General features: G+C 71.0%; 42 protein-coding genes and 3 pseudogenes. 17 read left to right on the top strand and 28 right to left on the bottom strand.

Annotation, left to right across the window (positions count from 1 at the left end; all coding sequences use genetic code 11):
* Positions 1-592: 592 nt before the first annotated feature.
* From CcI156_RS03495 to CcI156_RS03475, 4 genes and pseudogenes are all read left to right on the top strand, one after another.
* Positions 593-966, top strand: a pseudogene (locus CcI156_RS03495) (transposase); the annotation flags it as partial.
* A 578-nt stretch (positions 967-1,544) separates the two neighbouring features.
* On the top strand, positions 1,545-2,276 hold the full coding sequence (locus CcI156_RS03490; RefSeq protein ID WP_076804262.1) for a dienelactone hydrolase family protein: 732 nt from the start codon (positions 1,545-1,547) through the stop codon (positions 2,274-2,276).
* 303 nt (positions 2,277-2,579) lie between these two features.
* Positions 2,580-2,762 (top strand): annotated as a pseudogene (locus CcI156_RS03480) (transposase domain-containing protein); the annotation flags it as partial.
* Positions 2,763-2,823: 61 nt separating this feature from the next.
* Positions 2,824-3,444 carry a hypothetical protein gene (locus tag CcI156_RS03475; RefSeq protein ID WP_236707280.1) on the top strand — a complete coding sequence of 207 codons (621 nt, stop codon included), beginning with the start codon at positions 2,824-2,826 and terminating at the stop codon, positions 3,442-3,444.
* 284 nt (positions 3,445-3,728) lie between these two features.
* Here the strand turns inward: CcI156_RS03475 and CcI156_RS03470 are convergent, their stop codons facing one another.
* From CcI156_RS03470 to CcI156_RS03460, 3 genes are all read right to left on the bottom strand, one after another.
* Positions 3,729-5,933: a biotin carboxylase N-terminal domain-containing protein gene (locus CcI156_RS03470; protein ID WP_076804283.1), complete on the bottom strand. Its 2,205-nt coding sequence runs from the start codon at positions 5,931-5,933 to the stop codon at positions 3,729-3,731.
* 246 nt (positions 5,934-6,179) lie between these two features.
* The gene (locus tag CcI156_RS03465) at positions 6,180-7,787 is read right to left on the bottom strand and encodes a carboxyl transferase domain-containing protein (protein ID WP_076804282.1); all 1,608 of its coding nucleotides are present in this window, start codon (positions 7,785-7,787) and stop codon (positions 6,180-6,182) included.
* Positions 7,788-8,238: 451 nt separating this feature from the next.
* Complete coding sequence (locus CcI156_RS03460; protein ID WP_083718277.1) at positions 8,239-9,579, bottom strand: DUF5925 domain-containing protein; 1,341 nt, start codon at positions 9,577-9,579, stop codon at positions 8,239-8,241.
* 232 nt (positions 9,580-9,811) lie between these two features.
* Here CcI156_RS03460 and CcI156_RS03455 point away from each other — a divergent pair, with 232 nt between their 5' ends.
* The 4 genes from CcI156_RS03455 to CcI156_RS03435 all read left to right on the top strand — a co-directional run bounded on the left by CcI156_RS03455 (position 9,812) and on the right by CcI156_RS03435 (position 14,404).
* On the top strand, positions 9,812-10,630 hold the full coding sequence (locus CcI156_RS03455; protein WP_023840480.1) for a DUF3710 domain-containing protein: 819 nt from the start codon (positions 9,812-9,814) through the stop codon (positions 10,628-10,630).
* 322 nt (positions 10,631-10,952) lie between these two features.
* The gene (locus tag CcI156_RS03445) at positions 10,953-12,479 is read left to right on the top strand and encodes a hypothetical protein (RefSeq protein ID WP_076804260.1); all 1,527 of its coding nucleotides are present in this window, start codon (positions 10,953-10,955) and stop codon (positions 12,477-12,479) included.
* A 255-nt stretch (positions 12,480-12,734) separates the two neighbouring features.
* On the top strand, positions 12,735-13,577 hold the full coding sequence (cobM, locus tag CcI156_RS03440; RefSeq protein ID WP_076804259.1) for a precorrin-4 C(11)-methyltransferase: 843 nt from the start codon (positions 12,735-12,737) through the stop codon (positions 13,575-13,577).
* Between the two features lie 20 nt (positions 13,578-13,597).
* On the top strand, positions 13,598-14,404 hold the full coding sequence (locus tag CcI156_RS03435) for a cobalt-precorrin-6A reductase (RefSeq protein WP_076804281.1): 807 nt from the start codon (positions 13,598-13,600) through the stop codon (positions 14,402-14,404).
* Between the two features lie 52 nt (positions 14,405-14,456).
* On the opposite strand, the gene CcI156_RS03430 is transcribed toward CcI156_RS03435, so the two are convergent.
* The 3 genes from CcI156_RS03430 to CcI156_RS03420 are packed head-to-tail and all read right to left on the bottom strand — an operon-like array spanning position 14,457 to position 18,138.
* Positions 14,457-16,037 carry a precorrin-2 C(20)-methyltransferase gene (locus CcI156_RS03430; RefSeq protein WP_076804258.1) on the bottom strand — a complete coding sequence of 527 codons (1,581 nt, stop codon included), beginning with the start codon at positions 16,035-16,037 and terminating at the stop codon, positions 14,457-14,459.
* The gene (locus tag CcI156_RS03425) at positions 16,037-16,696 is read right to left on the bottom strand and encodes a precorrin-8X methylmutase (RefSeq protein ID WP_023840483.1); all 660 of its coding nucleotides are present in this window, start codon (positions 16,694-16,696) and stop codon (positions 16,037-16,039) included. The genes CcI156_RS03430 and CcI156_RS03425 overlap by 1 nt, the downstream gene beginning before the upstream one ends.
* Positions 16,693-18,138 (bottom strand): nitrite reductase, encoded by a 1,446-nt coding sequence (locus tag CcI156_RS03420; RefSeq protein WP_076804257.1) that lies wholly within the window; start codon positions 18,136-18,138, stop codon positions 16,693-16,695. The genes CcI156_RS03425 and CcI156_RS03420 overlap by 4 nt, the downstream gene beginning before the upstream one ends.
* A 244-nt stretch (positions 18,139-18,382) precedes the next feature.
* On the opposite strand from CcI156_RS03420, the gene cobN reads away from it, so the two are divergent.
* Positions 18,383-22,366, top strand: coding sequence for a cobaltochelatase subunit CobN (gene cobN, locus CcI156_RS03415; protein WP_217697666.1), 3,984 nt, complete (start codon positions 18,383-18,385; stop codon positions 22,364-22,366).
* 185 nt (positions 22,367-22,551) lie between these two features.
* Here cobN and CcI156_RS03410 read toward each other — a convergent pair whose 3' ends face one another.
* From CcI156_RS03410 to CcI156_RS03370, 9 genes are all read right to left on the bottom strand, one after another.
* Positions 22,552-23,529 carry an aldo/keto reductase gene (locus tag CcI156_RS03410; RefSeq protein WP_076804256.1) on the bottom strand — a complete coding sequence of 326 codons (978 nt, stop codon included), beginning with the start codon at positions 23,527-23,529 and terminating at the stop codon, positions 22,552-22,554.
* The gene (locus tag CcI156_RS03405) at positions 23,529-24,143 is read right to left on the bottom strand and encodes a MerR family transcriptional regulator (protein WP_232234930.1); all 615 of its coding nucleotides are present in this window, start codon (positions 24,141-24,143) and stop codon (positions 23,529-23,531) included. Before CcI156_RS03405 ends, CcI156_RS03410 begins: the two co-directional genes overlap by 1 nt.
* A 144-nt stretch (positions 24,144-24,287) precedes the next feature.
* Positions 24,288-26,633 carry an HEXXH motif-containing putative peptide modification protein gene (locus tag CcI156_RS03400; RefSeq protein WP_076804255.1) on the bottom strand — a complete coding sequence of 782 codons (2,346 nt, stop codon included), beginning with the start codon at positions 26,631-26,633 and terminating at the stop codon, positions 24,288-24,290.
* 130 nt (positions 26,634-26,763) lie between these two features.
* Entirely contained in the window at positions 26,764-27,831 is a 1,068-nt protein-coding gene (locus CcI156_RS03395) for a hypothetical protein (protein WP_011435953.1), read from the bottom strand.
* A 123-nt stretch (positions 27,832-27,954) separates the two neighbouring features.
* Positions 27,955-31,929: an FxSxx-COOH system tetratricopeptide repeat protein gene (fxsT, locus tag CcI156_RS03390; RefSeq protein WP_254847248.1), complete on the bottom strand. Its 3,975-nt coding sequence runs from the start codon at positions 31,927-31,929 to the stop codon at positions 27,955-27,957.
* Positions 31,922-32,773 carry a hypothetical protein gene (locus tag CcI156_RS03385; RefSeq protein ID WP_011435951.1) on the bottom strand — a complete coding sequence of 284 codons (852 nt, stop codon included), beginning with the start codon at positions 32,771-32,773 and terminating at the stop codon, positions 31,922-31,924. The genes fxsT and CcI156_RS03385 overlap by 8 nt, the downstream gene beginning before the upstream one ends.
* A 198-nt stretch (positions 32,774-32,971) precedes the next feature.
* The gene (locus tag CcI156_RS03380; RefSeq protein WP_076804254.1) at positions 32,972-34,873 is read right to left on the bottom strand and encodes a toll/interleukin-1 receptor domain-containing protein; all 1,902 of its coding nucleotides are present in this window, start codon (positions 34,871-34,873) and stop codon (positions 32,972-32,974) included.
* Positions 34,870-36,114: a toll/interleukin-1 receptor domain-containing protein gene (locus CcI156_RS03375; protein ID WP_011435949.1), complete on the bottom strand. Its 1,245-nt coding sequence runs from the start codon at positions 36,112-36,114 to the stop codon at positions 34,870-34,872. Before CcI156_RS03375 ends, CcI156_RS03380 begins: the two co-directional genes overlap by 4 nt.
* 298 nt (positions 36,115-36,412) lie before the next feature.
* On the bottom strand, positions 36,413-36,616 hold the full coding sequence (locus CcI156_RS03370) for a hypothetical protein (protein WP_369807828.1): 204 nt from the start codon (positions 36,614-36,616) through the stop codon (positions 36,413-36,415).
* 322 nt (positions 36,617-36,938) lie between these two features.
* Between CcI156_RS03370 and CcI156_RS03365 the strand changes: the two genes are divergently transcribed.
* A complete protein-coding gene (locus CcI156_RS03365) occupies positions 36,939-37,514 on the top strand; it encodes a TerD family protein (RefSeq protein ID WP_076804253.1) in 576 nt (191 codons plus the stop codon).
* A gap of 165 nt (positions 37,515-37,679) precedes the next feature.
* Here CcI156_RS03365 and CcI156_RS03360 read toward each other — a convergent pair whose 3' ends face one another.
* Positions 37,680-38,288 carry a DsbA family protein gene (locus CcI156_RS03360; RefSeq protein WP_011435946.1) on the bottom strand — a complete coding sequence of 203 codons (609 nt, stop codon included), beginning with the start codon at positions 38,286-38,288 and terminating at the stop codon, positions 37,680-37,682.
* Between the two features lie 88 nt (positions 38,289-38,376).
* Entirely contained in the window at positions 38,377-38,751 is a 375-nt protein-coding gene (locus tag CcI156_RS03355) for a YkvA family protein (RefSeq protein WP_011435945.1), read from the bottom strand.
* 217 nt (positions 38,752-38,968) lie between these two features.
* Here CcI156_RS03355 and CcI156_RS03350 point away from each other — a divergent pair, with 217 nt between their 5' ends.
* Both CcI156_RS03350 and CcI156_RS03345 read left to right on the top strand, forming a co-directional pair.
* Complete coding sequence (locus CcI156_RS03350) at positions 38,969-39,844, top strand: metallophosphoesterase (protein WP_076804252.1); 876 nt, start codon at positions 38,969-38,971, stop codon at positions 39,842-39,844.
* Between the two features lie 140 nt (positions 39,845-39,984).
* Complete coding sequence (locus CcI156_RS03345; protein ID WP_049761059.1) at positions 39,985-40,740, top strand: 4'-phosphopantetheinyl transferase; 756 nt, start codon at positions 39,985-39,987, stop codon at positions 40,738-40,740.
* Between the two features lie 165 nt (positions 40,741-40,905).
* Here the strand turns inward: CcI156_RS03345 and CcI156_RS03340 are convergent.
* The 7 genes and pseudogenes from CcI156_RS03340 to CcI156_RS23820 all read right to left on the bottom strand — a co-directional run.
* Positions 40,906-41,186, bottom strand: a pseudogene (locus CcI156_RS03340) (hypothetical protein); the annotation flags it as partial.
* 109 nt (positions 41,187-41,295) lie between these two features.
* A complete protein-coding gene (locus tag CcI156_RS03335; RefSeq protein WP_023840493.1) occupies positions 41,296-41,697 on the bottom strand; it encodes a type II toxin-antitoxin system VapC family toxin in 402 nt (133 codons plus the stop codon).
* Positions 41,694-41,930, bottom strand: a complete 237-nt coding sequence (locus CcI156_RS03330; RefSeq protein WP_076804251.1) for a hypothetical protein — start codon at positions 41,928-41,930, stop codon at positions 41,694-41,696. Before CcI156_RS03330 ends, CcI156_RS03335 begins: the two co-directional genes overlap by 4 nt.
* A 35-nt stretch (positions 41,931-41,965) precedes the next feature.
* On the bottom strand, positions 41,966-43,078 hold the full coding sequence (locus tag CcI156_RS03325) for an arginine deiminase family protein (protein ID WP_076804250.1): 1,113 nt from the start codon (positions 43,076-43,078) through the stop codon (positions 41,966-41,968).
* Between the two features lie 417 nt (positions 43,079-43,495).
* Positions 43,496-44,782, bottom strand: a complete 1,287-nt coding sequence (locus tag CcI156_RS03320) for an ATP-grasp domain-containing protein (protein ID WP_076804249.1) — start codon at positions 44,780-44,782, stop codon at positions 43,496-43,498.
* Positions 44,783-45,480: 698 nt separating this feature from the next.
* Entirely contained in the window at positions 45,481-45,930 is a 450-nt protein-coding gene (locus CcI156_RS03315) for a DUF456 domain-containing protein (RefSeq protein ID WP_023840495.1), read from the bottom strand.
* Positions 45,931-45,962: 32 nt separating this feature from the next.
* Positions 45,963-46,265, bottom strand: coding sequence for a WYL domain-containing protein (locus tag CcI156_RS23820; protein ID WP_254847251.1), 303 nt, complete (start codon positions 46,263-46,265; stop codon positions 45,963-45,965).
* A gap of 39 nt (positions 46,266-46,304) precedes the next feature.
* Here CcI156_RS23820 and CcI156_RS03305 point away from each other — a divergent pair, with 39 nt between their 5' ends.
* Positions 46,305-46,847 (top strand): pyridoxamine 5'-phosphate oxidase family protein, encoded by a 543-nt coding sequence (locus tag CcI156_RS03305; RefSeq protein WP_011435935.1) that lies wholly within the window; start codon positions 46,305-46,307, stop codon positions 46,845-46,847.
* Between the two features lie 263 nt (positions 46,848-47,110).
* Positions 47,111-47,713 carry a TetR/AcrR family transcriptional regulator gene (locus CcI156_RS03295; protein WP_011435934.1) on the top strand — a complete coding sequence of 201 codons (603 nt, stop codon included), beginning with the start codon at positions 47,111-47,113 and terminating at the stop codon, positions 47,711-47,713.
* 83 nt (positions 47,714-47,796) lie between these two features.
* Here CcI156_RS03295 and CcI156_RS03290 read toward each other — a convergent pair whose 3' ends face one another.
* Positions 47,797-48,366 carry a hypothetical protein gene (locus tag CcI156_RS03290; RefSeq protein WP_023840499.1) on the bottom strand — a complete coding sequence of 190 codons (570 nt, stop codon included), beginning with the start codon at positions 48,364-48,366 and terminating at the stop codon, positions 47,797-47,799.
* A 1,234-nt stretch (positions 48,367-49,600) separates the two neighbouring features.
* Between CcI156_RS03290 and CcI156_RS03280 the strand changes: the two genes are divergently transcribed.
* Positions 49,601-50,431: a bifunctional 5,10-methylenetetrahydrofolate dehydrogenase/5,10-methenyltetrahydrofolate cyclohydrolase gene (locus CcI156_RS03280; RefSeq protein ID WP_076804248.1), complete on the top strand. Its 831-nt coding sequence runs from the start codon at positions 49,601-49,603 to the stop codon at positions 50,429-50,431.
* A gap of 61 nt (positions 50,432-50,492) precedes the next feature.
* Here the strand turns inward: CcI156_RS03280 and CcI156_RS03275 are convergent, their stop codons facing one another.
* A complete protein-coding gene (locus tag CcI156_RS03275; RefSeq protein WP_035941319.1) occupies positions 50,493-51,863 on the bottom strand; it encodes a GGDEF domain-containing protein in 1,371 nt (456 codons plus the stop codon).
* A gap of 758 nt (positions 51,864-52,621) precedes the next feature.
* Positions 52,622-53,908 (bottom strand): adenosylmethionine--8-amino-7-oxononanoate transaminase, encoded by a 1,287-nt coding sequence (bioA, locus tag CcI156_RS03270; RefSeq protein ID WP_051623841.1) that lies wholly within the window; start codon positions 53,906-53,908, stop codon positions 52,622-52,624.
* A gap of 379 nt (positions 53,909-54,287) precedes the next feature.
* On the opposite strand from bioA, the gene CcI156_RS25410 reads away from it, so the two are divergent.
* On the top strand, positions 54,288-54,464 hold the full coding sequence (locus tag CcI156_RS25410) for a hypothetical protein (RefSeq protein WP_157493289.1): 177 nt from the start codon (positions 54,288-54,290) through the stop codon (positions 54,462-54,464).
* A gap of 273 nt (positions 54,465-54,737) precedes the next feature.
* Positions 54,738-55,604 (top strand): rhomboid family intramembrane serine protease, encoded by an 867-nt coding sequence (locus CcI156_RS03265; RefSeq protein WP_023840505.1) that lies wholly within the window; start codon positions 54,738-54,740, stop codon positions 55,602-55,604.
* Between the two features lie 184 nt (positions 55,605-55,788).
* Here CcI156_RS03265 and CcI156_RS03260 read toward each other — a convergent pair whose 3' ends face one another.
* A complete protein-coding gene (locus CcI156_RS03260; protein ID WP_035730534.1) occupies positions 55,789-56,589 on the bottom strand; it encodes a hypothetical protein in 801 nt (266 codons plus the stop codon).
* Positions 56,590-56,932 lie beyond the last annotated feature (343 nt).

Raw genomic sequence — 56,932 nt, 5'->3', positions numbered from 1 at the left:
GCTCAGTCTCCTCGACGCTGTTCCGGATGCTTCCCAGAACCTGGACGCCTCGGAAGTGGTCGTGCTGCCCGTGAGCATCGAGATCCGTGACACGACGTGCCGCCCCGCGAGCGGAACAACATAACTCATGCTGATTTTCGCATCACTGACACCCGAGGCAGCTATCAAGGGAAACCTTACGACGCCATTACATCGGCGCGGTTGATCGTCCTTGCTACCCGGCCGTAGCCATACGTTCACCTGTCACGGATTCCCACTGTGCCATGGGTGGGCATCCGTGGCCTCGATACCTGCGCGCTCGTCAACGTCCGACGACCCGCCGCAGCACGGCCTCGGCCGGGGGCCGACGTCGCGACGGATGGTCGCGACGGACAAGTGTGGCGGGTTGGGCGCGGTCTGGAGACCGTCAACCGTGCCTAGTACTCCAGTGACAGTGGCCGATGTGTGGTCTCTGTGTGGGGTGGCGGCGTGGCGTCCGAACGGGGGTGGCCACCCTGTGATCCTCCGTAGTTTGTGAGAACCAACAAAGAATCCGCGGTGGCCGCGGCGCGGAGTGTATCCGGGTCGGACGTGGCGGTGTGGGAGGCCGGYTTGGACCGAGGACCGGGATCGGTGCGCCGCSGCGGGGGTGCCCCGACGGCGGGGTTCGCGACGAAACCACTGCTGGCCCTGGACATGATCCGCCGGTTCTGGCTGGCTCATCGGGAGCTGGGCTGGGTCGCCGGTGACGAGGTGTACGGCGCGAACGCCGAGCTGCGGGACTGGTTGGAGGAGCAGATGATTCCGTTCAGTTCCAACGAAATCCGGCACGTCCTCGCCCTGTTCGGACAGGCTGCTATCCCAGCAGCGATGATCACATGGTGGTCGGACTGGCGTCGTCGCCACCAGGCACGCGCCCGCCTCTACCACTTCCAAACCCGGATCCGAGCCAACCAGTCGGCCGTCGCCCGTGCCGCGACCACGTAAGGATCACTGTCACTGGAGTACGAGATGCCTGGCATGCCGAGGAGTTCCTCGCCCGCCGCCGCGCCGTCACCGACACCGACCTTCCGCTGCTAGATCGAGTCGCCGCGACGCTGATCCTGCTCTACTCCTACGCCTTGTCCGGTGGCCCCTGACAACCCCCGTGTCACAGCGTCGCTCCTGACAACAAGGAGCCCYTCGGCGTGACGCACCGTGACAGCTAACCCAAGAAGCGCTCGACTACAGACCACCCGATCAACGGTCGCTGCCAGTGTGGTCCCCCACGGACAGCCTCAACCCGGCGATGATCTGCGCCAGGTCGTCGAGGGACGCCACCGCGCACCGCGCCATCGGGCTAGCGGAGCGCTGCGAGTGGCTCCGGGGCATCCGGCCACGGAGCCTCTGGGAAAACCTGTTGGCGGATCACGGTGACCACTGCTAGCTTGCCGGAGGCCGTGCGAAAGAACGAGGAGGTGGTACCCGTGAACGCAGTATCGACATGGGTGCTCCCCTCCGGGGTCACGGTCGGGCGATAGGTCGTCCGGGAGCGCCGTTCACAARCACTCCCGAAAGGCACGACCATGCGATTCACGTCTGAACAGCGCCTCGACGACGGTGTCCTCGAACGCGCATTCACCCTCGGCGAGATCCCCGGCATCCTGTGGACTCCCGCATCCGCATCCGCACCGGCCCCGCTGATCCTGCTCGGTCACCCCGGCGGACTGCACAAGATGTACCCCCGACTGGTGGCCCGGGCCCGGCGCTCCGCGGCGGACGGCTTCGCCGCGGCCACCATCGAGCTCCCCGGAAGCGGTGACCGGCCCCGTTCCGCCACCGCTGAGCAGGCCCGCGTCGACCTGCACCGGGCGCTGAAGGCCGGCGAGCCGGTCGACGAGGAGATCGTGGACCGGCTCGTCCTCCCGCTGGTCGAAAAGGCGGTCCCGGAATGGCAGGCCGCCCTGGACGCCTTCCTTTCGCTGCCCGAGATCGGCGGCCCGGTCGGGTACTCGGGGGGAGTGATCGCCATCGGGATCCGGCTGGCGGTGGTCGAGCCGCGCATCTCGGCCGCCGTTCTGTTCGYCGGGAGTTTCGTGCCCCACACCATGTTCGAGGAGGCCCGCCAGGTCACCATTCCGCTGCACGTCCTGCTGCAGTGGGACGACGAAGGAAACGACCGGCAGCTGGCCCTGGACCTGTTCGACGCCTTCGGCTCCAAGGAGAAGACGCTGCACGCCAATCTGGGCGGGCACACCGGCGTCCCGCAGTTCGCGGGGGACGCTGCGGCCCGGTTCTTCACCCGGCACCTGACGTGAGGCCCGGCCGTCCGGCCGGCAACAGACGATAGGAGCTGTCGGCCAGGATGCCGCTCATCGAGGACAGGTCCCGGCCCTCCTCGATGAGCGGTGGCCAGCAGATGCACGACCGCGCGGATATGCCCAACCTGCGTTGATCCCGAGCTACTCCCGGCGCCGCGGGCCGGACAGCACCTCGGTGGCCTGGTGCACGGCGGCCAGGCCCGGCTTGACGTAGCGCTGCACGCTGCGCAGCGACTTGTGCCCGGCCTTGTCCATGATCAAGTTGGCGGAGATGTTGGCGTCCCCGAGGTGGGTCGCTGAATCCTCGATGTTGAGGTGGAATTGCCAGCCGTGGACAGCGAGCGGCTGACCGACCGTATTTCGATCGGTGTGCTCGCCAGAATCGTTCCCCGGGATCTCGTCGATGAAGCGCTGGTGGAGACGAAACGGCAGGAACGGCGTACCAGGCTGCTGCCAGCCCGGGTCATGGTGTACTTCACGATTCGGGGTGGTCGGGGTGGTCCTCGATGAGTGGGTGGGGCCGGCCCTTCTGCCGTCACTGGACGTGCCGACCATCCTTGCGCGTCAGCTCGCCGAGCGGCTCGCCCCGGGCAACCGCCCGCGGCGCACCGCCGCTGCGTACCCCGGCCCCACCATCGACGCCGAAGGCGAGGACAACCCACTGCCGAACCCGTTCGCACTGGTCCTGGATCCATCGCGCACGGACGGTATTCGCATCCCGACCTTCGTCGGGAAGGCCCACGGCGACCTGCACATCGAGAACATCCTGATCCCGTCCTCACTGCGCAACGTCGACACGACGTATCAGCTGATCGACCTGTCGCGGTACGCGGCCGACGCCGTGCTCACCCGGGATCCCGTCCATCTGGTCCTGCACATCCTTGCCCGGAGACTGTCGGAGCTGTCCGCGGCGCAACGCACCGCCGTCATCGATCTGCTGCTCGACCCGGAGCAGGACGGAGACCTCGTGCCGCGGTGGCTGTTCCTGCTCATCGACCGGGTCCGATCGGCGGCGAAGGACTGGGCACGCCGGGCCGGTCTGGTCGACCTGTGGCGCGACCAGATCCCGCTGTCCCTGCTGGCCGTCGCCCTGACCTGCCTCGGACGGACATCCACCCGGCCGGGGACCGACGCAACCCGGGCGAGCGGCCCTGGACGCGGATGACCCGACCGGGTCCGCGTGCAGACTCGTCACCGTCCTGGTCGAGGCCTGTGCCGTGCCGGCCGCATTCGATCAGGCCTCCTCGGCCCACCTCGACCTGTCCAACCTGGCCGAGGCCGATGCCCGCAAGACGCTCCTGCGGCGGCTGGCTGGGCGCTGAGAGAAGGATTGACGTTTCCGGCCTGCACTGACTCCGGCGACCGACCCAGGGTGGCCGCCGCGGACAACGGAAAGGACAACGGAAAGTTGTGGAGGGTTGAGCACGGTCCGACGGCGTCAAACCATGCTCAACCCTCCACATTTCGCCGGCCCGCCGGAGCGACTGCTCCGGATTCGGGGTCGGGGTCGGCCGGGCCCGCCACGGACATCACCACCAGCAGCTGGTCCAGGGCGACGAGGTCGCCGGGCCGGACGAGTACTTCCTTGACGATCCCGGCGCCCGTCGCCGAGACGGTGTGCTCCATCTTCATGGCCTCGACGACGGCCAGCGACTGCCCGTCCGCCACGGTCATCCCCGGTTCGACCAACACCGCGGTCACCGTGCCCGGCATGGGGCTACGCGCCTGCCCGCCGGGCACCGGCCCGGCCCCGGTGCCCGCCACCGGAATCACCTCGGCCAGGCCCCACGCCCCACCGTCGCGGCCAAGCCAGAGGATCCCGTCGGCGGGCTCCCACGCGTAGGCCCACCGGGTGGTGACCGCACCGATCGTGACGAGCAGCTCGTCGCCGAGCTGACTGACCGATGCGGCGACCGGCGGCCCGTCGGCGATCCGGACCCGGGCCGCGTCGGGGGTGCCGCGCGCCGCGACCCGCAGCGTTGACACCGTCCGCTCCCCGCGTCCCGGCTCCACCCCATCCCCGTGGCCGTTACCATCCCCGTGGATGTTCCCATCCCCGTGGATGTTCCCGGCCCCGCCCTCAACCCCGGCCCCGATCTCGGGTGGCGCGCTGCCACCAGGTTCGGCGCCGTCGGGGCCGCCGGACGGTACTGYCCCACCGGGCAGGGCGACCTCCCAGGTCAGCCACGCGGGCTCACCGGGCCGCCATCCGGAGGGGATGTCCCACGGGTCGACCACCGGACCGGCCGGTTGCAACGTCAGCAGCCTGGCCAGGGCGTATCCGAGGAACGCCTCGCCGGGCAGATCGTCCTGGGTGAGGGCGGCGAGATCACGTTCGACGAGACCGGTGTCGAGCCGCCCGGCGACGACGTCCGGATGGGCGAGCAGCGAGCGCAGGAAGCCGATGTTGGTCGTCACCCCGAGCAGGACCGTGCCGGCGAGCGCGGTGTCGAGGCGGGCGATCGCGGCGGCGCGGTCCGCGCCCCAGGCGATCACCTTGGCCAGCATAGGATCATACGTGGTGCTCACGATGTCCCCGGCCCCGATGCCGGCGTCGACGCGGATGGCCGGCCCGGCCGGTTCCCGGAAAGTCAGCACCCTACCGCCGGTCGGCAGGAATCCCCGCCCGGGGTCCTCGGCGTAGATCCGCGCCTCCACCGCGTGCCCGGTTAGGCGGATGTCGGCCTGACCGAAGCGCAACGGCTCCCCGGCCGCGATCCGGATCTGCTCGGCGACCAGGTCCACCCCCGTCACCAGCTCGGTGACCGGATGCTCGACCTGGAGCCGGGTGTTCATCTCCATGAAGTAAAACTCATCCGGCGCGTCGGCGGACAGGATGAACTCGACCGTGCCCGCTCCGACGTAGCCGACGGCGCTGGCGACGGCGACCGCCGCCCCCCCGAGCCGCTCCCTGGTCCGCGCGTCGAGCGCCGGCGCCGGCGCCTCTTCAACAATCTTCTGGTAGCGCCGTTGCAGGCTGCACTCCCGCTCACCCAGGTGGAGCACGCTGCCGTGCTCGTCGGCGAGGATCTGGACCTCGACGTGGCGGGGACGGGTGATGAACCGCTCCACGTACAGGGTGTCGTCCCCGAAGCCGGCGGCGGCCTCCCGGCGGGCCGACGCGATCGCCTCCGGCAGTCGGGCGGGCTCGCGGACGATGCGCATCCCCTTGCCACCACCCCCTGCCGAGGGTTTGAGCAGCACCGGATAGCCGATCTGACCGGCGGCCTCGGCGATCGCGGCATCGCTCATGCCCGGCGCCGACCGGCCCGGCACGACCGGCACCCMCACCTCCGCCACCGTCCGCCGCGCGGTGATCTTGTCGCCCATCACCTGCACCGCGGCAAGCGACGGTCCGATGAAGAGCACTCCGGCCGTCTCACAGGCCTGTACGAAGGCCGCGTTCTCGGCGAGGAAGCCATAACCGGGATGGACGGCCTCCGCCCCGGATACCCTCGCCGCCTCCAGCACGGCCTCGATGCTGAGGTAGCTCTCCTTCGCGGGCGYCGGGCCCAGCCGCACCGCGACATCCGCCTCCCGGACGTGCCGCGCCCCAGCGTCGGCGTCTGAGTAGACGGCGACGGACCGGATACCGAGATCGCGCAGTGTGCGGATCACCCGGACGGCGATTTCACCCCGGTTCGCGACGAGCACCGACGAGAACGTCAGACCCGACGTTCCCGGTGCCCTCGGCGGCACGACGCCCGCCGGCCGGGCCGGCGTGGARTGGCCATCCGGACCGTGGCCGGCACCGCCGCCGTGACCGGCGGAACCGGCGGAACCCGCGATGCCGGGATCGCCGCCTGCGTGATTCGTGGCGGACAGATCAGCCGTGGACACCCTTGATCCTCACGATTGGTTTCCTCACATCGGATGTTTCCGCACGCCAGGATGTCCCCCTCACATCCGGAAGACGCCGTAGCCCACCGGTTCCAGCGGAGCGTTCGCCGCCACCGACAGGCCCAGGCCCAGCACCATACGGGTGTCGGCCGGATCGATGACACMGTCGTCCCACAGCCGAGCGGTCGAATAGTACGGGCTGCCCTGCTCCGCGTACCGATTCAGGATCGGCGCCCGGAAGGCGACCTCGTCGGCCTCGCTCCAGGCGACCCCCGCGGCTTCCATCTGGTCCCGGCGCACGGTCGCCAGCACCGCCGCCGCCTGCTCCCCGCCCATCACCGAGACGCAGGCATTCGGCCACATCCACAGAAAGTGGGGCGAGAATGYCCGGCCGCACATCGAGTAGTTACCCGCGCCGAACGAACCGCCGATCACCACGGTGAACTTCGGCACCCGGGCACAGGCAACCGCGTTAACCATCTTCGCGCCATGCTTCGCGATGCCGCCGGCCTCGTACTCCCGACCCACCATGAAACCGGTGATGTTCTGCAGGAACACCAACGGGATACCGCGCTGATCGCAGAGCTCGATGAAATGGGTGCCCTTCAGCGCCGACTCGCCGAAGAGCACCCCGTTGTTCGCGACGATCCCCACGGGATGGCCATGGAGGCGGGCGGTCCCAGTGACCAGCGTCGTTCCGTACTCCTTCTTGAACTCCGCGAAACGGCTGCCGTCAACGATGCGCGCGATCACCTCTCGCACGTCATAGGGGGTACGCCCGTCCGTCGGTACCGCGGCGTACAGCCCGGCCGGGTCGACCGTCGGTGCCTCGGTCGGCTCCAGTTCCCACGGCCGCGGCCCGCGCGGCGCGAGGCCCGCGACGATGGAGCGCACAATCCGCAGCGCATGGGCGTCGTCCTCGGCCAGGTGGTCGGTCACCCCGGAGGTGCGGGAGTGCAGCAGCCCGCCGCCGAGATCCTCGGCCGACACCACCTCGCCGGTCGCGGCCTTCACGAGCGGCGGACCACCGAGGAAGATCGTCCCCTGATTCCTGACTATCACCGCCTCGTCGGCCATCGCGGGAACGTACGCGCCGCCCGCCGTGCACGAACCGAGCACCGCCGCKATCTGGGAGATTCCCAGCGAGGACATCCGGGCCTGGTTGAAGAAGATCCGCCCGAAATGCTCCMGATCCGGGAAGACCTGGTCCTGCAGCGGAAGAAACGCTCCCCCAGAGTCGACCAGATAGACACAGGGCAGCCGATTCTGTAGCGCCACCTCCTGGGCGCGCAGATGCTTCTTCACGGTCAACGGATAGTAGGTGCCACCCTTGACCGTGGCATCGTTGGCGACTACCATGCATTCCCGACCCGAGATCCGGCCAATGCCGGTGATGATGCCCGCCCCCGGAACCGGATCCTCGTAAAAGCCGTTCGCGGCGAGCGGGGAGAGCTCCAGAAAAGGACTCCCCCGGTCGAGCAGCGTGTCGACCCGGTCGCGGGGCAGGAGTTTGCCGCGAGCCACGTGGCGGGACCGCGCCTGCTCCGACCCGCCGACCGCCGCCACCGCCAACCGCTCCTGGAGATCGGTCACAGCGTGCCAATGCCTCTCGGCATTGCGCCGTCCCTGTTCACCCGCGGCATCGACCCGACTGGTCAGGACCGGCATGGCCGAGGACCGCCGGACCTCGTCGGACCGCCGACCCGCGATGGTTCCGGCGCGTGCTGYGCTCACAGTCACCCCCACGAGTGGACGTCGGGCCCCGAAACAACGCCCCCAAGTTAACGACCGCTAACCTCGTCGTCAAGGCAGACGGCGGCGGGGACCGTCGGGCAGACGGCCGATCCCCGTTGCCGTTGCCGGACCTTCACCCCTTCACCGACATTCACCCCTTCACCGACATTCACCCACGACCGAGACCAAGACCAGGATCCGGCGATCCGAAATACACCGGTTGCTCCCCGGTGGCTAACTTTAGCGATGCCTGACCGGTGGCGTCCGACCGGGACGGTCCGGCCACCCGACGGCACCGCGCAGGGCGCGGCGCCGTCGGGCCGGCGGGACTACCCGGCCCGCTCCCGGCCAGGCGGGCCCGAATCGGGAGTACGGCGCGCAGCCGTCACAGGTACATGCCGTGGCGGGCGTCCGTGGTGGTGGGCCGCGGCAGGCCCCGGCCGTCCCGCAGGGCGAACAGCTCCGCCAGCGTCATGCTCGACCGGACTCCCTCCGCGGAGCCCAGCCAGGACACCGCCTCGGTGTGTGGCAGGGCTCCCACCTCGATCTGGGCAAGACAGCGGCCGGGACGGACAACCGCGGGATGCATGCGCAGCAGATCCTCGTTCGTGGTCAGGGCGACCAACACCTCGCGGCCCTGCCCGACCAGACCATCGGTGAGGTTCAGCAGTCGAGAGAGCTGCTGGCCAGCCGCACCCCGGCCGTCCCCACGGATCAGGTCGTCGCAGTCCTCGATCACCAGCAGCCGCCACCGGTGGGCGGGTGGCTCGCCCATGCGGTCGGTCGCCGCGGCCTGGGCACCATGACTGTCCGCATCCCCGGACCCGGCATCGCCGCTGTCCGCATCCCCGGCCCACGCGATCCCGCCGTCGGTACCCCCGCCGTCGGTACCCCCGCCGTCGGTACCCCCGCCGTCGGTACCCCCGCCGTCGGCGCCGCGGGCGTCGGCGCTCTCCCCCTCCGGGTCCCCGTCGTCGTCGAAGCCGATCGCGACCTCCATCAGGTAGGCGGGATCGGCGAACAGCGCCTCGGGATCCAGGACGCAGTCGACCTGGCACCAGGATCGCCATTCGTTCGCCAGGGCCCGCAGCACGGTCGTCTTCCCGGTTCCCGCCGGACCATGCAGGAGGATCAGGCGGCCGACCACGTTGTCCCGGCGAACCGCCATGAGCCGGTCGAGCGGGCCCACGGCGGCCGACGCGTAGTTGGCGCGGATCGAAGCCCACGTCGTGGTGGCCGTCCGGCGGCTGGTCCGGATCRGACCACGTTGACTGGACAGATACCAGAAACCCATGTTGACGGCGTTGTCCGCACCGCTCTCGGCGACGGACGAGCGGAGCACGTCCTCGATCACCACCCGGGCGAGCTGTTCGCTCACCGCGGTGACGGTCACCTCACCACCCCCGCCGCGCCAGCGCACGGCTCGCACTGTCCAGCCCTCGCCGACCGCGAGACGTGAATCGCGGGACTCCTCGACAACCGCGCGCAGGACCCTTGCCCCTGACGGCAGCAGCGTGGCTCCCGGCCGGAGCCGGTCGACCCGGGCACTGCGGGCCCAGGGCTGCTCACCGGTTGTGAAAGGAGCCAGGGCGAGTGCGTCGACGACGTCGTAGGGCGTGTCCGAGTCGTCCAGGCCGACAACGAAAGGGAGCTTCATCCCTCCGCTCAGTGACTCGGAGACCATCCAGGACTTAGGCAGCGACGCCTTCTGATGTGGAACTGACACCTGTCCGATGGTCCCGGACAACTCAGCGCCCGGCCATCCCGTTGCGCGATTTACTCGGGCACATCGCGGGGGCCGTACACCGCCMGCGACCTGTCGCGTGCCTCCATCAGGGCCGATCCGAGGACGTTGCGGCCCGGCCAACCTCCCGGGGAATCTCCCGGCCCCACCAGCGGCGCGCCTACCTTAAGTAATCCATCAGCCACTCCAAGCTTCTTCCTGGGAGGTGGTCAGGATGCTAGGAGGGCTACTCATCCACCGTCGGCGCCGAAAGTCGGCGCAGCCGGAGCCGGACGACCATGCCGGCACCGGGGCCGGTACCGGGGCCGGTAAGGGCGACGGTGACGCGAGGAAGCCCGGTGAAACGGGAACCGGTGCCACGGGAACCAGCGCCACGACGAGCGGGGGCGCCCGGCTGGGCCGGGGTCCGTTCGACGCGGTGGACGCGCCCGATGACGGCCGGGCGCGAGCGGATTTCGGAGCTCTCGTGGTGCCGCGGGTGAACGGCACCCGGATCCGGGTCTCGGCCTCCGGGCCGATGCCCACCCTGGCCGCGATGGACGGGACATCCGTCCTGGAGCTGTCCGTCCTCGCCGCCCCGCGCAGCGGCGGCCTGTGGGCGTCGATCCACGAGGACCTGGTGCTCTCGGCACCGGAGGACACGGAATGGAACGACGAGGACGGGCCCTACGGCCCCGAGCTGCGCATGCCGCTCGACACGGCCGTCGGCCGCCTGCCCGCCCGCATCTTCGGCATCGAGGGGCCGCGGTGGATCCTCTGTGCGGTCATCACCGGTGCGGCCGCGGTCGACGTGACGGCGGCGCCGCTGCTGGAGGAGGTACTGGACGGGCTCGTCGTCGTCCGGGGGGACGCGGCGATGCCGGTGCGCGAGCCCATCCCCTTCGAACGTCCCGACAGATTCGACCGTCCCGACCGTCCCGACCGAACAACCGACACCGCCGCGGCCATTCCGGAGCAACCCCCGGAACGCAGGATCATGACGCTGGCGCTGCGGGGCGCCAACCGCGAGGCCCCCCCACCCGCGGCGTCGTGACCCGGCCCGTCCACCACCGGCCCGGCTCAGGCCCGTGGGGAGTCGGTGTACTCCACGAGGTCGACGAAGATCTGGGCTGCGGCCTGGTAGAGATCGGTCCGGAGATGTTCATGGGCAGCACGCGGAGCTATCCGGTCGACGGTCTTCAGCCCAACGCCGGAAGCAGACGTGCAACGGCGGCCGTTCAGAAATCGTCTGTAAACGGATTTATCAAGCCTGTTCACCATGCGGGAAGGATGGCGCGGTTCGGGTCGCCCGGGCCGGTCACCATCGGACCGGGGCTCCCCCGGAGAGCACCCGGCACGACGGGCGGAGGTGCGGAGTGTCGGCCACGCTAGCGCTGGGTCTGCTGCTGCAGGGGCTCGCCTTGGTCGTGGTGGTTCGCGGTCGGGGCCGGCACGCCGTGTCCAGTCTCGGGCTGATGTTCGTCGGTGCCGCCATCGTCTACCACGGGGTGACGGAGGTCCTGCAGGTCCTGGTGCCGTCCTACAGTGACAACCGGCTGTTGACCACGGAGTCCGACGTCGCGGCCTACACCGTTCTGGTCGGGTTCTCCCTGCTCGCGTTCGCTTTCGGTTATCGCTTCGCGACCCCGCGCACGCCGCCRTCCACCGGTTTCCGCCGGGAGGAAGTCTTGGACTTCTTCGACTGGCGGGTCCTGACTCCGCTGGCCCTGGCTGCGGTGGCCGTGACAGCGGTCGGCAGGAACACCTCGCCCGGCCACGCGGACCCCTCGACGGTCACCGGCAGYCCCTACCTCGTCAGCGGCTTCGCGACGCAGTTCCTGGTCGTCGGCCTCGCCCTGGGAAGCTTCGCCGTGCTCGTGCGGACGAAGGGCCGCGGATTCCTCCCGGTGCTCGGCGTCCAGTGTACGTTGCACACACTGGCGGGGCAGCGGCTGCCGGTGGCGATAGCCGCGGGCGCGGTGATCTACCTACTGTCCATCGTCGGGATTCCCATACGCCGACGGCAGCTCGTCTCGGTCGTCGCGCTCGTGGTTCTGGCCTACGTCGTCATCTACGGGGCACGCGCGGACGCGGGCCGGCAGGTGTTMGGGTACAGCGTGGGTCCMGGGCAGCGCCTGCAGGCCCTGGCCTCCGGTCTGACCCATCTGGAAGGCGGGATAAACCCGGGCGAGGTGGGAGACCTCGGGGTCCGCCTGGACGGGAACTCCTACCCGTCGATAATCCTGCGACGGCTCCGCGACGGTTCTCCGCCCATCGGTCCGGTAACCCTGTGGAACGACGTCAACATCGCCGTCCCGCGTTTTCTCAATCCCGACAAACTGAATTCCGACCTGGAGTCGCGTTCCCTCAAGACGCGCCTGTCCGACACCTACGGGATCACCAACGCGTTCGACCGCCTGCCCACCCAGCTCGGTGAGCTGCTGCCCATCGGCGGTCCGCCGTGGATGGTGACCCTCGCGGCTCTGGCAGGATTCGTCCTCGTCCGACTGGAGTACGCGCTGCGCGAATGTCGCCATCCAGCGGCTCTCCTGGGCCTGCTGGCGCTGGTGGCCGCGATCCTGCAGTACGAAGGCGGGATCGCGCTCTACACAATCAACGGCCGCGGTGTCCTGGCCATCGCGGCCGGACTGTTCGTGTGGCGGAAACGACGGATCTTCCGGCCCGCGACGGTTCGGGGGCTGACCACCCTACCGCCGCTGTACACCGGCACCCCGGCCACCGTCGCGCGGGCCGGCTCCGACGAGGACGGCACACCGACCAACCCGTCGCAGCCCGGCCCGTCGCCGGGTGACCCGGTGCGGACCGAGCCGGCGTCCGCTGGCAGGGACGAGGCCGCGGCGCAGGTCACGGCCTGCGGCCACGGCCCACGCCGCAACCGGTGAGGGGGTGGCGGCGCGGCGGCCGCGGTCTCTCTGACGTTCCGGAGGGCGGTGTCCGGCTTCCCGTCAGTGCGCGAGCAGCCGGATCGCGACGCCCAGCGACGCCCGTGCCGGAGCGTCCCCGAGGGGGCTCGCCGCCGCCGGCGTCCTGCTAGCGTGCCCGGTTGTGCCCAGCAGCATGCGCCGAGCGTCCGCCGCCCCCGCCGCCGAGCTGCCCGGAGACGTCCAGCTGCCCGGAGACAACCGGCGGGGGCCGGCGTGACCGTGCACTTCATCGGGGCCGGACCGGGCGCCGCCGACCTCATCACCGTCCGCGGCCGGAATCTGATCGCATCCTGCCCGGTCTGCCTGTACGCCGGCAGTCTCGTCCCGGTCGAGCTGCTGGCACACTGCCCGCCCGGGGCCCGTCTCGTCGACACCGCCCGGATGCCGTTGGACGACATCGTCGCGGAGCTGGTCGCGGCCGACGCCGCCGGTCACGACGTCGCCCGCCTGCACTCCGGCGACCCGTCGCTCTACAGCGCCGTCGCCGAGCAGATGCGCCGGCTCGACGCGGCCGGGATCGCCTACGACGTGACGCCGGGTGTCCCCGCCTTCGCCGCGGCGGCGGCGTCGCTGCGCCGGGAGCTGACGGTTCCCGGCGTCGCCCAGAGCGTGGTGCTGACCCGCACGGCCGTGCTGTCCAGTCCCATGCCGCCCGGCGAGGACCTCGCCACCCTCGGCCGGTCGGGGGCGACCCTCGTGCTGCACCTGGCCGTGCACCGTATCGAGACGCTCGTCGCCGAGCTCGTGCCGAACTACGGTACGGACTGCCCGGCAGCCGTCGTCGCCTGGGCCAGCCGGGCCGACGAGATCGTGTTGCGCGRCACGCTCGCCGACATCGCCGGTCGGGCGCGGGCCGCGGGGCTCACCAGGACGGCCGTGATCATCGTGGGTCGCGCCCTGGCCGCGGAGGGTTTCCGGGACAGCTACCTGTACTCCCGGGAACGCTTCGGACCGGACGGATGCGTGTCGTCCGTTCCCCCGGCCTCCCCGGTTTCCCAGGCCTCCCCGGCAAACGCCGCGCCGTGTGGCCCGGATCCCGCCCCTCGGGCTCGGTGACCGGGCGCCCCCGGGGCTCGGTGACCGGGGCACGCCGCCTGCTGCTGCTCGGCGGAACCGGGGAGGCGCGCCGCCTGGCGACCAGGCTCGGCTCCCCGGATCCCGCCGGCACGGAACGCATCGAGATCGTCTACTCGTTGGCCGGTCGAGTCCGCGAGCCTGCGCTGCCACCGTCTTGCCAAATCCGGATCGGCGGCTTCGGCGGGGCGGCGGGCCTGGCCGACTACCTGCGGGCCGAACGGATCGATGCGGTGGTCGACGCGACCCACCCGTTCGCCGCGACGATGACCACGCACGCCGCACAGGCCGCGCGCGCCACCGGCGTTCCGCTGCTCGTCCTGCGCCGGTCGARCTGGCGCGAGCAGCCCGGCGACGACTGGCGCCGGGTCCCGTCGCTGGCCGGCGCGGTCGCCCTGCTCGACCGGTTCGTCCTACCCGGACCGCGCCCGCATTCCGATCCAGCCCCACGGGTGTTCCTGACCACCGGGCGAACCGACCTCGCCCTGTTCGCCGGCCTGCACCGGCCCTGGTTCCTGGCCCGGTCGGTCGAGCCGCCGACCGGCCCGGTACCGCCACGACTGACCGTCATCCTCGATCGTGGGCCGTTCGACGTCGCCGGGGAGACCGCCCTGCTGCGCCGGCACCGCGTCGACGTCCTCGTGACCAAGAACAGTGGCGGAACGATGACCGCGGCGAAGCTCGCCGCCGCCCGGGACCTCGGTCTGCCGGTCGTCATGGTCGACCGCCCGCCGCTGCCACCCGGGGTGGCCGCGGTCGACGATGTCGACGCCGCCGTGGCCTGGGTCGCACCACCATGGCCCAGGTGACCGGGGCCCAGGTGACCGGGGCCCAGGTGACCGGAGGCTAGGTGACCGGAGGCTAGGTGACCGGGTAACGACGTGGGGTGAACACGAGGTCCCGGCCGGGGCCACGGCGCACCACCCGGGTCGTCGACGAGCCGATGAGCAGCAGGCAGCGCATGTCGACCTCGGCCGGGTCGAACGCACCGAGGCTCGTCACGGTGATKCTCTCGGTGGGACCGCCGACATCCCGGCCGATAACCACCACCGTGTCCGAGGGGCGGTGTTCGAGCAGCACCTCGTGGGCCCGCTCCAGCTGATGGCGACGGGTACGGGAAGCCGGGTTGTACAGCGCCAGGACGAAGTCGCCCGCGGCCGCCGCCCGCAGCCGCCGCTCGATGACCTCCCACGGCTTGAGTCGGTCGGACAGCGACAGCACGCAGAAGTCGTGGCCGAGTGGCGCCCCGACCCGGCTCGCCACCGCCTGCGCGGCGGTCAGCCCGGGCACGACCCGCACCTCGACGCCCGCGAACCGCTCCGCCGCCGCGGCCTCGACGACGGCCGTGGCCATCGCGAAGACCCCGGGATCACCGGAGGAGACCACGGCGACGTTCGCGCCGCCGGCCGCCAGTTCGAGGGCGAGCTCGGCGCGCTCGGCCTCGACGGTGTTCCCCGAGGCGTGCCGGCGCTGGCGTGGATCGACCGGCACCCGGTCGAGGTAGGGGCCGTAGCCGATGAGGTCGTCGGCGGCGGCCAGCGCCTCGGCGGCCTGCGGCGTCAACCAGCCCGCGGCGCCCGGTCCGAGGCCCACCACGACGACCTCCCCCGCGCCGGGCGTGCCGCCGGTACCAACGGCGCCAGCCTTACCAACGGTGGGCGCCGTTGGTACCCAGCCCGCCTGCGACGCGCGCAGCGGCGCCGGATCGTCCGGCCCCCGGACCGGGCTCGGCAGTACCGCGAGCGAGAAGTACGGCACCGTGGCCGGGTCTACCGCACCGAGCGGGGCGATGCGCTGGCCGGAGGTGGTGGCCCGTTCCACGTACCAGGTGTCCGCGAGACGTCCCGCGGCGGTGAAGGCGTCCCGGACCCCCGGGAAGGTCCGTCCCATCTTGAGCACGACGGCGGTGTCCGTGCCGGCGATACGCTCGGCGAGGACCGTCGGCGGCAGCGTGCCCGGCAGCACGGTGAGGACTTCGTTGCCCTCGACCAGCGGCCGGCCGAGCACCGCGCACCCCGCCGACAGGGACGTCACCCCCGGCACGACCTCGGTCGGGTACCGGTCGGCGAGGCGCCGGTGCAGGTGGATGAACGAGCCGTAGAAGAACGGGTCACCCTCGCTGAGGACCACGACGTCCCGGCCGGCGTCGAGGTGGACGGCCAGCCGCTTGGCRCAGTCCTCGTAGAACTCGTCGATCGCGCCGCGGTAGCCACCGGGGTGGGAGGTCGTCTCGGTGGTGACCGGGTAGACCAGCGCCTCCTCGATCTGGTCGCCGCGCAGCTGGCTCGCGGCGACCGACCGGGCGATGCTGCGGCCGTGCCGGGCGCTGTGGTAGGCGATCACGTCGGCGTCACGGATCAGGCGGGCCGCCTTGAGGGTGACGAGCTCGGGATCCCCCGGTCCAACCCCGACTCCCCACAGCCGGCCCTTCGACGGCACCATTAATCCTCCTCGCTCGCGATCGCGTTGACCGCGGCGACCGCCATCGCGCTGCCGCCCCGCCGACCGTGCACGACGAGATACTCCAACCGGGCCGGATCATCCACGAGGGCCTGCTTGGACTCCGCGGCGCCGATGAACCCCACGGGCACGCCGAGCACCGCCGCCGGTCGCCCGGCTCCGGCCGCGACGAGTTCCAGCAGGCGGAACAGCGCTGTCGGAGCGTTCCCGACCGCCACCACGGAGCCGGCGAGTCGATCCGCCCACAGATCCACCGCCGCGGCGCTGCGGGTGGTGCCCAGCCGCTCGGCGAGCCGCGGCACCCGGGGATCACCGAGCAGGCAGAGAATCTCGTTCGCGGCGGGCAGCCGACGGCGGGTCACACCGGCCGCCACCATCTGCGCGTCACAGAGCACCGGGGCGCCGGCCAGCAACGCCGCGCGCGCCGCCGCGACCACGCCGGGGGTGAAAGCGAGATCGTCGACGAGATCCACCATTCCACAGGAGTGGATCATGCGGACCGCGACCCGGGCGACGTCACCGGGCAGTCGATCGAGACGCGCCTCGGCCCGGATCGTCGCGAACGACCGACGGTAGATCTCCGCGCCGTCGCGAACGTAGGCGTAACGTTGCACACCGCTCATGTCTGATGCGCCGTTCATGCCAGCCTCCTCGCCGACCTGACGGCCGCGGCCAGGTCCCGGTGACCGTCGACGGGGCTCGACGACACGACCGTCGCCTCACCGCCATCCGCTCCGACGGATGCGACGGCGGCGGCTCCGAGACCCGTCCGACGGATCCGGTAGCCGGACCCGGTCGCCACAACCTCCACCACCCGTCCTCCCGGTTGCCCGCAGCGCCGCTCGCAACCCGACCAGTGCACCGGCGCGAGGGCCGGGCCAACCGGGACGGGTGGGAGGGCTCGCGGCCTCCCGGCCGGGTGCGTCGGCGCCGACGGGTCGTCAGCTCGGATCCGCACGGACACCGCCGCGTCGCGGCGGACATCCGCCAACGCCCGGGCGCATCCCGGCCGACCGGCACAGCTCGTCACGCCGACCCAGGATGATGCCGGATCGACGACCAGGCCCGCGTCCGCCGCCGCCCTCGACCACCGGGTAGCCTCGRCCGGGTCGAGATCGCGGAGCACGACGGACCGCCACGGCGTCACAACCAGGACGCCGTCTTCGGCATCGCCCGCTCCGCCAGCACCGTCACCACCACCGGCCGCCGCGGCGGCGGTGAGCAGGTCGAGCTGGTCGGCGCTCAGCCGCCCCAGGGGGACGAGCACGGTCAACGCCCGGCGGCCATCACGCTGCGGATGCGGACCGGGCCACGCGCCGGCCCGAACGGTGGCGCTCCCAGCAGCCTGAGCGATTCCAGCGGCCTGGACGATCCCAACGACCCCGGCCTCGGTCGCGGCAGCCGCGAGCAGGCCGTCCTGTCCGCCCGGTCCGCCCGGCAACTCGGCGATCCGCCAGGCCATCGCGGCGGTGCCCGCCGCGGCGCGGGCCTCGATGAAGGCCCGCGTCGCGGCGAGGAGCGCGGGTACGGCGACGTGGACGGGCAACCGCAGCGCGCGGGTCGCGCCCGCGACGGCCAGCAGCATCTCCCCGGAAGGCAGGGCACGCAGCGCGAGGTCCGCGGGCAGCCCGGCCAGGTCCCCGCTGCCGTCGTCGACGGCGAACAGCAGCCGGCCGGGCAGCGCGGCGAGAGCCGGATCCGCGCACAGCCGGCGGTCCAGCTCGGCGACGACCGGCGCGATGTCCCGGCAGCCGGCCTCGCCGCGTCCGGACAGCGGCGAGCCCACGATGTTGCGGACCCGCTCGTGCGTCGTCGAGGGCAGCAGGCCAACCGCGCTCACCCGGGCGGCGAGCTCCTCGGCCGTGCCGTCGGCCAGGCCGCGTAGCTGCACGTTCGCCCGGGAGGTGAGCTCAAGGTGGCCGTCGGCGAACTCCCGCGCGCAGCCGGCGAGGGTCTTCGCCGCGGCGGCGGTCAGCCGGCCCCCGGGCAGCCGCAGCCGCGCGAGCGCGCCGTCCGCGGCCGGATGCGTCGTCAGCACACCGGGGCAGGCGTCGCGGACACGCTCCCGCGGACTGGTGGGCACCGGCGGAGCATACGTGCCGGACTCGGGCGATGCCGGTTGATCGTTTCTTTGTCACGACGACAGCGGAGTGCTTGACAACACCGCCCACCTCTCTGCGATCGTGACGGGGCCACGAGCGGCGAACGGCGAGGAAGTCCGGTGCGAATCCGGTGCGAATCCGGTGCGGTCCCGCCACCGTCACCGGGGAGTGCGCCCCAGGYACGGCCACCGACGCGGGGCGTGGACCCCCGGGAAAGGCATCACCATGTCGCCTGTGCAGACTCCTCCCACCGATCCGTCCGACGACCCTTCCGACGATCCGTCGACCGCGTTCGCCCGCGAAGCCGGGGAGACACCAGGAGCCGGGGAGACGGAGGTTGACGCGGTCGTCCTGCTGCTGTCGACGTCCGACACCGACCTACTCTCCGCGCGGGCGAGCGGAGCCAGCTACCGCCTCGCCAACCCGGCCCGGCTCTCCGTCGCCGATCTCCCGGCGCTGACCAGCGGTGCCGATGCGGTCGTGGTGCGCATCCTCGGCGGCCGGCGGACCTGGGAGGAGGGGCTCGACACGCTGCTCGCCGGCCCGCGCCCGGTGGTCGTGCTCGGTGGCGAACAGACCCCGGACGCGGAGCTCATGGCCGTCTCCACGGTGCCCGGCGGCATCTGTGCCGAGGCACACGCCTACCTAACCCAGGGCGGTCCGGCCAACCTCGGCGAGCTGCACCGATTCCTCGCCGACACCCTGCTACTGTCCGGTACCGGATTCGCCCCACCGGTGACCATCCCGGCCTGGGGGGTGCTCGACCGGGCCGCGGACGCATCAGCCACCCCGGACGCATCAGCCACCCCGGACGCATCAGCCAGCCGGGACGTCCCGGACGTCCTCGCGGGGAACGCGGTGCGGCCGGTCGCGGTGCGGCCGGTCATCGGTGTCCTGTACTACCGCGCGCACCACGTCGCCGGGAACATCGCGTTCGTCGAGGCACTCTGTGCCGCGGTCGAGCGTGCCGGCGGGGATCCGCTGCCGGTGTACTGCGCGTCGCTGCGCGCCGCCGAACCCGAGTTGCTCGCCACCCTCGGGCGGGCGGACGCGCTGATCGTCACCGTGCTCGCCGCGGGTGGCAGCCAGCCGGCGCACTCCTGCGCCGGAGGCGACGACGAGGCGTGGGACGTCGGCGCGCTGGCCGCGCTGGACATCCCGATCCTGCAGGGACTGTGCCTGACCAGCGGCCGGGCGACGTGGGCGGAGTCGGACGACGGGCTGTCCCCGCTGGACGCGGCGACACAGGTGGCGATCCCCGAGTTCGACGGGCGCCTGATCACCGTGCCGTTCTCCTTCAAGGAGATCGATGCGGATGGGCTGACAAGCTACGTCGCCGACACCGAACGCGCCGACCGGGTGGCCGGCATCGCCGTCGCGCACGGCCGGCTGCGGCACGTCCCACCGGCCGAACGCCGGGTGGCGCTCATGCTCTCGGCCTACCCGACGAAGCACTCCCGGATCGGCAACGCGGTGGGCCTCGACACCCCGGCGAGCGTCGTGCGCCTGCTGCGGGCGATGCGCGCGGCTGGATACGACATCGGGCCCGACGACGGCCCGGACGCGCTGCCGGGGGTCACGGCCGAGGACGGTGACGCCCTGATCCACGCGATCATCGCCGCGGGCGGGCAGGATCCGGCCTGGCTGACCGAGGAGCAGCTCGCCGGCAACCCGGTCCGGATCAGCGCGGCGCGGTACCGGGCGTGGTTCGACACCCTGCCCGCCGACCTGCGGGAGAGCGTCGAACGGCATTGGGGGCCCGCGCCCGGCGAGCTGTACGTCGACCGGTCCGCGAATCCGGACGGGGAGATCGTGCTCGCCGCGCTGCAGGCCGGCAACATCGTGCTGTTGGTCCAGCCGCCACGCGGCTTCGGGGAGAACCCGGTCGCCATTTATCACGATCCCGGCCTGCCGCCGAGCCACCACTACCTCGCCGCCTACCGGTGGCTCGCCGGCGGCTCCGGCGGCTCCGATAGTTCCGGCGGCTTCGGCGCGCACGCCGTCGTCCATCTGGGTAAGCACGGGACGCTGGAGTGGCTGCCCGGCAAGACCGTGGGCATGTCCGCGTCCTGTCCGACCGACGCGGCGATCGGCAACCTGCCGTTGATCTACCCGTTCCTCGTCAACGACCCGGGCGAGGGCACGCAGGCGAAGCGCCGGGCGCACGCGACCCTGGTCGATCACCTGGTTCCGCCGATGGCCCGCGCGGAGAGCTACGGCGACCTGGCCCGCCTGGAACAGCTGCTCGACGAGCACGCCACCATCGCCGCCATGGATCCGGCGAAGCTGCCGGCCATCCGGGCGCAGATCTGGACGCTGATCCAGGCCGCCCGGCTCGATCACGACCTGGGACTGACCGACCGGCCGCACGACGCCGAGTTCGACGACTTCCTGCTGCACGTCGACGGGTGGCTGTGCGAGGTGAAGGACGCGCAGATCCGCGACGGCCTGCACGTGCTCGGCGAAGCACCGACCGGCGRGGCGCGGATCAACCTGGTGCTCGCGATGCTGCGGGCCCGGCAGATGTGGGGCGGGCGCGTCACCCTGCCGGGGCTGCGGGAGGCCCTCGGGCTCGTCGAGGACGACCGGGCGGCCCGCGGCACGGTCGACGCCGCCGAGGCGACGGCGCTCGCCCTGGTAACGGCGATGGAGGAACGCGCCTGGGACCCGTCGGCCGCATCCGACGTGGTGACGACCGTCCTCGTCCCCCCTCCCTCGCCAGCGACCATCCCCTTGCCCCCCTTGCCTATCCAGAGGGATAAACCGGACACAAAAGCCTCTGGAAAGGCAAGGAAAGTCCACGGCCCGGCAGGCATGGACGCGGACGCGGAGACCGACCCGGTCCGGGAGACGGTGGCGGCCGTGCTGCGGTTCGCCGCCACGGAGATCGTGCCGCGGCTCGCCCGGACCACCGACGAGGTCACCGCCGTGCTGCACGCCCTCGACGGCGGCTACGTCTCGGCCGGTCCCAGCGGCTCGCCGCTGCGGGGTCTGGTCAACGTGCTGCCCACCGGGCGGAACTTCTACTCGGTCGACCCGAAGGCCATCCCCAGCCGGCTCGCCTGGGAGACGGGCCAGGCAATGGCGACCTCCCTGCTCGATCGGTACCGGGCCGACACCGGCACCTGGCCCGAGTCGGTGGGCCTGTCCGCCTGGGGAACCAGCGCGATGCGCACCTCCGGCGACGACGTGGCCGAGGTGCTCGCCCTACTCGGCATCCGTCCGACCTGGGACGAAGCGTCGCGGCGGGTCAGCGGGCTCGAACCGATCGACCTCGCCGAGCTCGGCCGGCCCCGCATCGACGTCACCGTGCGCATCAGCGGCTTCTTCCGGGACGCGTTCCCGTACGTGGTGGCGATGCTCGACGACGCGGTCCGGCTCGCCGCMGGCCTCGACGAGACCGACGAGGACAACTTCGTGCGCGCCCATGCCCGTGCGGACCTCGCCGGGCACGGCGACGAACGGCGGGCCACCCTGCGTATCTTCGGCTCCCGGCCGGGGGCGTACGGCGCCGGGCTGCTGCCTCTGATCGACAGCCGGAACTGGCGCGATGACGCCGACCTCGCCGAGGTATACGCGACGTGGGGCGGCTACGCCTACGGCCGCGGGGTCGACGGCACCCCCGCCCGGGAGGACATGGAGTCGGCCTACCGGCGGATCGCCATCGCCGCGAAGAACGTCGACACCCGCGAGCACGACATCGCCGACTCCGACGACTACTTCCAGTACCACGGCGGCATGGTCGCAACCGTACGCGCGCTGACCGGCCGGGCGCCGGCTGCCTACATTGGCGACAGCACCCGGCCGGAGGCGGTCCGCACCCGAACGCTGTCCGAGGAGACCTCCCGGGTCTTCCGCGCCCGGGTGGTGAACCCGCGGTGGCTCGCGGCGATGCGCCGGCACGGCTACAAGGGGGCGTTCGAGATGGCCGCCACCGTCGACTACCTGTTCGGCTACGATGCCACCGCCGGCGTGGTCGCGGACTGGATGTACGAACGGCTCGCCACAACCTACGCACTGGACCCGGAGAACCAGAAGTTCTTCGCCGAGTCCAACCCCTGGGCGCTGCACGGCATCACCGAACGGCTGCTGGAGGCCGCGGCGCGCGGCCTGTGGGAGCACCCGGAGGCTGCGACCCTCGACGCGCTGCAGGAGCTGTACCTGCGTACCGAGGGCGACCTGGAGGACGGTCCCACCGGCGACGCCTGAGATCGCCGGGTCCGGCCGGTCCGGCCAAGTCGCAGGGCAGCAGGGCCGGCGGGCAGCAGGGCCGGCGGAGGACAGGTGGCGGGCCACCTCACGCGTCACGGCTCCCGTTCTCACGGCTCCCCCGCCACCATCGGGGAATCGGGCGGCGCGGCACCCGCCACCGCGGCGGACTCGACCGGGCCTCGCTATCCGTTGACGGATGACATGTCGGGATAGCGGGGGCCCGCCACGCCCGCCCCCGCCGCACCCAACCGCTCCGCCTCGGCGGCCGTCAACGTGATGCTGGTGGCTGCGACGTTGTACTCCAGGTAGCGGCGCCGCTTCGTGCCGGGGATCGGCACGACGTCGTCGCCCTGGTGGTGCACCCACGCCAGCGCGAGCTGCGCGGGGGTCACGTTCTTCTCCGCGGCAAGCTTCTCGATCTCGGCGAGCACGGCGAGGTTGGCGTCGAAGTTGTCGCCGTGCATCCGCGGCAGGTGCTGGCGGAAGTCGTCGGCGGCGAAGTCCGCGGCCGAGCGGAAGGTGCCGGTCAGGAAGCCACGCCCGAGCGGGCTGTAGGAGATGAACCCGATGCCGAGTTCCCGCAGGGTCGGCAGGATCTCGGCCTCCGGCTCGCGGGACCAGATCGAGTACTCGGTCTGCAGGGCCGTGATCAGGGCGACGGCGTGGGCACGACGGATGGTGGCCGGCGCCGCCTCCGAGAGCCCGAGGTAGCGCACCTTGCCGGCGCTGACCAACTCGGCCATCGCGCCGACGGTATCCTCGATCGGCGTCTTCGGGTCGACCCGGTGCTGGTAGTACAGGTCGATGTGGTCRACGCCGAGGCGACGCAGGGATGCGTCGCAGGCCGAGCGCACGTACTCCGGACGGCCGTTGATCCCCCGCGCCGTCGGGTCGGCGGGGTCACGGATGATGCCGAACTTGGTGGCCAGCACCACCTCGTCCCGGCGGCCGGCGATCGCCCGCCCCACGAGTTCCTCGTTGCGGTACGGGCCGTACATGTCCGCCGTGTCCAGCAGCGTCACCCCGAGGTCGAGCGCCCGGTGGATGGTGGCGACCGACTCGGCGTCGTCGCCAGCGCCGTAGAACTCCGACATTCCCATGCAGCCCAGACCCTGGACGGAGACCTCCAGGCCCTGGCTTCCTAGTGCGACCCTGCRCATCAGCGGACGACCCTCTCCTGGTAGATGTCCTGATAAATGCTGATTTTGACGTTGATGGCGGTGAGGTTGCGCTGCACCTCGTCGAGGCGCGCCAGGACCCGGCGGCGATGCTCGGTCAGCAGGGCGAGACGCTCCGCCTCGTTCCCCTCCCCGGCGCGCACCAGTTCGGCGTAGCGCGCCATCTCCCGGATCGGCATGCCGGTGAGCCGCAGCTTGGTCAGGAACGTGACCCAGCGGACGTCCTCGACGGTGTAGCGCCGATGGCTCGACGAGGCACGGGCGACCGGGTCCCGCATCAGCCCCGCCCGCTCGTAGTACCGCAGCGTGTGCGCGCTGACTCCGGTGGCCGCGGCGGCCTCGGCGATCGTGAGGGTCCCGGCGGCCTCTGGTGCACCCCCCGGACCGACCGCGAACGGATCAACGGACCGGTCGCATCCATCCGGGCGGACCGCCGGGTCCAACCGCGCGCACCAGCCCTGATCCGGCTCCGCCACCATGGCCGGAGACGGCGTCACGGCCGGAGACGGCGTCACGGCCGGAGACGGCGTCACGGCCGGAGACGGCGTCACGGCCGGAGGGGAAGACGTCACCGTGAGCGCCTCGATCGTGGCCATACGAAGACGTTAGGACTTGGAGTGCGCACGAAGTCAACGCGGCCCGCGGAAACTCGCTGTTCCGGATTCGCCGAATGCGTCATCGCGAACGGAGCGGGATGCGGCCGGCGGGACGGCATCCCAGCCGGCATCCCCGCCGTCGGGTTATCGCCGGGCACCGACCGGTAGCGGCCTCGTCTTGAGAGATCGCCACGAGCGATCCGGGTAACCGGGGCCTCCCGCCGCGATCCACCGCGCGAGCGTGCGCGGGTCAGGGGTGGAGCCGGTCAGCTCCCTGATCCGGACGCTCAGGGCCAGCAACGCCTCGGGGTGGTCGAGGTAGAGCCGGCGCTCCAGTCCCCCGGCCCGTCTGGCCAGCACCAGGGCCAGCCCCGCGAACGACTCCGCCCGCCCCGGACGGGCCTGCAGCTCCCGGCGGAACTCCTCGGCCGCGCGGCCGAGGTCTCCGCGCACGTAGAGCAGGTCTCCGAGGGTCGCGTTGACGGGCCAGGCCGCCGGATCGAGCCCGGCAGAACCAGCGAGCCCGGCGAACCGGTCGGGCATGGCGAACCGCAGCGAGGTCAGTGCCTGCCGGGCGTGGCGGTGCGGGCTGTACGRCTCGGTCTGGGGGACGAGGCGGGACGACGGCGCTACCGGCCGTCCRCAGGGCCGACCGGCAGCCCAGTCCCGCGCCCATCTCTCGATGTGGTCGCGGTCGGGCCGGCGGTTACGCAGCCGCCAGACGACGGCGACGTCGCGCAGCACGGTGGCGGCTGTGGTAGTGGCCGCGATCGGCAGGTCGGCGGCGATCCAGACGTCGATCCTGGCGCCCATGGCCGAGACGAACCGGCGGCCCGCCTCGGTGAGCCCGGCCGCATCCCGCAGCACGGGCAGCACCGCCGAGACCGCGTCCCGGCACCAGGCGAACTCGTACGCCGCGCCCAGATCCGACCCGGCGCCGTCCCGGGCCCACCGCCCCGCCCAGAAGGCCGCGATCTGGGCGAAGGCGAAGGCGCCGTGCAGCAGCGGGGCGAGTGGCCGGGGGTCGGGCCGCCAGGGAGCGTAGTGCACGGAGCCGTCGTGCGGGCCGACCAGGGGCGCAAGATCGCTCAGCATCTCCAGTCTGGTGTGCGCCGCCTCATGCACGACGGTGATGGCAAGCCACAGCGCGTCGGTCGGCGGGCTGACCATCAGCGCGCCGAGCGCGTCGATCACGGTGACGCCGGTGCCGGGCCGGTCCGGGACCTCACGCAACGGGACCAGCGCCGACAGGACCGCGGCGGCCTCCTCCGCCCGCACCCCGTCGTCGCCCGCGAGCACACTCCAGGCGCCGTCGAGCAGGCGCTGCCACCGGGCCGCCGCCTCGTCGCAGCGCGCGGCGACGGGCAGGGGAAGCGTGTCCGCGGCCCGGAACGGGTCGGTGTCCTCCAGCGTCAGTGCGATTCGGTGACCGTCGACAGTGCTCGACAGCATGCGCGCCGGAGTCCAGCCGTCACCACCGGCCGGTCCCCACCCGGCGCTGCCACGCAGCGTCACCCGCCGGTCGGACACGTGCGCGACGCCCCAACCGCTCGTGGCCCCCGACCCGACGACGCCCATCGTGGGGATCGACACCAGCCCGTCGATGATCCGCACCGGCACCCGGCACGGCATCCGGGCCCGCAGGGCGGCGGCCACCGCGATCCCACCCACATAACCGAGGCGGTCGAGGTCGGGTCCGGCCGACCCCTGCCAGCACCGCCGCAGGCTGCCGGCGAGCCAGGTCCCGATCGTCGGGTGCAGGAGCAGGTCGTGGACGGCGTCGCGGGCCCGCCGCTGAGCGTCCCCGAGCACCCGCAGCGCCTCATCTACGCAGGTGCGCGTCGCGTCGTCGAGRTCGGCGTTCTCAAGGCCGCGCAGCAACGCCCACAGCATCAGCATCCGTTTGCTGATCTGACCCCGCAGCAGCTCGCGCAGCGGTGCGGCACCCGGCGACCCGCCCGCCACGGCCTCGATGTCCCTCGGGGTGATCCGATGCCGGGCGACGGGTGGGGAGACCACCCGACGGGCGGATCCGGTAGGACGGACGAGCCGCCGAGAGGCGTGGGTCATGGCGCCACCCGACGTCATGGCGCCACCCGACGTCATGGCGCCACCCGACGTCATGGCGCCACCCGACGTCATGGCGCCACCCGACGTCATGGCGCCACCCGACGTCATGGCGCCACCGGACGCGGGCCGTCCGCCCGAACAGGCGGCGGCCCCGGGCAGACGCGGCGGCTTCGGGGGGTCGGTGCCGTCCGGCATCTCCCCGAAGGATGTGGTCCTGGGCAGGTAGTCGGTCAGGTCCAGATCCCCGCCCAGGGCCAGAGCTACGTCCCCGGGCAGCGGCCTGCCCGGGTAGCCGATCCAGGCGGCGATCCAGCGCTGCCATTCTCCCGAGGGTGGACCCGCGAGGGAGGCAAGCCGGTCGACGTCGACCTCGCAGAGATCCACCAGACCGGACGGCACGGGCATCAGATCGTGGGCCATGAATGTGGGGCCTCCCCACCAACGGGTACGCGTCGGCKCGACGCGGGGACCTGCTCGACGAAGAATACGCGAGGACATCGACAATGATCCCGTCCATCGACGGGATTCGCCTGGCGTCATCCGGCGCCTTTCAACAGCCGTACGAAGCCGTCAGTCGGCGGACGAGCAGCTGGAAGCGGCGGTCGGCTTCGGACACCCGACGCTGATCCAGGGTGACGCCCATCAGGAACTCGTCACGGCTGAGGCGATGAAAGTACAGCGCACCCTTCTCCACGTCGAGAACGGTGCGGGTCAATCGGCGGTTCAGGACCGATCGCAGCAGACCGTCGAGCAGATCGCTCAGGGCGAGGAACTTGGCGGCGACCTTGACGAGACCCTCCCGGCGGGCCTCCCGGCTCAGACCGACGAAGAATTCGTTGAGGTCGTCGTGGTCCATCAGGTCGGCGGCGCTCACCGTGCCGCCGCGCACCAGGGCCATGTACTGGAGGTCACCGGGCTTCAGGACGCTGACGGCCTGGGCCTGGAACTCCTCCTCCCGCGAGTCCCCGGCGGGTGACCAACGCCGTTTGATCAGCGATGCCCAGGGATTGGCGAACACCGGCGCCGACGGCCTCGGCAACGACACGAATGGATGAGAGCCGGTGTCCGGGCTACCGTCGGCGCGGGTGGGCGACGGAAGGAACGTGCCGTCCCCCCGGTGATAGCCGCCGTAGTTGGGGTCGCCGATCCCCCGGGCCGCCCGGATTTCCGTCGCGGTCCGCGAGAGCGTCAGGTCAGCGGACTCGATGGCGTCCGCGCCGAGGGAGACCCCGACGATGTACTGCCCCTCGTCGACGTCGAAGTAGAGCACCGCCCGGTCCTGCGCGGCGAAGACCGTCCGGATTAGCCGCCCGTTGGCGAGAGCGGCCAGCGAGGTGTTCAGCTCCGTCATCCGGTGGTTTAGCTGCCGGCCGATGATCTCGTAGTCCCGGCGGGCCCGTTCCACCGTGCGTGAACCACGGAAACAGTCGGCCAGCCGCGGATGGTGCAGAAGATCGGCCGACACCGTCGGCAATCCGTGGACGTAGTACTCGAGATACTGGGCACCCGTGACAGCCACCGTCCCGCGGAACTTCTGCCGGATGCCGTTGTATTCGTCGCCGACATGCGGCGCGGTGACGATGCGGGGTTCGACAACATCATCAGGAACAGTCACCATCAGCTCATCCTTCTGCCGCTCCCGGCGGGTGGCGGCCGACGCCGGACCGGAAACCCCGGTCCGGGCGGACCGGCCGCCGGCGGATTGCCACTGTGCACTCGTCGCTCGACCTCATCACGCTACTCAGATGCTGGAGATGTCGATGTCGACTTCTCGATGGCCACGCCCACCGCCGGCCTGCCGGCCGGTGAGGACCGCCAGGTTCTCCCGCATTATCGGGAGGTAGGGATGGCTGCTGTCCAGTGACATTTCGGATTCGCGCAACAGATCCTCGTCCAGCGCCCGGGCCGCCTCGGTCTCGCCGAGGGCCGCCAGGCTCGCGGCGTGGTTCACCCCGGCGGCCAGCGCGAACGGGTGGTGCTGGTAGAGCTCGTCGACCAGCGTGAGGTGGGCCTGCTCGGCCAGTGCGCGGGACTCCGCCAGCCGCCCGTCCGCGCGCAGGTAGATGGACAGATCCGAGCGGCAGATGTTCGTGAACGGATGCTCGGGGCCGTGGAGACGTTCGTACTCCCGCAGGCACGACTCGGCCTCGACGGACGCCCGGTGGTGCTCGCCCAGCGCGTGCAGATGGCCGGCACGGCTCAGCAGGCAGGCCAGGGTGCCCAGGTCGGACGCCCCGTAGATCTCGGTGTAGCGCTCGAGCGTCTCACCGGCGAGGCGGCTCGCCGCGTCCGGGCTGCCCCGCAGGCGCAGGACGACCGCGAGATGCTTGTTGCAGCGCAGGGTCAGGTGCGTCGTCGCCCCCTCGATGCCGGCGAGGTTGGTCGCGGYCTCCCGCAGCAACCGCTCCGCCTGCTCCAGCTCGCCCAGCTCCCGATGGCAGATCCCGGCCCGCGCCTGCAGCCACCAGAACTGCGAGGTGCCCTCGGCCCCCGCCAGGCGTAGCCGCGCCATGGTGTCCAGGCTCAGGTGGAGCGCCTCGCGGGCCCGCCCGTCCAGGAAGGTGGACAGCGCGAGGTTGCTCGCGGCCATGAGGGTGTCGAGGTGGTTGTCGCCGAGCCGGTCGYGGAAACCGACCAGGGTGCTGCTCTCCTCCGCGGCTGCCTCGGCGTACCGGCCGAGCTCCCGGATGTCGATGCCGTAACTCATCGCGGTGATCAATGTGTGGCGATGGAAAATGCCCAGGTGGCGGCGCTGGCGGGCGAGGGTGTCGGTGTTCAGGTCGTACGCCTCCTGGAACCGTCCCAGACCGCGGAGCACCATGGCCAGGTGGGCGGCCATCCGCAGGGTCAGCGGGTCGTCCGCTCCGAACAGGTCGCGCCATCTGCGCAACGCATCCTCGGCGATGCCGCGGCCCAACTCCAGCCGGCCGGACCGCCACATCACATACACCTGGGACACCAGCCACTGCCGAACCTTGGGTGCCGGGCTCTCCATCGCCTCGGAGGCCAGGATCTGACCCTCCAGCATCCGGTAGATCGGCCAGCCCGCGGCGGCCGAGGGCCGCGGAGCGGCCGCGGCGATGTCCGCGAAGATGCCGAGCACCGCCTCGCGGGCGGCGGTCCGCTCGGCGGGCTGCATCCGTTCGACGAGGAGCCGCTGCCAGCGCGCGGCGAGGCGGAACTGACCGTCGGGTACGGTGTCGACTTCGGCCAGCCGGGGCTTGCGGATCTCCGCCCACAGCTCGGGCAGCACGGTCGGGTCGGCGATCGCGTCGTCCCCCACCGCCTCGGCGAGATGGCGCAGCATCACCGGGGATTCCAGCAGGGCGAGCGGCACGCCCTGCGGGGCCAGGAAGGCACACAGTTCCAGCAGCCGGGCCGCCGCCCGCCGGGTCGCGCGGTCGCTGGTGCGCAGGGTCTCGAACGACACCGTCCAGGTTGCCTGCTCGGGTGCGACCCCGGCGAGCTGGGTGAGGTAGGCGTCGACGGCACGATCGTCAACCGGCACTCCCCGCCGGTCCTGGCGAAGCCGCCCGACCGCAGTGCGCAGGCCCGACGGCTGATGCCGTAGCCGCTCGGCGATCGTCGCCAGCCGGTCCTCACCGACCTCGGGCAGCCACCGGCGCAGGAACGCCCGGCTCTCGGCCGGGGTGAACGGGTCCACCCACAACGCGCCGGGTTCACTGTCCCAGGCCGGATCCGCCGAAGTCAGCAGGACATGGCCGTTGCCGGTCGGGACGGGCAACAGCCCGGCCAGCGTCCGCGGGTCGGCGGCGCCGTCGTAGACAAGCAGCCAGCGCGCCGAGGGGTCGCCTTGGCGCAGCGCGTCCAGGGCGACCCGTTCGAGCTGCTCGCTCGGGGAACGCTGCGCGTCCGGGACGTCGCTGCCGGGACGCAGCCGCTCGGCGAGGTCGCGCAGGCCCGCCCGGACCGAGGCGGCGTCACCCGCCGAGATCCAGTGCACGATGTCGTAGTCGGAGTCGAACCGGTGCGCGTACTCGGCCGCGATGGCGCTCTTCCCGACGCCGTCCGGGCCGAGCAGGGGACACAGCCCGCTCGGTCGGCCCCCCGGCAGCAGCCGGTCGCGCAGCTCGTCCAGCACCGCGTGCCGTCCGACGAACGGCTGGGCGAACCTGGCCGGCACCGACCAGAAGCGGGGCCGGCGGGCCGGGTACCGGGGTGCGACCACCCRCAGGTCGTCGAGTCGGGCCCGCGGAACGGGCAGCCCCAGCCCTTCGAGKACCACGACCCCCGCGTCCCGCTCGTTCCGCGCGGGCAGGGAGATGATCTCGGCTCCATGGTAGGCGGAGTCGAGCCGCATCGAACCCACCTCGACGACCACCACCCCCGCCCGCGAGCCGCGCTGGCGGATCCGGGTCTGGATCTGCTCGCGCACCAGGGACTCACCCGGGGTGTCCGGGCCCAGATGCGGTGATCCGATCACGATCAGTGACTCGACGGCGGGGAAGTCGGCGGGGGTCAGCGCCATCGGGGGCAGCGGTCGGATCCGCACCCCGGTGGCTCCCAGCACCGACACCAGCCAGTCCGCCCAGGGCCGGTCCTCGGGCGCCCCAAAGATCGCCACCGACCGCGGAGCGGGCGGTCCGTACTGCTCGAAGTCCCGCAGCACCCGCTCCCGATCCTGTGGCGGGACGGGGCGCGCATCGATCGGGGCGCCGGCAAGCTCTCCGGCGAGCATCCGGTAGGCGGCCTGGACGCCGAGCCGGCTGGCGGGATCCTCCTGGAAGGCCGCCAGGACCTCCTCGTAGGCGTAGACCGCCTTGTAGGGGATCTCCAGGCCGATCAGAAAGCTCCGCTGTGCCTCCGGGTCGGAACCGCACAGGTCGGCCAACACCGGGCGGAAGGCGTGGAACGCCGCGCGGCGGCGCAGTTCCTGCTTGCGCTGCTCGGTGTCCTCGACCCGCATCGGGACGGGCAGCACCCGGATGTCCCGCTTGCTGTTACGGATCTCGCGGGCCACCCCGGCGCCGCCGTCGATGGACTGGTTGTTCAGCGCGAATCCGATGACGACGGTGTCCGGCAGGAGCTGGGTGCAGACGCCGGCCGCGTCCGAGGTGCCGGTCCGGCTGTCGATGAGGACGTAGTCGTAGTCGGCGAACCGCATGCGCTCACGCAGCGCGGCGAAATACGCCCGGCCGTCGGCGTCCTCGAACAGCGTCGACCAGGGCACCGTGGCCACCAGCACCGCGCTCGTGGACGTCTGCCGGCCGGGACCGAGGAAGTCGATCCGTCCGACGCCCGGGAACCCGGGCCACTCGATGGTCTCGATGTTGTGCCGGAAGTCGCCGTGCAGGGCGATGATCTCGCGCACCGCGTCGGCGTCCGGCACGGAGGCCTGCTCCGCGGATGTCGACGGCGGCGCGTCCTGGAGCCGGTCGATCTCCCGGATGAAACCCTGGAGCATCTCGGTGRCGCCGTCACTCGAGTCCAGCTCCCTGTTCTGCAGAAACGGGCGGAAATACCGGTGCAGGCCGGGAGACTCCAGATCCCAGTCGACGGTGAGAACCCGCTTACCCGAGGCGGCGAGCAGCCAGGCGACGTTCGCCAGTGCCATCGTGCGCCCCGAACCGCCCTTGTAGGAGTAGAAGGTGATGATCTGCGCCGGCCTGCCGGCGCGCCCGCCCGGCGTGTCGTGACCCGCCGGTTCCGGTGGTTGCCTGGAAAGTTCCGGTGGTTGCTCGGAAAGTTCAGTCATCGTCATCGTCCAGTTCGGCGGCGCCGGCACGACGCAGGATGGGTCGACGGGTGTGCTCGGGATCGGCCATCCGCCATCGACGCTCCCGGCCACCGACTCGGGCCGGAGCCATGGCCGCCGAAGCCATGGCCGCCGGGGTTGGAGCCGCCGGGGTTGGAGCCGTGCGAACCGTCGAGGCCAGGGGGACCAGGGGAGCCGGCGGGATCAGCAGCGTCGCGGAGCTGCCGGCAGACCAGCGGGTGCCCCGGCCCCGACCGGCCGACACCCAGTCCGTCCGCCCCGACCGCTCGACGAACTCCACGTCACGCGTGGACAGTGCCGGCGGCTCGTCGCCGCGGGCACGCACGATCAGTTCACTGACCCGTTCGGTCAACTGCTGGTACCAGACCGAGGCGGAACCGGTCCGGATCAGCTGCAACGCGCCGCTCGCCGTGTAGCCCGCGCCGAAGTCGCCGACAAGCATCCCCGCCTCCGCGATCTGAGCCGGCACGGGTACCGATCGGATGGACCAGGGAACACCGACCAGCGCCGGAGAGCTCCGACCGGTGAAATGGTGGTGCCACCGCAGCCGTTCCCGGAACAGCGACCACTCCAGCAGGCACTGGTGGTCGGTGAAGTAGGCGTCCGAGTACAGCGCCACCATCACCGGCGCCAGGAGCGCATCGGGATTGGAGCGGCCCCCCGTCGCCGGCGAGGACTCCGCCGCGCCGGCCGCCTCGCCAGTGAACACCTCACGATAGCCGAGGCGCTCGTAAACCGCATTCTGTACATCTCCGAAGAAACGTTCGACATAGCTGCTGTCACCGCCGGCGAGCGCGTGATGGACCAGAAAGAACGGTGTCACAGGTCHCCCTCACGCCGTTTTTCGGCGCAGGGCCTCTGCCCTACCATCGCACCCGGGCCTCCCACGTCCACGGCAGCTCGCACAGGTCGGACCACATTCTTCACCGCGGGGATCCGGGTACGGCGGGACGGTCGCGGCGCGCTGCCGCCGGGTGCCGGCCGTGGGGTGTTCGTGCAGCTCATCACGGCTCCGTGCAGCTCACGGCTGATGGTGGAACGGGGAACGGACGAGCTCCGTCACCTCGGCGTCCAACGGCGGCAGCTGGTCGCGAGCGACATCCATGACCCGGTAGGCCAGCAGACTTACATACTCCGCGAAGGCGGCGGGATGGCGCATCAAATCCAGGACCGGAAGGTTGTCATACTGACGACCAAGCTCCATATGCGCGATGTGGAGTTCACGGGCCGCCTCGGGTACCTCGGCGTCCCGCCGCAGCCAGGGCACGGGAATGATCCCGGACGGCGGGTTCCCGCCCGGCTTGGTCGCCCGGCGGATACGTTCCTGAAAAACGCCGAACTCCCGGCCGCACCAGTCGCTCTCAAAGTAGTCGTCACACCACAGCGCGACCAGCACCGGAGCCGTGCGCACCGCGTCGCGCAGCGAGGTCGGCCAGTGCTCCCCGCCGCCCAGCCGGTCGGCGTCGAAGAATCCCGTCGGCCGGATCCGGCGCCGGACCTTGCGGCGCAGCTCCAGCTCGAGCTCCCGATGGAAGATGGCCACGCGATCCCGGTCGTCGCGGTGCGCGTGGCTGGTGAAGAAGTAGTAGGTCGGGGTGCCCGACGGCCCGTGGCTGGGCGGGGGTGAGGAGGGCACTCCAGACAGCAGCGGTGGCCAGGAGGGAAGCTGGTAGGCGGGCACCGGTGATGACATGCCGGGCAGCGCCGAGCCCGCGCCGCTCCAGTGGGATTGCAGCTCGGTCACCAAGCGCCGGAAGTCCACGACGGACCGGTCGTCGCGCGGCGCGACCAGGTCGAGGGCCTGCAGCAAGGCGTCGAGCATGCCGGGATCGGGCTGGCCGACCGCCTCGCTGACCAGCGTGGTCAGGCGGACCGCGACGACCGGGGAGGTCAGCGCGATCGTGCGACCGAGGATCCGTGTCAGCTCGTCGAACCAGTGGTCGAAACCGGCCAGGTCAGCGATGTACTCCACCCGCATCAGGGCCGCGACGAGCTCGTCGACCTCCCGGGGGGGCCAGCCGTGCTTGTTGATCACAGGAATCGATGGTGCCCGCGCCGCGTTGCGCCCTACCGGGTCACGTACCTCGCCTGCGACCATGACGGCGGCCCCGGCCCCGGCTGCGGCCCCGGACGCGGCCCCGGACGCGGCCCCGGCGGGGGTTCCGGAACCACGCATCGCCTGGGCCCGGGACGACTGGTCACCGCCGGCGGCGTCCCGGACGGCCGGCGTCGGCCGCGACGCCGCCATCTCCAGCAGGCGCCGACACAGTTCCGGCGACACGACCGCCTCGCGGATCAGGTACCCGGCGATCTCCGCGAGCAGGGCGGGCCGGTGTCCGACCAACTCCCCCAGCTGGGCGGCGGTGGCCGGGTCGACCATCGGCGCCGCGCTGGTGAGCAGCATGACCGACTCGCGACGACGCAATGGCCCGATGGGCATCGTCCGGTCCCGCCAGGCGCCCACGGCGCGGTCGGCGATGATGATCACATGCGCCTCGCCGTCGGGCAGGAACTCCGCCACCTCGTCCGGACTGCCCACACCCGCGAAGATGACCAACCATCCCGCGGTGGACTCCGGCCCGGCGTCGGCCGCGCCCGGAGGGGGGCCGGGAAGTTCGGTGCGGGCCCGCTCGTAGAGCTCGCYGATCTGCCCGGGGACGGCGGCGGTCGTCGAGCAGTCCACCCACCACGAGACGTCGTAGCGCAGCTTGAACCGATGCTGGTACTCGCCGGCGAGCTCGGTCTCCCCGATGTCGGACTGGTCCCCCTCCGGCACCAGCACCACCCGCCGATGCCGGGTCAGGCCGTCCCAGATGCGTTCCAGCTCGTCGTCGCGACCGGCGAACAGCTCGTTCTCCCGGCGGCTGCGCCACACCGGGGGCGCATCGCCGGGCCGACGACCGGGCCGGGCGTAGGCGTTCATCGCCGGGCTCCCGCCCGTATCCCCGCCAGCAGTCCGTCGACCGCGGTCGGCTCGAACCGGCTCAGATCCAGCTTCGGCAGCGTCCGCAGCGGCTCGGGTAACGGTTCGCGGTCGATGACCGCCCGGATGACCTGATTCTCGAGCGGTCCCGCCAGCCCCAGCCGCTCCCACGCCTCGATCTCGGTCTCGCCGGGGTTCTCCGGGCGGGGCGGCCGGTAGTGCCGCGACAGCAGGGCCACGGTGACATCCGGCCGGCGCGCGGCGATGCGGTCAACCGTCTCGGCCAGCCGCTCACCTCTACTCTGCGCCCATCTGACCTGCACGACCCGGTGGGAGCCGCGGCGCAGCAGGTATTCGAGCCAGTCCGCCCACTCCTGGTCGGCGCCGACGTAGCTGATGGCGACCAGACGGGAGACCTCCGCCAGCGGCGTCTGCGGCGACGGTACGTCAGACGCCACCGGCGGCGTGGTTCGGCGGGAGGTGGTAGTCGGCGTGGGCACGGGGGGTGCCGTCCCGATCGAAGCCGCGCGCCGCGCCTCGTCGCCGTCGCCGTGGGTCCGGAAACCGGCTCTCCCGTTCCCGTTCACGTTCCCGTTCCCGTTCACGGACCCGGCCAGCGGAAGGAAGGGGGGCATCGCTTCCGACGGGTCCCCGGACGAGCCGGGGTGGGAGCCGAAGGCCGCGGCGGCGCGGCGCACCGCGAGGTCGGGCACCGGGTCCAGGGTGATCTGCTGGGCCGCGACGATCCGCGCCGCGAGCATGCGGACGAACCAGTAGTACCCGCCCGCCCCGAGCAGCATCTTGCGCATCATCCAGAGCAGGCCGCGCTGGCGATAGGTGTCGGGGAGTCCCGCGCTCGCGTCCGCGAGATCCCTCGTCGCGACCGCCGGGACGGGATCCTGCGTCGGACGCCACAGCACCCGGAGGAAACCGTCCTCCAGTCTGGTCGCACCGGCCTTGCTGAAATTTTCGATGCGCGAGTGGAAGACCTCCCACTCGCGCCCGCACCAGGCGTCCCTGAAAAAGGGATCGGAACAGAGCGCCACCATCACGCGGGTTCCGCCGGCGCCGGCGGCCAGGGCCAGGTCGGCGTCCATGCCGGGACGCGGACGGGTGTCCAGGATTCCGCCCACCGCGGAGCCGACCTGAACCCGCAGCTCGTACTCGAGATCGGCGTGAAAGCGCTGCACCCAGCGCCGATCCTCATCTGCCGCATAGGAGATGAAGAAGTAGTTCTTCATCGGGTACCCTCAAAAGCCAGCACCATGCGCCCCCGAACCTACCGTCACCCGGCGGACGGTGGCATCAGACGCTATCAGCCGACCGGCGGCATGGCGATGGCCACCCGCCCGGTTTCCTCAATGATCGTTCAACAACGATCGTTCAACACGGACGTGGCGGGTAGGCCGGTCCATCGAGCACGTCCCACGTTCCACGTCCCACGTTCTGTGGACGTCCACCGCCGGCCACCGGATGCCCCGGGCGGACCTCTCTGCTTTCCGTCAGATTTCCGTCAGCGCGTTTTCCCGGCGGCCTCCCTCAGCGCACTTCCCAGTGCTCGGGTTCGAGCCGAAGCCAACGATCAATCTCCGCTCGCCACCAGATCCGGGTCCCGCCCCAGGTGGCGGTGCGATTTACCACCGCGGCCGGGCTCGGCGCGGCCGGATCGATCCGGAGCCGATGGTCGACCGCCTGGCGGGTCAGACCCAGCGCCCGAGCGATGTCACCGGACCCGACAAGCAACGGTAGTCGATCCACGGTTGCCGACGTTAGCCAATTCGGGCCGGCCGATGCCGCCGGTGGCCGCGCTCCGTCCCCGGCCACGATCCTGGAGACTGCGCAACGATGCCGACACCAATCGGTCGGTGACCATTCCTCCCCAGTAGGCTACCGGTCGTCGGACACCCGTCGCCGCTCGCGACCAGCAGGACCGGCCGAGACCGGTCGGGACAGTCTCCTGGATGCACGCACCAGCGACACGCTCATGTGCTTGGGTAGTCACGTATCGCGAACATCGCACCGGCCGGGGCCGCCGGGCCGGAGAACGTCGTGGGATCGGAGAACCGTGGGCATTGACGTCGTCAAGGGTGGAAGCGTCGCGCTCACCGGAGCCACCGACGGCCTGACGCACATCACCGTCGGCCTCGGCTGGGATCCGAATGCTCCCGGATCGGAGGAGTTCGACCTGGACGCGAGCGCCATTGCCCTGCAGGCGGACGGGCGAGCTCCCAACCGCAGCTATTTCATCTACTACAACAACCTCAGTAGTCCGCGCGGCGAGATCGTGCACCGCGGTGACAACCTCACCGGTGAGGGTGCGGGCGACGACGAACAGATCGAGGTGCGTCTCGACCTGCTGTCCAGTGCAATAACGCGCATCGTCTTCCMGGTCAGCATCCATAACGCCGACTATCGACACCAGAGTTTCGGCGACGTGACCGACGCCTATATCCGGGTCGTCAACGCGTCGACCGATGACGAGCTGGTGCGGTACGACCTCACCACCGCCGCCGCGCGGGACACCTCGATGTTGTTCGGTGAGCTCTACCGGGATCAGGACGGCTGGCGCTTCCGGGCGCTCGGCCAGGGTGGGGTCAGCGGCCTGGCTGCGATCGCCCGCAGCTACGGCCTGGACGTCTGACGCGGCCTGGGCACCTCACGTGACCTGGGCACCTCACGTGACCTGGGCACCTGACGCGGCTTGAACGTCTGACACCGCCGGGCGCCGACAGGGGAATGGCGGGCGGCGCGGCCGCTGTCCCCGGCGCCGTGGGTGTACCGGGACGGACCGAACCGGCCTGGAAGATCAGCGTGGGATGGACGTGTGCTTGAACTCGTTCAACTCGGGCCAACCGGTCACCAGGTCGACGATGCGCTCCACCGCACGGATGGAACCCGCCGGGTCGGCACCGAGCGGCGCACGGTTCATCAGCCGGACGAACACGGCCTGATCACCGGCGATCCAGGTCGGCACGCCCCAGACGGTATGCGAGGCGACGTACTGCTCGTGCTCGGCGCGGACCTTGTCGAGAGCGCCATCGTCAACCCGGGCAAGCACCTCGTCGGCGGGCAGCCCCACCCCCGCGAGCGTCTCCTGGATGACCGCCCGGTCCTCYAGGTGACGGCCCTCGTCGTGACGCGCCGCGAACAGCGCCCGGTGGGCGGAGGGGAACAGATCCGGGTATTCGTCGCGGACGACGACGCCGGCCTGCAGGGCGAGGATCCCGGAGTCCTGCTCGGGCTTCTCCCAGACGGTGGGTTGCCCCTCCTCCACGTGCGCCTGCCCCAGCGAGAACGGGAGAAAGGTGACGTTCCAGTCGGCACCGGCCGCGAGACCAGTCAAAACGTGTTCATGTGCGTTGCGGGCGAACGGGCAACGGTAATCCCAGGTGATCGCGAAGGTGACAGAAGTCATGTCGCGGACAACACCGGGGCCGGTCCCGGTGTTCCAGCCAGCCCCGGTGTTCCAGCCAGCCCCGGCAGCCTGCTCAGCGGCAGCCTGCTCAGCGGGCACCGCGGCGCCGGCCTGATACCCGAGGCGGCGGAGGCTGCCGCGGCATCGGGTGGGGCGCCCGGCCGGGTGGATCGATCCCGGCCGGGTCCAGGCCCCGCCGCGCGGCGATCAGGCCACGCAGGTAGACCACGGTCGCGATGATCACGGTGATGTCGTCGATCAGGCCGATCGGCCCCAGCGGAATCTCCGGGACGGCGTCCACCGGGGAGATGACGTAGGCGAGGCCCGCCAGGGTCGCCACGAGGCCCCGCAACGGCAGCCGGTACTTCCGGACGGCGACCAGCGCGGCCACGGCCAGCGCCAGGACGATCATGACGAGAGCCCCGAGGGCGACGAGCAGCCCGATTCCGACGCTGTCACTCATCGCTGCCCACCACTCATCGCTGCCCGCTGTCGTTCATCGCTGTCCACTCCCGCAAGATCGGCTGGATCCGTCGGCTCATCGTGTCGTCCTCGAGGGATCGTCACCGATCCCTCGCGATGATCCTCGATCAGGATGCCCACCCGGCGCCATCTCGAACACCGGAACAGCATTTTCATCTGGCGGACACGCCGGTGGCCGCGCCGGTAGGCTTCGCCTTGTGTCCCGGACGGATTCCCCGGTTTCGCCCGGGCGGCTGCTGGCCGTCAGTGACGTGCATGTCGCCTACCCCGAGAACCGGCGGATGGTGGAGGACATCGCACCCGGATCATCCGACGACTGGCTGATCCTCGCCGGTGACGTCGCCGAGACGATCGCCGATATCGAGACGACGCTCAAGCAGCTCAGCGGGCGTTTCGCGAAGGTTGTCTGGGTGCCGGGGAATCACGAGCTGTGGACTCCCAAGCAGGACCCGGTGCAGCTGCGCGGCGAACAACGCTACCGGCATCTCGTGGAGATCGCCCGCGGGCTGGGCGTCGTCACCCCGGAGGACCCTTATCCGGTCTGGGAGGGCGCGGGCGGCCCCGTTGTCGTCGCGCCGTTGTTCGTGCTCTACGACTACACCTTTCGGCCCGCCGAAACGGCGACGAAGGAGGAGGCGCTGGCCCTGGCCCGGGAAAGCGGGATCGTATGCACCGACGAATGGGTGCTGCACCCGGACCCGTATCCCACCATCGACGCCTGGTGCCGGGCCCGGGTCGCGCAGACCCGGGCGCGCCTCGGCGACATCGATCCGACAATRCCAACGGTGCTCGTCAACCACTGGCCACTCGTCCGTCAGCCCACCGCGGTACTGCGGTACCCCACATTCGCGCTGTGGTGCGGCACCACGAGCACGGCCGACTGGCACACGCGGTTCCGGGCCAGCGCTGTCGTCTACGGTCATCTGCACATTCCCCGCACCACCTGGTACGACGACGTCCGCTTTGAGGAGGTCTCGATGGGCTACCCTCGGGAACGCGCGGCGTGGGGCACRCCATGGTCCGGGCTACGGCAGATCCTGCCCTTCCCCGCACCGCCGGCCCGCCGGGACTGAGCGCGATGCCAGGATCGAGTTCCACGCCGGGATCGAGATTGGCGCCGGGGGCAGGCTCGGCGCCGCCGGGGGCGCCGGCTTCGACGTCAGGGACGGCTACCGGAGTAACGGGTACCGGAGTAAAGAGGGTGGATCCGCGCCTGCTCGCGAGCCTGCTGCCCGCCGCGGCCGTCGCCGTCGAGGCGTTTGAGGACGATCCCTCGGCTGTGCTATTCCCCGAGGAGGCTGCGCTGCTGAGCCGCGCGGTCGACAAGAGGCGCCGCGAGTTCACCACCGCCCGGGTATGCGCGCATCGCGCGCTGGAGGGGCTCGGACTTCCGGCGGCGCCGATCCTGCCCGGTTCCCGCGGCGCACCCGGCTGGCCGGACGGAGTGGTGGGAAGCATCACCCACTGCGCCGGCTACCGGGCGGCCGCGGTGGCCCGGGCGGCGGAGGTCCACACCATCGGCATCGACGCCGAGCCGAACGAGCCCACACCCGGCGGGGTGCTGAAGGAGATCACCGTTCCCGCCGAGGCGGGCTGGCTCGCGGCCCTCACCCGCACCCGCCCGGCCGTCTGCTGGGACCGGCTGCTGTTCAGCGCCAAGGAGTCTGTCTACAAGGCGTGGTACCCGTTGGCGGAACGTTGGCTCGGCTTCGGGGACGCCGCCCTCGTGATCCACCCGGGCACCGCACCTATGGGCCCGCCGGCACCGAGCCCGGCCGCCCGGGGCACCTTCACCGCGAAACTCCTGGTGGCGGGACCACGGCTGGCCGGCGGTGAGCTGACCGGCTTCGGCGGTCGTTGGCTCTCGGCCCGCGGCCTGCTGGTCACCGCGATCACCGTGCCGCACCTGGACGGCATCCCCATGACGACGGCATCCCCCCAGACGCATCCTGCCTATCCAGAGGGATAAATCGGACACGAAAGGCTCTGGAAAGACAAGGAACCGAATCCTGGTCAACGGCCGCCGCACGGACCCACCGGACGCGACGCTAGGCAGGGTCGTCCACGTCCACGACGATCTCCCCGCCCAGCACGAAGCCTCCGGACAGACGCAGGTCGTCACCGCTCCAGAACGGAAACGGCGTGCCCAGACCTCCACCGCCGCACGCAGGTCGTGCAACTGCACGCCGCGCTGATGCGTGCCCGCCCAGACGTCCGGCAACGATTTCCCAGCTCGGCGTGCCACATCAGCGGCGGAAGATCGTCAACGACCACCGCCATGCCGACATGGTTCACCGGGCTGTTGGTCGTCGTCTGGATCGCCCGGTCCGCCGCCGTGCGGCCGCGGAACAGCCACAGGTCGCCGGTCCGCCTCAGTTCCAGGGCATCGGCCAGGCTGATCCGCGAATCAGGCATGCCGGTAGCATGCCGCAGCCGACGCCCCGCAAGCCGACGCTGATGGTTCGACTCCCACCTGACCGGGCTGGGGCTCGGGCTGGAGGCGAGCCGGGTCCGGTCGGAGCGTTCACGGCCCGTTCTGGAGGTCACGGACGGTGCAGCGGAGACCCGGAACGCGGTCGAGTTTCCGGTTGGCCGTGACAAGGTCGGCGTTCAGGGTTTCCGCGAGCGCGATGTAGGCGGCATCGTAGGGCCACATGTTGTGGCGTAGTTCCCAGATCCGGGGGAGGAGCGGGGCGTGGCCATAGCGTCGCAGGTTCATGCGACCAAGCAGTTCCAGGGCACGTGATGCTTCGCCCTCGGGCAGCTTCCCACCGCGGGCGAGGCCGCGCAGCGTCGAGGCGCATTCCAGGTCGACCGCGTGCGGCGCGGCGATCCGCTCCCGGGTGGCCAGGGCACGGACCACGTCGGCGACGTCATCCGTGCCGACCAGAAACTCCACCAGCACGGAGGTGTCCAGGACGATCATCCACKGTCCGCGCGCATCCGCGCTATCGCGTCCACGACGTCGGTCGCGGTCACCGTGCCGCKGGAGGCGATCGATCGGGCCTGGTCCGCRGCTTCCTCGGCCGTGAGCGTCGCCGCCTCGCCCTCCAGCAGCTGCAGCACATACTGCTGCAATGACCGGCCCGCGCGCGCGGCACGGACCTTGAGGATGGTGAGGGTCTCCTCCGGCACCTCGCGGACATGAATCGTCGCCATGCAAGCATTTTAGTCCCACCGCAAGCGCCATGCCATCAGCGCAGCGGGACGGTGTTGAGCGCCCGGTGCAGGCTGCCGAACTGCTTGTGATGTTCGTCAAACGGCACCGCGACGGTCTGGATCCCGAACCGCGACAGCACCGGTTCGGTCCAGGGCGCACTCGCCGTGGATACCAGGGCGGCCGGCTCCGACCGGAGGACCGATTCCGGCGGCGCGAAGGCCGGTAGGAAGAACACCCCCGCGGCGAAGGCCGCGACCATGTCCGGTGCCAGCGGACAGACGGCGAGATTGATCGTTCGCAGGGCGTCGACCAGCGTCGTCTCCCGGCCGGCGACRCCGTCGCGTTCCACCACCGCCGGGGCGTGCAGCCGATCGGCGGCGACGAGGGCGATCCCCGGGCCGAGGCCGAGCCAGGAGTTCAGATGGGGCTGGCCGTCACGCCGCAGCTCGTCGCGGACCCGCACCACGTGACCGAAGCTGGCCAGCAGATGCGGACGCAACAGCCCCCAGACCGCCGGGCTGGTCCGCCAACCGGTGCCGAGGACGGCCACATCGCCGCAGCTCACCAGATCCCCGCCTTCCAGGAACAGCGGCTCCGGGACGCGGACCTCGGCCGATCGGCCCCGCAACCCGCGCAGCACGGCAGCCATGACGACCGTCTCGCGGGCCCGGTCCCGGCGCCGCAACCGGCCGACCGCGACCGCTTCACCGAGATCGACATAATGATCACGAGGAAACATCAACCCGGCCAGGGGACGCAGAGCGTAGCTCTCGTCCGCCTGGTCGGGGCCGATCACGCCGCGGGCGGCGCCGGGGTCGAGCAGCAGCCGCGGCTGGCGCAGCACCACCGGCACCAGCGCCGGCGCCGACCAGTCGTGGAGCGCCTCGCGGGCGGCGGCCATTCGCAGGTCGTCCTCAGCGCTGACCGCGCGGACGGCGAGCTCGATCAGGACCTCCCGGGGCAGCGCCGCGAGGATCTCGGACGGGGCACAGGGACGGGCCCCGAGGTCGGCGAGCGCCGCTCGCACCGCGRCGGACTCGGYCGCGGCCYGGACCGGGTCGTAGGACGGACGGGGTGCCAGGAACACCGACGTCTCGGCCGGCTGCACCACCGTCGGATTCTGGATGAGAACCGTCGACCCGGTCATCCGGTAACCCCGGTCATCCGGTGACCAGGTCGCGACCGCGCCGGCCCGGCACCCCCGACACCGGCACCCCCGACACCGGCACCCCCGACACCATCACCCCCGCCGCGACGGCGGCACCCGCCACGGCGCGCCCTCGGCCCCCATCGGCCAACGAGGAGAAAGGCACGGAAAAGCGGAACACGGCCGCGGGGAGAGCGTGGAAGCAGCAGCCGTAGACAGATCGACGGCGATGTCCGTACTCACCCGCCGGACGCCGACCCACAGGCCAAGAATCATCTATCCGATTTCTCGCTGGCGCGTTCCACCTCGGCATTATGCGACCAGGACGCGGAGCCCGGGATAGCGCGGGTACGCGACGTGCCGATCGGGCAGGCGTTTACGTGTTCATAATCAGGGTGAGCGACGGCGGCAACGGAATTAGATCCGCATGACAGCCGCGCCGAACGGAGCCCCTGCCGCCGCCACGCGCACCAGCCCGGCGGCGCGTGCCGCCGTGGCCTCGGCATCCATCGGGGTCGGGCCGACCGCCAACACCTCGCCGATGCGGTCGCCCGACGAGCGCAGCGGCGGGATGGACGTGCCCGGGGTGACCGCCAGCGCCACCCGCCGCACCCCGGGCACCGCCCGCGCGACCTCGACGCCGTCGACCGCGTCGACCCGACCGGGTGAGGCACTCAGGAAGCGGATCGCCGCAGCGGCGCTCGCCACCGCGGCCGGCGCGGGCCGCCCCCCGGAAAGAATCTCCAGGTAGTCCGCGGCCAGCGAGGTTCCGTAGGCCAAGTCGATGAGTTCGACCAGACTGTCACCGGGGATCCGCCCGGCGCACTCGATGAGCACCGGGTCGTCCGGGCAGCGGGCGGTCAGCATCCATTCGGCGTGCAGGATGCCGTCCCCGAAGCCGATCGCCGCGATGAGACGCGTCAACGCGCGGCTCAGCACGGCGGTCCTGGCCGCGGGTCCGGGGGCCGGCACGACGTGCCCGGTCTCGACCGGGTGCCGCCCGGGCAGCACCCGCTTCGCCGTCACGTTGACGAAGCTCGGCACGCCGTCGCGCACCAGCGCCTCCACGCTGAACTCCGCGCCGACCATCCGGCTCTCCACCAGGTAGCGCCAGTGCAACGGGCGGTTGGGAAGCGCGCCGTCGTCGAGGGCGGCGACCGTCGCCGACCAGATGGCCGCCAGGTCGAGCGGCCCGTCCTCCACCGCGTCGAGGATCTGCACGCCGAGACTGCCGTGCCGGTTGGCGGGTTTGAGCACCACCGGGCTCTCCACCCCGAAGGCCGCGAGGTCATCCGGGCCGAAGACCTCCCGCCAGCGCGGGGTCGCGATGCCCGCCGCCGTCGCCGCCCGGCGCAGTTCGATCTTGTCCGACAGGCATCGGGCGGCCCCGACTCCCGCGCCCGGCAGGCCCAGTGCGGCCGCGGCCAAGGCCGCGGCGGGGACGCTGTACTCCAGGGCCGGGACGACGGCGGTGAAGGGTCCCCCGGTGGCCGCCGCTGCGAGCACGACGGGGAGGAAGTCCTCGCTCTGGTGGTAGGCCGCCGGGAGCAGGGCCGCCACGCAGGGCAGCTTCTCGACAGCCGGCCGCACTCGCCGCCGGTCGATCAGATCCGGGTCCTCGACGAGGGTGACACTGCCCGGCKGCAGCGCCGAACCCAGCTGGTTGAGCAACGCCTGCCCGAATCCGATCACCAGGACACGCACGGGACGGTCTCCTCTCTTGGCATCCTCCCGCCCTCAAGGACGGAGCCTGCGCGCTACGTTTCCCGGTCACGTCGTCAGGCCTCGACCAGACCGCGGCCGCGGAACCCGGCGGCCGGCTGCCTCCACACGATCCTCGACGTCGAAGGGAAGGACATAGAAGGGAAGGACATCGGGGGAAAGAACGGACGCCGCATCGGCCGGTGACTCCGCGGGCGCGCCCGGTACCACTGCGGAGCCCCGGAGGAATGTGACATAAAAAGGAACCGCGACTTTGACCACGGCCACTCTGAACAATAATGGAAAAAATATCGTATAAATTTCTGAGATTTTCGGTAGGTCCGCCCCGGATCACTCATCCGGGGTTCGATCCGATAGCCCGGTGAAATTCGGAGTGGAACATTCGCCGTCCACCATTGAGATCCGTCAGGAGACGTTCCATCAGCATCACTCGGACGATGCTAACAGCCRCACACGACGGACGAGGCGGCAACCACGGAGCACCGGAAATGGTTACCCCTACTTAACATAGCGATCATGCGGCGGAGGGCGCCGTCGGGAGACCGGCCCACCAGGCTCGGGGCCGGTCGACTCCCCGGATCGGGACGCGCGGACTCCCGGCCCCCGCGGACTCCGGAAGACCGGAAGCAGCAGCACGACGTCACGAATCGTTACGAATCGCCATGAGTCGTCACGTGTCATCACGCGACGAACTCGCCGACCAACCAGACGAGCACCATCGCGACGCCGGCGGCGAGCTCCACGACCACACCGACCCCGAAGGCGACGATCGCGGCCCAGGTCGTGCGGCCCGCCGCTCGCGCATCCCCCAACCGCACCAGCTCGGCCAGGTAGATCCCGACCACTCCACCGATCAGGAGCCCGACGACCGGCACTACAAAGAAGCCGATGATCGCGCACACCGCGCCGATGGCCAGGCTGGGCCACGGCACCCCCCGACCGGCCGTAGCCCGAGCCGGCAGGACGTACTTGGTGAGCGCCCCGATCACGAACAGCGCGGTCATGAGCGCCAGCACGATCCAGCGACCGACTCCCCCACCGTCCGCGATCACCCACCACAGACCCGCGCCCCAGACCAGGACGAGGCCCGGCAGTACCGGGAGGACGACGCCGACCAGGCCGACGGCCATCACCAGAGCGACAACTAGCAGCCCACCGGTACTTATGGCGCGACCTCCTTCACCGGCATCTCCCGATCTCCCGCGACGGTAGTGTTGCTCCCCACCGCCGCGGCAGCACTGTTCCCCGCCATATTGTTCTCCGCCATGCGTCGACCCACCTCGGCGAAGGCGGTGCGCAACTCGGCGGGGGCGAGCACCACGACCCCGTCCGCCAGGACACACAGTTGGCTGAGCGCCACCTGGAGCCCCTCCGTCGCGAGCTCCACCTCCCGCCAGCCGTCGGCGTCAGTCGGGCCCGCCGCACGGCCTGCAGATGCAGGAGCAACGCGGTGAGYCGGCTCGATCGCACGTCTGGGAAGCCTAGCCGTGAACCAGGACAGCAGATGGCAGAGTTTTCATGTCACGATGGCGCGGTGACGACATCCTGGCGCGACTTCGAGGCCGCGCAACCCGCCCTCGCCAAGACCGCGCGCACCCGGTTCGCGGCATTCCGCCATCACATCCTGGCTACCGTGCGTGCCGACGGCTCCCCGCGCACGAGCGGAATCGAGACGAACTTCCGGTTCGGGGAGCTGTGGCTCGGGAGCATGCCGGATGCGCGCAAGTCCCGGGACCTGCGTCGCGACCCCCGCTTCGCCCTGGCCGCCAATCCCGGGCCGGGCCAGGACCTGGCCGGCGGCGACATCCGCGTCTCCGGGCGGGCCCGGTGGATCAACGATGAGGAGGTCCTGGCCTCCTTCGCCACCGAGGTCGGCCCGCCGACGCCGTTCGACCTCTTCCGCGTCGAGCTCACCGAGGTGGTCCGCACGAGCGTCGACGAGCCGGCCGGGGAGATCGTGCTGGAAAGCTGGCGACCGGGCTATCGAGGGGTGCGGGTGCAGCGCCGTGGCAACGGGCCGGTGCGCGAAACCTGGGCCGAGGAGTAGACCATCACGAGCCGCGGGACGGCGTCAACATCGTTGACTATCATGATGCCATCGACGATGAGACCAACGATCCCAAGGCGCCCCGGTCCGACGACGAGAGCCCAGGCTCCGAGGACACCCGGGAGGGTGACGCCGGCACGCACGATCCCGGCACCGACGATGACGAGCCAGAAGGCATCGGAACCGCCGACGCGGACACCGGTAGGCGGCGAGGTCGGCGGGTCGGTTCCCGGCGGACCCCACGGGGCACGCTGTCCCGGGAGGTGCTGCTGGCGGCAGCGATGGAGGTCGTGGACACGCACGGCGCGGGCGCGTTCAGCATGCGKGCCCTCGGCGCGTTCCTCGACGTGGATCCCACGGCGATGTACCGACATTTCGCGACGAAGAACGCGCTGCTCGACGCGCTGACGGACACGGTGATCCGCGGGGTGGAGGAGCTGCCGGAGACCGACGACCCCCGCCGGGACATCCGGGAAAACTTCCGTCAGCTCCGACGCTCCCTGCTGGCGCATCCGACCCTGGCGCCGCTGGTGCTGCGCCGCCCGCCCGGGGTGGGCGCCTACTGGGAGCGGGCTGATCACGCGGTCGCCCAGCTTCACCGCGCAGGCATGGATCCGGCCGACGCCGCCAACGTCTACCAGACGCTGCTCTTCTACACCCTCGGCCACACCCTCAGCGAGGCCCGCCAGCTCGCCCGGGCCGTGGAACGGGAGGGGGCCGGCGCCCGCGGCGGCCCGGTCGCGGCGGTACGCCCGCCGGCCGAACACCACCCGGATCTCTCCGATGCGGCACCCCATCTACGGGAGGAGAACGAGGCCCAGTTCCTCGCGGGCCTCGACCTCATCCTGCGCGATCTCCCCCGTTGACATCCTCTTCGCCCGAAGGGCGGAGATTCCCGCCGTCACGCGGGCGCTCACCGGCGGGGGCCGACCGGCGCGGGGCCGGGCTGTCATGCGCTGAGCTGGAGGCGTGGCCCGGCGAACGTCGCCATGATCTCATCAAAGGTTGCCTCCGGCCGGTAGCCGGCACCCGGCGCTTTTTCACCTCGCCGCCGGAGCGCGTCAAACTGCAAGGTCCACAGTTCGCTCTCCGTCGCCGGAAGCGCGACGACGACCGCATCGTCCTCGTCGTCCATCTGCCCGGTCAGCCAGGAGATCTGGTCCGACGGCAGCGCACAGACATACACCACCTCGCCCGCGGCGTTCGCCCGCACGGCGCGCAGTTGTTCCGCCTGACTGTCCATGCCCAAGGCCGCGCCCAGACGCTCGGCGACCAGCTGCCGTTCCCAGGCGTCGGCATCCTGCGCGATCCGGACGATGACACCGCGCACCTCCAGCTCAAGGTGGATCCGGAGGTTGACGTCGGGGTCCCCGTCGAAGTACCAGGCGATYAGGTCCGGCAACGCGGCACGCATCTCCTCGGCGGTCGTCTCGGCGGCCACCAGACCAGGACACTGCGGCGACCAGGCCGACCAGCAGGGGCCGTCCCGGCGAACCAGCACCGATACCACCTTAGACACTATCGATCACCTCCAAACGCCTCCTCGACCGTCAGCCCCACCTGCTTGACCAGTATCTGCCGGACGACCCCCGGCCCGATGGTGATCCGGTCATGAAAAGCAAGACGAAGTCGTGGACGTCCGTCCGCCTCCAGCCATCGGTGAGCTGAATCGTCCTGTTTTGTCACTCGATATCCCAATCGTCCAGACACTCGCAGAAGCTGACGTGCCTTCAACGAGGGAAACCCCCCGGTCACGGAGAGCCGGCGGCCAGGAATGAAACCAGAAGAATCGCACGGATGGTCGYGCGGGCGGATGACTTCATCTCGATACTCCACGTCGTGGTCAAGGACGGGACGTCTCCATGGTAGCCGAGAAGAGAAGCAGGACAATAAACTCGGGAAAATGGTGAATGATATACCCTCGCTACCCACCTGACATCAAGTTCCGTGGACTCATCGCAGCAGGACGAATGTCGCATTCATATCGCTACATCCGGCAAGCCGGCCGGAGTTCCTGAGTACAGCCAGTGTGGCGGGTGGCTCGGGATGCGGCGTAGCGGGCACCGGACGCTTCCGGCCAGGTGCGTCGTTTCAGGTGCGTCGTTTCAGGTGCGTCGTTTCAGGTGCGTCGCTCCGGCCGTCCGTAGATGTCACAGCGAGGAGCGGGCCGCTACGTGCCGCGAGCGGCGGCCGACTCGAACGATCGCGAACGTCGACGACCGGCCAGCCCACTCCGCCGGACCGCACCACCTGCCACCATCACCCCGAACCGGGAAGATCATATCTAGTAATACACGGATTTCCGCTCGGCAATCGCCCACCTCGGCTGCACCACCACACAGGGGCGGGCCTCTTCCGGAAGGCTTTCCCAGGGAGGATCCGTTATTCCGAAAATCCGAGGCACGAGAACCGACCGTTCTGGAACCGACCGTTCTGGAACCGAGCGGCCTGGAACCGAGTGCACCGAGCCGCCCTGGCGTGCTCCCCCGCGCAGGTTAGCTGCCCACCCGCCTTGCTACGGTACAACCGTGCCCGCCGCCGCCCCGCTCGCTGCGCCGGCGCATCCCGGGCCTTCCCCAGGTTTGGCGTGGTGGGCCAGGACGGCATAACCCGCGCGAGTGCGGGAAAGGCCTGCGGACAGCGGTGACTTGCCCGTACGGAACGGCCCGGACGTGCGGAACGGCCCGGAGGACCATCAGGACCGCAGGGCCACGAGAGCCAGACCACGAGAACGACGAGGATCGGAACGGCACATGAGGATGCTCGACGGGYGGTCGATGGCCGCCGAGATCGGCAGGTACGTGGTCGACGAGGCCGAGAGGCTGGCTGCGGCGGGAGTCACGCCGACCCTGGCGGTGGTCCTGCCGACCGCGGATCCGGCCGCGTATTCCTATGCCGAGATCATCGAACGGACCGCGGGCAAGGTCGGCGTGCGCTGTGTGCTGCATGAGCCGAAGGGCGAGCCGGCGGCGATCCTCGACACGATCGACACCGTCGCCGCCGATCCGACCGTGCACGGGATCATCGTCCAGACGCCGCTGCCAGGCGGGCTGACCTCCCGCGAGGTCGGCGAGCACATTCCGACGGCCAAGGACGTCGACGGGATGAACCCGAGCAGTCTCGGCCGGCTCGCGCTGGGTCTGCCGAGCTTCGCGCCGGCCACCGCCGCCGCGGTGGTGGAGATCCTCACCCGGGCCCGCATCCCGATGTCCGGCGCCCGGGTATGCGTGATCGGCCGCGGCCCAGTGGTCGGCAAGCCGGTCTCGCTGCTGTTGCTCGCCGAGGACGCGACCGTGACGATCTGTCACTCCCGGACCAAGGGACTGGTGAGCATCGCCCACGAGGCCGACATCATCGTGTCCGCCACCGGCCATCCCCGCCTCGTCGGCGCCGGCTTCGTCCGCCCGGGTGCGGCCGTCATCGACGTCGGCACCGTCGTGACCGAGACCGGGCAGGTCGGTGACGTGGACGCCGCGGCCGTCTCGTCCCTGGCGGGCGCCCTCACCCCGGTGCCGGGCGGCGTGGGACCGGTCACCACGATGCTCCTGCTGCGCAACACGATCCGGGCGGCGCGCGCCGCCTGATCGGCACACCGGCCACCTGGCATCAGCGGGGCCCGCCACCTCAGCGGAGCCCGCAGCGGCCTCAGACGGAGCTGTAGACCGGCCCGGCGAGCCGTACCCGGTTACGACCATCGGCCTTGGCCCGGTAGAGCGCGGAGTCCGCACGGGCGATGAGGCCGGCGAGGTCGCCGCGGGGGCCGTGATGTGTCGCGACTCCCACGGACACGGTCACCGACAGGGGAGGCCGGCCCTCCAGCCGGCAGTGGGTTCCGGCGACTTGGCGGCGGATCCGTTCCGCGACATCGGCCGCGTTCTCCAGCTCAACCTCGGTGAGCAGCACCACGAACTCCTCGCCCCCGAACCGTCCGACGAGATCCCGGGGGCGGGTCGCCGCCCGCAGCGCGTCCGCCACCGCGATCAGAATGACGTCCCCGATGAGATGACCAAACCTGTCATTGACCCGCTTGAAGTGGTCGATGTCGACCAGGAGCACCGACAGTGGACGCCCCACCTGGCAGGCCCGGTTGATCTCGCGTTCCGCGACCTGGCGCCAGTACGCCGGGTTGGCCAGCCGGGTCTTCGCGTCGGACCGCGCGGCATGCAGGAGCTCGGCGTGCAACAGGCTGCGTTGYAGCAGCAGGACGGGGGGTGTGATCGCCAGCATGAGCAACGGGTTCGCCGCCCACAGCACCGCGACCACGATCGACGAGCAGATCTCGGCGGCCTGCGCGGGCACGAGGTCGCGGCACGCATGCCGGAGCGGGGTCCGGGCGGGGATGACAGGTGACGGGACGACCCCGGTCCGGTCCGGCCGGTCCGGCCAGCCCGGCCGGGCTGGACCGGCCGCCACACCGGAGCACGAATCGAGGCTCTCCCGACCATCGGACGTCGCCATCCCCATCACGGTCAGCCTCATCCCCATCACGGTCAGCCTCATCCCCATCACGGTCAGCCTCGCCACAACCGGGTAAACCGCAACCGCGGCGAGGAAGGCCAGCACCGCGACGCCGGACCCGACGAGGTTGTCGACGGTGAACGGCCCTCGATCGGGGCTAAGCAGCAGATGGACGCTGGAGGCACAGAAGCCCGCGATGCCCAACGCCGCGGCGTGGAACACGCGCAGATGCGGCGGCTGTACTGGATCACGACGGCCGGCGAGCCAGCACAGCGGCAGGCTGACAACCGCCGGGTAGAACGGCGGCAGCAGGACCGCCGCCGCCAGCGTCCAGGTGGACAGCAGGTCATGACGTCGGGCCCCGGGAACGGTCAGATCCTCACCCAGCCGTCCGGACGCCACCACGGCCAGCGCCCCGAGAACAACGAAGGTGGCGAAGGCCGCGAGGTCGGTCCATCGCGGACGCAGACCCGCCGCCGCGAACCCGGCCATGCTCAGCCAGCAGAAGACTACGATTAACCCCCGCCGCATCAACCCCCCGGGCGCGCGCCACAGCATCCAGCCKTGGCCGAGCAGGCGCAGCACGGCCAGGCGAGGGCCGGCCAGGCGAGGGCCCAACGGCGGAGGGCCGATCATCCAGGGGCCGACGGGTTCGGCGCTCGCGGGTGGGGCGGACGCTTCGCCTCGTGCCGCCCCGCGACCGGTCCGGGCAGTCGTGCCCGCTCCCCGCGTGGTCACCCCGCGGACTCGCCGCCAGCCACGCCGAAGGGTGCCCACCAGAACGGAACCCGCGCCCCGCGCCAGTCGTATGCGTAACGGCATTGGTGGATGGCCTTCCTCGTTCTTGTCCACGGCCGTACCCGGCCGGAACCGCCCGGTGAATCCAACCTGGTCGCTGCTACTTACGGTGAATCTTCGAGAACGAAGAGTACGAAGGCGCTTCGCCAATTCGCAACCGTCCGAATGCCGGTTCTTAGCCGTTCGCGGCGTCGCCGAGCCGTGTTTTCTCCCCGGCACGCGCGCGATAGTTGCCCAGGAAATGGCACCTGACCTGCGACGACGAATGCCGGGCCGAAGGAGGCGTCACGACGGGCCGCCCGGTCGCGTCGGCTGCGGGACACCGCCGAGAGACCACATCCGACACGCCCGGGAAACGGCACGTCCGCCGCCCGGAGACCAAGGACGGCCGAGGGAGGGACCGCCGAGGGACCAGCTCGATGCCCGCCGTCCGCTCCTGACACCTGGCGGCGGCGTAGGGACCGACGCGTCGGTAACGCGGACGAACCGGTGACGCGGACGAACCGGTGACGCGGCGATCAGATGGTACGGGCGACCGCCTCGACCATCGCGGCGGCCAGGGTGGCCACGTCGGCGGGGGAGATGATGAACGGCGGCATCGTGTAGACCAACCGTCCGAACGGGCGGACCCAGACCCCGAGATCCACCAACAGCGGCTGGATCACGGTCATGTCGACGGGCTCCCGCGTCTCGATCACTCCGATGGCGCCGAGTACCCGCACGTCGGCGACCCCGGGCAGGTCGGCGGCCGGGGCGAGCCCGGCGGAGAGCCCGGCGGAGATCTCGCGCACCCGAGCCTGCCAGGGCGAGGAGAGGAGCAGGTCGATGCTGGCGTTCGCGACCGCGCTCGCCAGGGGGTTGCCCATGAACGTGGGGCCGTGCATGAACGCGCCGGCCGGCGAGTCGCAGACGCCCGCCGCGACCTCGTCGGTGCACAGCGTCGCGGCCATGGACAGGTATCCACCGGTCATCGCCTTGCCCACGCACATGATGTCGGGGCTGATGCCGGCATGGTCGCAGCCGAACAGCTCGCCCGAGCGGCCGAACCCGACCGCGATCTCGTCGGCGATCAGCAGCACCCCGTAGTGGTCGCACAGCTCGCGCAGCCGCGCCAGCCAGCCCGGCGCATACCACCGCATGGCTCCGGTGCCCTGCACAACCGGCTCGCAGATGACCGCCGCGATCTCGTCGGCGTGCCCGGCCAACAGCCCCTCGATCTCGGCGACGTGAGCGTCCTCACACGGCTCGTCGAAGGCGCAGGCCGGGGCGGAGGCGAACAGATGGCGGGGCAGCAGGTGGCTGAACAGGTGATGCATGCCCGCGTCCGGATCACAGACCGCCATCGCGCCCGAGGTGTCGCCGTGGTAGCCGCGTCGGATGGTGAGCAGGCGCGTCCGGCCCGGCCGGCCCCGCCCGGTCCAGTACTGCAGCGCCATCTTGATCGCGACCTCGACGGCGACGGAACCCGAATCGCACGGGAATACCCGCCGCAACGGATCCGGCGTGATCGCCACGAGGGTCTCGGCGAGGGCCACCGCCGGCTCATGGGTCAGACCGCCGAACATCACATGGGACATCGTCTCGAGCTGCCCGCGCACCGCCTCGTCGAGCACGGGATGCCGGTAGCCGTGAATCGCCGCCCACCACGACGACATCCCGTCGATCAATTCCCGGCCGTCGGTCAACGTCAGCCGGGTCCCCGCGGCGGATGCGACCGGGAAGAGCGGCGTGGAGCCGGACACCGAAGCATACGGATGCCAGACCACCCGCCGATCGCGGGCGACGAGGTCGCCCACGTCCGCCACCGGGGTCTGGGGCCGGGGGGTGAGCGCGGGCGGCGGGACGGCGATCGTCGAACGAGGGGTCACCTCCCCACTCTCGCCCACCCCGGTCGACGGCGGTGGCCTGGGTGGCGCTGGCCCGGGCCGATCGTCGTGCGTCTCACACAACTGCGGTCTCACACCCCTGCGTCACCCGCCCGAGCTCGTCACCCGCCCGTCCTGCCCTCGAACCCCAAGCCGACAGGAGTCCAACTCGCGGCTACCCCCACTCAGTCGGCGGCGTCGAGGACGGCGAGCGCGTCGACGAGGACGAGGAAGTCACGGGGCAGGTCGACGCACACGGTGGTCCGGGCCGGGAGGGGTCCTTGACCCAGGTCGCATAGAGCGTGTTGAACTCCTCGAGATGGGCGCTATTGGTCAAGTGGACGCGCATCATGATGACATCGTCGAAGGTGACGTCGGCGGCGACGACGCCAGGGGCACGACCGATGTCGTGCAGAAGCGCCGCAGCGACGACATCGGCATCCGCGCCAGACCGCCGTGCTTGCTCGGCGGTCTGGCGCGTGCTCCAGCTGGTTGACACCCTCGTCCTCGTACGGATTGCCTTCCAGCCCACGCGGTATCGCGAGGATGCCAGGAACTGTGAAGTGAGGTAGTGCGGATGGTTCGCCTTCCATGGTTCGCCGTCTCGGTCGACCGGCCCCTCGGCCAGGGTGAGGCCAAGTTTCCCAGCGGCGGCATCGCCCCGGTGTGATCTTCGCGGCGGAGGCAGAGGCCGACGACCCCTGGCTGATCGTCGGCCAKGAGTGCCAGGTAGGAGTAGTTGCCCAGGCGCATCGGGCAGGATGTCAGTGTGGTCATCCCGATTCACGACATCAATCCCCTGCGCCGCCGCCCGGTCGTGACCTGGCTGCTCATCGCGGCGAACGTGGTGATCTTCGTTTTCTTCGAACCGGTGGTCAGCTCGGTCGCCGGCACGGAGACGTCGGCGGCACAGAACATCTGTGAGCAGCAGCGGTTCTTTCAGGAGTGGGGTGCGATCCCGTGGGAACTGGTGCACAATGCGCAGCTCACCGCCGCGAACTCCGGCCGGATCGGGGTGGATGCGGCCGGCAACCCGGGATGCATCGTGGAATCACCGCCCAGCTTCGACAAGATCCCGGTGCTGTCGGTGCTGACCTCGATGTTCCTGCATGGAAGCTGGCTTCATCTGATCGGCAACATGCTGTTCCTCGGGGTCTTCGGCAACAACATTGAAGATCGCATGGGCAGGCTGCTCTACCCGCTGTTCTACCTGGTCTGCGGATACGCCGCCGGGTACGGCTTCGCCTTGTTGGAGGGTGGGTCGACGAACACCCTGATCGGCGCCTCCGGCGCGGTCGCCGGCGTGTTGGGGGCCTATCTGGTGCTCTTCCCACGGGCCCGCGTCATCGGCCTGGTCTCCGTCCTGTTCTTTCTGCCGTTCTGGCTGCCGGCCTGGATCGTCCTCGGTTTCTGGTTCGCGTTGCAGTACATCTACTTCACCGGATTCGGCGTCGCCGACGGCGGTACCGTGGCGTACGGAGCACATGTAGTCGGCTTCGCGGTCGGCGCGTTGCTCGTCACGCCGTTCATCAGCCGGCTGCGAGCCGCCGGCCCCGGGACGCCGCTCCGGGTGCCCCAACACGGCTGGATTCGCGGCACGGGGAACTCGTCGGCCCGCCACCGCCGCCCCTACTGAGCGATCCCGATCTTCCGCGGCCTGACCGTCGTGGCATCCCGCCGGCACCTGCCGGACGTGGACGCCGCGACGGCGGAAGCCGCCACGACGACAACGGCCGCCACGGCGGCGACCGTCACGACCGTCGAGTAGTCCCGAAGCCGCGAAGGCCCGCCCGGCGGTCAGGCACCCCAGCGGTCCGGCATCAGGACGCCGACGACCCGCCGACGATGGAGTCGGGGGTGGTGGAGTCGGCAGCCTCGGCCGCGGCGGCGTCGTCGCAGCCGCCCGTGTCGGCCGCGGATGCCACGGCCACGGCTTTCCCGGCGGGAACACGACGTCGCAACAGACCGCGCCGGGCTCGCGGACGGCCTGCGTCGGCCGACCTCCGGCCGGGCCGCTTCCGGCTACCCGTCACGACCGGCGCGTCCTCGGCCTCCGCCTCCGCTGCGGGCCTGACGGGCTGTTCCCCGGTTGTCGAGGCGACCTGCGCGGGCTGCGAGTCCACGGCCGGCTGCGAGTCCACGGCCGGCTGCGAGTCCACGGCCGGCTGCGAGTCCACGGCGGTCGAGAAGGCGGCCTCACCGGTCTCGACAGCCTCACCGGTCGCCTCGGGCAGGTCGGCCAGAGCGGCATCCTCCGCCTCCTCCGCGACCCGCACGTCGAGAGCGACCGTCCGCCAGTCCTCGAAGACCTCCTGAACGGCGAAATCCGCGGCGAGCAGGGCGTCACGGTAGCGAACGAGCTGCTCGTACGACAGGGTCGGATCCGGCTGCGGTCCCGTCACCACGGGGACCTCGGAGGCCGTCGCGGTGGCGCCCGCGACAACGGCCGCGACGACGGCCGTGGTCACCCGACAGGTAACGGACCCGGCGGAGTCGATCGTCTCCGTCAGCGTCCAGGAACGGCTGGCCGCCGCGGCGAGCCGCGGATCCGTGAGCGCCCCGCCGCCGGCCTGCTCCGTCAGAAGCGTCGCGATCCTCGCCGCGACCGTGGTGGTCGCCACGTCGCCCCTACCCCATCGCACGACCGCACGTCCTTTCCCTCGATCTCTGTCTGCCGCTACGCCGAAGACGCCCATGATCGGCCGACCCCGGAGAATGGCGCCGGCACCTGAGGGCGAGAACTGCATCTTGACGGACGGATCGGATGCGCTACGCAGCGGGGTGCTTTTTGCCACATGGCGGACATACGATACAAACACCGGACGGCCCCGATCGAGGTTCCCCTGCTACGGCCAACGGGCCGCAGCGCCGCGCCGGGGAGCAGGCGAAACCTCCGGGCTCGCGGACGGACTCTGCATCCGCCGTCGGCACGCCAATTGCGACCTGGCGTAATCACATCATGAA

The organism is Frankia sp. CcI156, from assembly GCF_001983015.1.
Taxonomy (GTDB): domain Bacteria; phylum Actinomycetota; class Actinomycetes; order Frankiales; family Frankiaceae; genus Frankia; species Frankia casuarinae.
Note: the sequence above shows the minus strand (reverse complement) of the source record. Positions and strands in the feature narration are given on the sequence as shown.

Coding starts and splice junctions, on each gene's coding strand:
- CcI156_RS03455 (WP_023840480.1), top strand. CDS start 9,812: ATGCTAGGAGGGCTACTCATCCACCGTCGGCGCCGAAAGTCGGCGCAG.
- CcI156_RS03425 (WP_023840483.1), bottom strand. CDS start 16,696: ATGAACGGCGCATCAGACATGAGCGGTGTGCAACGTTACGCCTACGTT.
- CcI156_RS03405 (WP_232234930.1), bottom strand. CDS start 24,143: ATGGCCACGATCGAGGCGCTCACGGTGACGTCTTCCCCTCCGGCCGTG.
- CcI156_RS03395 (WP_011435953.1), bottom strand. CDS start 27,831: ATGGTGACTGTTCCTGATGATGTTGTCGAACCCCGCATCGTCACCGCG.
- CcI156_RS03375 (WP_011435949.1), bottom strand. CDS start 36,114: ATGAAGAACTACTTCTTCATCTCCTATGCGGCAGATGAGGATCGGCGC.
- CcI156_RS03355 (WP_011435945.1), bottom strand. CDS start 38,751: ATGAGTGACAGCGTCGGAATCGGGCTGCTCGTCGCCCTCGGGGCTCTC.
- CcI156_RS03335 (WP_023840493.1), bottom strand. CDS start 41,697: ATGATCGTCCTGGACACCTCCGTGCTGGTGGAGTTTCTGGTCGGCACG.
- CcI156_RS03315 (WP_023840495.1), bottom strand. CDS start 45,930: ATGGCCGTCGGCCTGGTCGGCGTCGTCCTCCCGGTACTGCCGGGCCTC.
- CcI156_RS03305 (WP_011435935.1), top strand. CDS start 46,305: ATGGCAGAGTTTTCATGTCACGATGGCGCGGTGACGACATCCTGGCGC.
- CcI156_RS25410 (WP_157493289.1), top strand. CDS start 54,288: ATGGGCGCTATTGGTCAAGTGGACGCGCATCATGATGACATCGTCGAA.